This window comes from Amycolatopsis sp. cmx-4-83, from assembly GCF_046548815.1.
GTDB classification, from domain to species: domain Bacteria; phylum Actinomycetota; class Actinomycetes; order Mycobacteriales; family Pseudonocardiaceae; genus Amycolatopsis; species Amycolatopsis pretoriensis_A.
On sequence record NZ_JAEBEF010000003.1, the window covers coordinates 393,356 to 451,026 of the forward strand.

General features: G+C 72.0%; 49 protein-coding genes (1 of these 49 cut by a window edge). 28 read left to right on the forward strand and 21 right to left on the reverse strand.

Features of this window, described 5'->3' with window-relative positions; translation table 11 throughout:
* Positions 1 to 74 precede the first annotated feature (74 nt).
* The gene (locus ACLJQM_RS11345; protein WP_410631123.1) at positions 75 to 701 is read left to right on the forward strand and encodes a TetR/AcrR family transcriptional regulator; all 627 of its coding nucleotides are present in this window, start codon (positions 75 to 77) and stop codon (positions 699 to 701) included.
* Positions 702 to 855: 154 nt separating this feature from the next.
* Positions 856 to 1,425, forward strand: coding sequence for a hypothetical protein (locus ACLJQM_RS11350; protein WP_410631125.1), 570 nt, complete (start codon positions 856 to 858; stop codon positions 1,423 to 1,425).
* 814 nt (positions 1,426 to 2,239) lie between these two features.
* Here the strand turns inward: ACLJQM_RS11350 and ACLJQM_RS11355 are convergent.
* Positions 2,240 to 2,758, reverse strand: coding sequence for a MarR family winged helix-turn-helix transcriptional regulator (locus tag ACLJQM_RS11355; RefSeq protein WP_410631126.1), 519 nt, complete (start codon positions 2,756 to 2,758; stop codon positions 2,240 to 2,242).
* Between the two features lie 46 nt (positions 2,759 to 2,804).
* On the opposite strand from ACLJQM_RS11355, the gene ACLJQM_RS11360 reads away from it, so the two are divergent.
* The 5 genes from ACLJQM_RS11360 to ACLJQM_RS11380 all read left to right on the forward strand — a co-directional run bounded on the left by ACLJQM_RS11360 (position 2,805) and on the right by ACLJQM_RS11380 (position 9,312).
* Positions 2,805 to 3,224 carry a DUF6069 family protein gene (locus ACLJQM_RS11360; RefSeq protein WP_410631127.1) on the forward strand — a complete coding sequence of 140 codons (420 nt, stop codon included), beginning with the start codon at positions 2,805 to 2,807 and terminating at the stop codon, positions 3,222 to 3,224.
* Positions 3,225 to 3,318: 94 nt separating this feature from the next.
* The gene (locus tag ACLJQM_RS11365) at positions 3,319 to 5,169 is read left to right on the forward strand and encodes a fibronectin type III domain-containing protein (protein ID WP_410631128.1); all 1,851 of its coding nucleotides are present in this window, start codon (positions 3,319 to 3,321) and stop codon (positions 5,167 to 5,169) included.
* The gene (locus tag ACLJQM_RS11370; RefSeq protein WP_410631129.1) at positions 5,166 to 6,122 is read left to right on the forward strand and encodes an AAA family ATPase; all 957 of its coding nucleotides are present in this window, start codon (positions 5,166 to 5,168) and stop codon (positions 6,120 to 6,122) included. Before ACLJQM_RS11365 ends, ACLJQM_RS11370 begins: the two co-directional genes overlap by 4 nt.
* A 17-nt stretch (positions 6,123 to 6,139) precedes the next feature.
* Positions 6,140 to 7,231 (forward strand): DUF58 domain-containing protein, encoded by a 1,092-nt coding sequence (locus ACLJQM_RS11375; protein ID WP_410631130.1) that lies wholly within the window; start codon positions 6,140 to 6,142, stop codon positions 7,229 to 7,231.
* A complete protein-coding gene (locus ACLJQM_RS11380) occupies positions 7,228 to 9,312 on the forward strand; it encodes a transglutaminaseTgpA domain-containing protein (RefSeq protein WP_410631131.1) in 2,085 nt (694 codons plus the stop codon). Before ACLJQM_RS11375 ends, ACLJQM_RS11380 begins: the two co-directional genes overlap by 4 nt.
* On the opposite strand, the gene ACLJQM_RS11385 is transcribed toward ACLJQM_RS11380, so the two are convergent.
* The 3 genes from ACLJQM_RS11385 to ACLJQM_RS11395 are packed head-to-tail and all read right to left on the reverse strand — an operon-like array spanning position 9,313 to position 12,676.
* Positions 9,313 to 10,719, reverse strand: a complete 1,407-nt coding sequence (locus tag ACLJQM_RS11385) for a serine/threonine protein kinase (RefSeq protein ID WP_410631132.1) — start codon at positions 10,717 to 10,719, stop codon at positions 9,313 to 9,315.
* Positions 10,720 to 10,775: 56 nt separating this feature from the next.
* Positions 10,776 to 12,014, reverse strand: coding sequence for a sensor histidine kinase (locus tag ACLJQM_RS11390; RefSeq protein WP_410631133.1), 1,239 nt, complete (start codon positions 12,012 to 12,014; stop codon positions 10,776 to 10,778).
* Complete coding sequence (locus ACLJQM_RS11395) at positions 12,011 to 12,676, reverse strand: response regulator transcription factor (RefSeq protein ID WP_410631134.1); 666 nt, start codon at positions 12,674 to 12,676, stop codon at positions 12,011 to 12,013. Before ACLJQM_RS11395 ends, ACLJQM_RS11390 begins: the two co-directional genes overlap by 4 nt.
* An 86-nt stretch (positions 12,677 to 12,762) precedes the next feature.
* Here ACLJQM_RS11395 and ACLJQM_RS11400 point away from each other — a divergent pair, with 86 nt between their 5' ends.
* The 9 genes from ACLJQM_RS11400 (at position 12,763) to ACLJQM_RS11440 (ending at position 23,829) form a co-directional block, all read left to right on the forward strand.
* On the forward strand, positions 12,763 to 14,454 hold the full coding sequence (locus ACLJQM_RS11400) for a BTAD domain-containing putative transcriptional regulator (protein WP_410631135.1): 1,692 nt from the start codon (positions 12,763 to 12,765) through the stop codon (positions 14,452 to 14,454).
* Positions 14,455 to 14,473: 19 nt separating this feature from the next.
* Entirely contained in the window at positions 14,474 to 15,133 is a 660-nt protein-coding gene (locus tag ACLJQM_RS11405) for a response regulator transcription factor (RefSeq protein ID WP_410631136.1), read from the forward strand.
* An 81-nt stretch (positions 15,134 to 15,214) separates the two neighbouring features.
* Positions 15,215 to 15,931: a hypothetical protein gene (locus tag ACLJQM_RS11410; protein ID WP_410631137.1), complete on the forward strand. Its 717-nt coding sequence runs from the start codon at positions 15,215 to 15,217 to the stop codon at positions 15,929 to 15,931.
* A 3-nt stretch (positions 15,932 to 15,934) separates the two neighbouring features.
* Positions 15,935 to 16,321 (forward strand): hypothetical protein, encoded by a 387-nt coding sequence (locus tag ACLJQM_RS11415; RefSeq protein WP_410631138.1) that lies wholly within the window; start codon positions 15,935 to 15,937, stop codon positions 16,319 to 16,321.
* 17 nt (positions 16,322 to 16,338) lie between these two features.
* Entirely contained in the window at positions 16,339 to 19,329 is a 2,991-nt protein-coding gene (locus tag ACLJQM_RS11420) for a hypothetical protein (protein WP_410631139.1), read from the forward strand.
* Between the two features lie 433 nt (positions 19,330 to 19,762).
* Complete coding sequence (locus ACLJQM_RS11425) at positions 19,763 to 19,915, forward strand: DUF805 domain-containing protein (RefSeq protein WP_410631140.1); 153 nt, start codon at positions 19,763 to 19,765, stop codon at positions 19,913 to 19,915.
* Between the two features lie 43 nt (positions 19,916 to 19,958).
* Entirely contained in the window at positions 19,959 to 21,764 is a 1,806-nt protein-coding gene (locus ACLJQM_RS11430; RefSeq protein WP_410631141.1) for a protein kinase domain-containing protein, read from the forward strand.
* A gap of 86 nt (positions 21,765 to 21,850) precedes the next feature.
* On the forward strand, positions 21,851 to 23,041 hold the full coding sequence (locus ACLJQM_RS11435; RefSeq protein WP_410631142.1) for a right-handed parallel beta-helix repeat-containing protein: 1,191 nt from the start codon (positions 21,851 to 21,853) through the stop codon (positions 23,039 to 23,041).
* Positions 23,038 to 23,829: an FHA domain-containing protein gene (locus tag ACLJQM_RS11440; RefSeq protein ID WP_410631143.1), complete on the forward strand. Its 792-nt coding sequence runs from the start codon at positions 23,038 to 23,040 to the stop codon at positions 23,827 to 23,829. Before ACLJQM_RS11435 ends, ACLJQM_RS11440 begins: the two co-directional genes overlap by 4 nt.
* Positions 23,830 to 24,112: 283 nt before the next feature.
* Here ACLJQM_RS11440 and ACLJQM_RS11445 read toward each other — a convergent pair whose 3' ends face one another.
* Genes ACLJQM_RS11445 through ACLJQM_RS11460 form a run of 4 tightly spaced genes read right to left on the reverse strand, consistent with a single transcriptional unit; the run spans position 24,113 to position 25,881 of the window.
* Positions 24,113 to 24,871 carry a hypothetical protein gene (locus ACLJQM_RS11445; protein WP_410631144.1) on the reverse strand — a complete coding sequence of 253 codons (759 nt, stop codon included), beginning with the start codon at positions 24,869 to 24,871 and terminating at the stop codon, positions 24,113 to 24,115.
* Positions 24,868 to 25,065 (reverse strand): hypothetical protein, encoded by a 198-nt coding sequence (locus ACLJQM_RS11450; protein ID WP_410631145.1) that lies wholly within the window; start codon positions 25,063 to 25,065, stop codon positions 24,868 to 24,870. The genes ACLJQM_RS11445 and ACLJQM_RS11450 overlap by 4 nt, the downstream gene beginning before the upstream one ends.
* A 25-nt stretch (positions 25,066 to 25,090) precedes the next feature.
* Positions 25,091 to 25,363 carry a hypothetical protein gene (locus tag ACLJQM_RS11455; RefSeq protein ID WP_410631146.1) on the reverse strand — a complete coding sequence of 91 codons (273 nt, stop codon included), beginning with the start codon at positions 25,361 to 25,363 and terminating at the stop codon, positions 25,091 to 25,093.
* Positions 25,360 to 25,881 (reverse strand): OmpA family protein, encoded by a 522-nt coding sequence (locus ACLJQM_RS11460; protein ID WP_410631147.1) that lies wholly within the window; start codon positions 25,879 to 25,881, stop codon positions 25,360 to 25,362. The genes ACLJQM_RS11455 and ACLJQM_RS11460 overlap by 4 nt, the downstream gene beginning before the upstream one ends.
* 357 nt (positions 25,882 to 26,238) lie before the next feature.
* Between ACLJQM_RS11460 and ACLJQM_RS11465 the strand changes: the two genes are divergently transcribed.
* The 3 genes from ACLJQM_RS11465 to ACLJQM_RS11475 all read left to right on the forward strand — a co-directional run bounded on the left by ACLJQM_RS11465 (position 26,239) and on the right by ACLJQM_RS11475 (position 32,954).
* Complete coding sequence (locus ACLJQM_RS11465; RefSeq protein ID WP_410631148.1) at positions 26,239 to 26,619, forward strand: Rv0909 family putative TA system antitoxin; 381 nt, start codon at positions 26,239 to 26,241, stop codon at positions 26,617 to 26,619.
* Entirely contained in the window at positions 26,609 to 26,986 is a 378-nt protein-coding gene (locus ACLJQM_RS11470; protein WP_410631149.1) for a hypothetical protein, read from the forward strand. Before ACLJQM_RS11465 ends, ACLJQM_RS11470 begins: the two co-directional genes overlap by 11 nt.
* A gap of 235 nt (positions 26,987 to 27,221) precedes the next feature.
* Entirely contained in the window at positions 27,222 to 32,954 is a 5,733-nt protein-coding gene (locus ACLJQM_RS11475) for an RHS repeat-associated core domain-containing protein (protein WP_410631150.1), read from the forward strand.
* A gap of 435 nt (positions 32,955 to 33,389) precedes the next feature.
* Here the strand turns inward: ACLJQM_RS11475 and ACLJQM_RS11480 are convergent, their stop codons facing one another.
* The 3 genes from ACLJQM_RS11480 to ACLJQM_RS11490 form a co-directional block, all read right to left on the reverse strand.
* Complete coding sequence (locus tag ACLJQM_RS11480) at positions 33,390 to 33,713, reverse strand: hypothetical protein (protein ID WP_410631151.1); 324 nt, start codon at positions 33,711 to 33,713, stop codon at positions 33,390 to 33,392.
* A gap of 505 nt (positions 33,714 to 34,218) precedes the next feature.
* Positions 34,219 to 35,403: a serine/threonine protein kinase gene (locus ACLJQM_RS11485; RefSeq protein WP_410631152.1), complete on the reverse strand. Its 1,185-nt coding sequence runs from the start codon at positions 35,401 to 35,403 to the stop codon at positions 34,219 to 34,221.
* 10 nt (positions 35,404 to 35,413) lie between these two features.
* Positions 35,414 to 35,950, reverse strand: coding sequence for a helix-turn-helix transcriptional regulator (locus ACLJQM_RS11490; RefSeq protein ID WP_247022114.1), 537 nt, complete (start codon positions 35,948 to 35,950; stop codon positions 35,414 to 35,416).
* A 96-nt stretch (positions 35,951 to 36,046) separates the two neighbouring features.
* Here ACLJQM_RS11490 and ACLJQM_RS11495 point away from each other — a divergent pair, with 96 nt between their 5' ends.
* From ACLJQM_RS11495 to ACLJQM_RS11505, 3 genes are read left to right on the forward strand one after another with little or no spacing between them, the layout of a single operon-like run.
* Positions 36,047 to 36,349 carry a hypothetical protein gene (locus ACLJQM_RS11495; protein WP_410631153.1) on the forward strand — a complete coding sequence of 101 codons (303 nt, stop codon included), beginning with the start codon at positions 36,047 to 36,049 and terminating at the stop codon, positions 36,347 to 36,349.
* A gap of 16 nt (positions 36,350 to 36,365) precedes the next feature.
* Entirely contained in the window at positions 36,366 to 36,689 is a 324-nt protein-coding gene (locus ACLJQM_RS11500) for a hypothetical protein (RefSeq protein ID WP_247022116.1), read from the forward strand.
* A complete protein-coding gene (locus ACLJQM_RS11505; RefSeq protein WP_410631154.1) occupies positions 36,689 to 37,315 on the forward strand; it encodes a hypothetical protein in 627 nt (208 codons plus the stop codon). The genes ACLJQM_RS11500 and ACLJQM_RS11505 overlap by 1 nt, the downstream gene beginning before the upstream one ends.
* Before the next feature lie 690 nt (positions 37,316 to 38,005).
* Here the strand turns inward: ACLJQM_RS11505 and ACLJQM_RS11510 are convergent.
* The 3 genes from ACLJQM_RS11510 to ACLJQM_RS11520 form a co-directional block, all read right to left on the reverse strand.
* Positions 38,006 to 39,517, reverse strand: a complete 1,512-nt coding sequence (locus ACLJQM_RS11510) for an FAD-dependent oxidoreductase (RefSeq protein ID WP_410631155.1) — start codon at positions 39,515 to 39,517, stop codon at positions 38,006 to 38,008.
* A 140-nt stretch (positions 39,518 to 39,657) separates the two neighbouring features.
* Entirely contained in the window at positions 39,658 to 40,410 is a 753-nt protein-coding gene (locus tag ACLJQM_RS11515) for a PIG-L deacetylase family protein (protein ID WP_410631156.1), read from the reverse strand.
* Between the two features lie 46 nt (positions 40,411 to 40,456).
* On the reverse strand, positions 40,457 to 40,834 hold the full coding sequence (locus tag ACLJQM_RS11520; protein WP_247022137.1) for a DUF5684 domain-containing protein: 378 nt from the start codon (positions 40,832 to 40,834) through the stop codon (positions 40,457 to 40,459).
* A 199-nt stretch (positions 40,835 to 41,033) separates the two neighbouring features.
* On the opposite strand from ACLJQM_RS11520, the gene ACLJQM_RS11525 reads away from it, so the two are divergent.
* Positions 41,034 to 42,833: a ricin-type beta-trefoil lectin domain protein gene (locus ACLJQM_RS11525; RefSeq protein WP_410631157.1), complete on the forward strand. Its 1,800-nt coding sequence runs from the start codon at positions 41,034 to 41,036 to the stop codon at positions 42,831 to 42,833.
* A gap of 256 nt (positions 42,834 to 43,089) precedes the next feature.
* On the opposite strand, the gene ACLJQM_RS11530 is transcribed toward ACLJQM_RS11525, so the two are convergent.
* Positions 43,090 to 44,106, reverse strand: coding sequence for a ferritin-like domain-containing protein (locus ACLJQM_RS11530; protein WP_410631158.1), 1,017 nt, complete (start codon positions 44,104 to 44,106; stop codon positions 43,090 to 43,092).
* A 719-nt stretch (positions 44,107 to 44,825) separates the two neighbouring features.
* Between ACLJQM_RS11530 and ACLJQM_RS11535 the strand changes: the two genes are divergently transcribed.
* A complete protein-coding gene (locus ACLJQM_RS11535) occupies positions 44,826 to 45,290 on the forward strand; it encodes a hypothetical protein (protein WP_410631159.1) in 465 nt (154 codons plus the stop codon).
* Positions 45,291 to 45,609: 319 nt separating this feature from the next.
* Here ACLJQM_RS11535 and ACLJQM_RS11540 read toward each other — a convergent pair whose 3' ends face one another.
* Entirely contained in the window at positions 45,610 to 46,119 is a 510-nt protein-coding gene (locus ACLJQM_RS11540) for a hypothetical protein (RefSeq protein WP_410631160.1), read from the reverse strand.
* A gap of 67 nt (positions 46,120 to 46,186) precedes the next feature.
* On the opposite strand from ACLJQM_RS11540, the gene ACLJQM_RS11545 reads away from it, so the two are divergent.
* On the forward strand, positions 46,187 to 46,570 hold the full coding sequence (locus ACLJQM_RS11545) for a DUF2690 domain-containing protein (RefSeq protein WP_410631161.1): 384 nt from the start codon (positions 46,187 to 46,189) through the stop codon (positions 46,568 to 46,570).
* 47 nt (positions 46,571 to 46,617) lie between these two features.
* Here the strand turns inward: ACLJQM_RS11545 and ACLJQM_RS11550 are convergent, their stop codons facing one another.
* Positions 46,618 to 47,271, reverse strand: a complete 654-nt coding sequence (locus tag ACLJQM_RS11550) for a DUF2690 domain-containing protein (protein ID WP_410631162.1) — start codon at positions 47,269 to 47,271, stop codon at positions 46,618 to 46,620.
* A 1,501-nt stretch (positions 47,272 to 48,772) separates the two neighbouring features.
* On the opposite strand from ACLJQM_RS11550, the gene ACLJQM_RS11555 reads away from it, so the two are divergent.
* Complete coding sequence (locus ACLJQM_RS11555) at positions 48,773 to 49,564, forward strand: hypothetical protein (protein WP_410631163.1); 792 nt, start codon at positions 48,773 to 48,775, stop codon at positions 49,562 to 49,564.
* Positions 49,565 to 49,753: 189 nt separating this feature from the next.
* Here ACLJQM_RS11555 and ACLJQM_RS11560 read toward each other — a convergent pair whose 3' ends face one another.
* A complete protein-coding gene (locus tag ACLJQM_RS11560; protein ID WP_410631164.1) occupies positions 49,754 to 50,020 on the reverse strand; it encodes a hypothetical protein in 267 nt (88 codons plus the stop codon).
* Between the two features lie 830 nt (positions 50,021 to 50,850).
* On the opposite strand from ACLJQM_RS11560, the gene ACLJQM_RS11565 reads away from it, so the two are divergent.
* Positions 50,851 to 53,685 carry a hypothetical protein gene (locus ACLJQM_RS11565; RefSeq protein ID WP_410631166.1) on the forward strand — a complete coding sequence of 945 codons (2,835 nt, stop codon included), beginning with the start codon at positions 50,851 to 50,853 and terminating at the stop codon, positions 53,683 to 53,685.
* Between the two features lie 166 nt (positions 53,686 to 53,851).
* On the opposite strand, the gene ACLJQM_RS11570 is transcribed toward ACLJQM_RS11565, so the two are convergent.
* On the reverse strand, positions 53,852 to 54,754 hold the full coding sequence (locus tag ACLJQM_RS11570; protein WP_410631167.1) for a LysR family transcriptional regulator: 903 nt from the start codon (positions 54,752 to 54,754) through the stop codon (positions 53,852 to 53,854).
* 94 nt (positions 54,755 to 54,848) lie between these two features.
* On the opposite strand from ACLJQM_RS11570, the gene ACLJQM_RS11575 reads away from it, so the two are divergent.
* Positions 54,849 to 55,934, forward strand: coding sequence for an alcohol dehydrogenase catalytic domain-containing protein (locus ACLJQM_RS11575; protein WP_410631168.1), 1,086 nt, complete (start codon positions 54,849 to 54,851; stop codon positions 55,932 to 55,934).
* A gap of 177 nt (positions 55,935 to 56,111) precedes the next feature.
* Here ACLJQM_RS11575 and ACLJQM_RS11580 read toward each other — a convergent pair whose 3' ends face one another.
* Together ACLJQM_RS11580 and ACLJQM_RS11585 are read right to left on the reverse strand one after the other, a co-directional pair.
* Positions 56,112 to 56,744: a transposase gene (locus ACLJQM_RS11580; RefSeq protein WP_410631169.1), complete on the reverse strand. Its 633-nt coding sequence runs from the start codon at positions 56,742 to 56,744 to the stop codon at positions 56,112 to 56,114.
* 528 nt (positions 56,745 to 57,272) lie between these two features.
* Positions 57,273 to 57,671, reverse strand: partial view of an alpha/beta fold hydrolase gene (locus tag ACLJQM_RS11585; RefSeq protein ID WP_410631170.1) — the final stretch only. Its footprint extends 519 nt past the window's final position; 399 of the gene's 918 nt are visible here — the last part of the coding sequence; its start codon lies beyond the right edge, outside the window; the stop codon is at positions 57,273 to 57,275.

A 57,671-nucleotide genomic window follows, 5' to 3' on the forward strand; every position in this document is an offset into this window, starting at 1 on the left:
AATCAGTCGAGACCGAAGCCTAGCGTGGCGTGCACCGGAGTCAAACAGTGTTTGAACCACGGTAGGCTTTCATGATGAAGCTCACCACGGCTCGGATCGTGGAGGCGAGCATGGCGGTCTTCCACGACGTCGGCTACGCGGGCCTGTCGATGCGTCGGGTGGCCGACCGGCTCGGGGTGCACGCCGGCAGCCTCTACTACCACGTCCGTGACAAGAACGCCTTGCTGTGCCTCATGGCTGACCGCGTTGCCCAGCACGCCTACGACGAAGGCACCACGGCGCTGGAGGCGCTGCCGGCCGAGGCGGCGTGGGCGGATCGGATCGTCGCACAGGCGCACGCGCTGCGCCGGGCGCTGCTGCGTCACCCCGGTGGCGCCGTGCTGCTGGCGGGCAGTCCGCGCACGCTCAGCCCTGCCGCGCTGGGGTTGATGGAACGGCTGTTGCGTACTCTGAGCGAGGCAGGTGTTCCCGTGTCGCATCGCGGGGTCGCGGCGGACACGGTGTTGAGCCACGTCACCGGTTTCGTGCTGCAGGAGCAGGCCCAGCCGGCCACGTCGGACGTGCGGGCGGTGGATGTCGCGGAACTGGCGGAGCGGTTCCCCATGACCTTCGCCGAAGCCGGAGCCGGCGATCAGGACGAGAAGTTCACCGACGCCATCCGGCTCTTGTGTGCCGCTGTCAAGACCGTTGTCGTGGACTGAGTGACCCGGCCGGATTACCAAGACACGGCTACGTCTTCCGTGCGGCCTGGCGACCTTCGGGCGGCAGTGGCCGGGACGAAGGCGGTCATGGCGGCGCGAGGCCGGATCGAGCCGATGCTCGCGACACCGGGCGCGCCGGCTCGCGGTGGGCCTGGTGATCGCCATTCTCGATGGGCTCCTGGTCGCCATACTCGCGCTCGGCGACCCGGGCGCGGTAGAACAACGCTTGAAGGCTGGTGTTCCATTGCTGCTTGAGCCGGCCGAGCCGGCACCGATCCGCGTTCGCGGGCAGCTCGCCCACGGCGTGATCGGGCTGCTCGGCGCACAACCGCTCAGCCGGAGCGTCCGGCTCGCCGTCGACGACCTCAGCCGCGACGGCGACCAGGTTCTGCGGCGCCTCGGCGAGCCGCCGTCACCGGTCGCGGAACTGCTGCTGGCCTGGATCTCCGGGCGCGACAACATGAACTCCGCCACCAACCCGAACTCCCGCTGGCTGTTTCCCGGCCGCCGCGCCGGACAACCGGTGCACCCCCGGTCGCTCGACTCGGCGTTCTCGCTCACCATGCCTGCACCCGTGGTCGCCGACGCCTTCGGCTACCACCCGGTCACCACCACCGAAATCGCCACCCAAGCCGGACCACCCGGAACCGCTGCGCCCCAGGCGATCACGATGGGAACGCGTTGTCGACGCCGTGGTGATAGTGGCTCGCAACCGTCGACGTGATGCGATGCCCATCGGCCTGTCGCCGATGTCCGCCGCGCTGCTCGGAGGCGGCCCCGGCCATCCCCCGGGAAGTGCACCACCCCAACGGGCCCGGCCCAGCGGCAGCAACGACTCGATGGGCTCACTGAACACGTATGCCGCTTCGCCAAAGCGATTCAGGTGTGCGTGAACCGCACGACGGCCTTCGCTCCCTCGAGCGCGACCACCTCGAACGATCGCTTGTCGATGCTGGACGCCCCACCCTGGTTCGGGTCTGCCCCGCGGCCATCCCGGATGGCGAAACGGACTGGAAGTCGACGCCGGCGGGCGGGACCGCGGTGATGTCCAGCGAACTCATCCCGAGCCCCTTGGCGAGGCGGATGGTCACCGGCCCGGTCACCAGGATTTCGCAGTCGCCGTCAGCGCAGGCGCGGAGGTTGGTTCCGTCCGCCGCCACGGGGAACGGATGGGGCGCCGCACTGGTCGTGGGGAAGGCGCTACTCGATGCCGCGCTCGCGCTGGTACTCGCCGCCTCCCGCAGGTGCTCCTCGAACTCCCGCGACCGGCGGTCCCGTTCCGGGTCGGGGTGGTCCCGGTTGAACCTCTCCCGACCCCGGTCGGGTTCGGCGTCTCGGCTGCCGCCTGGCCGGTGAGCACCGGGCGGTCGCACGGCCGAACACCTGCAGCATGATAGGTGCTTGCGGCCGTGGCTCGGTAATCGCGGCACCGACGGAGTCCGGACGGTCGAGCCTCACCATCCGCGCACTGCGCGGCGTCTGCATCTGGATCGAGCAAGAATCCGGACAGCGGCCCCGCGCGTTCGCCCTCCGGACGATCAGCTTTGGGGACGCTTGAAGACCTCGGTGGGCAGCCCCAGGTTCTCGACGATCCGCTCGGCCGCGTCCCCGAGCCGGGCGAAGTCGGCGCCCAGTGGCTCGATCACCAGGCGGCGGATGTTCGCCACGTGCGACGGGGACGCCGTCGCCAGGTGGGCGCGGCCCGCGTCGGTCAGGGTCGCCGTTGTGAAGCGGCGGCCTTGGCCGGTGCACACCTTCCTGGTCACCCACCCGCGGTCCTCCAGCCGGGCCACCGCGTGGGAGATCCGCGGCAGCGAGCCGTTGGCCATCTCCGCGATCTCGCTCATCCGCAGGCTTCTGCCCGGCACGACCGACAGCCGCGCCAAGATCATGTAGCCCAGCAGGGTCAGGTCGGCGTCCCGCAGCAGCTGGCTTTCCAGCGCTCCTGGCAGCGTGAGCAGCACCTTTGCGACGTTCACCCACGCGTGCCGCTCGTCGTCGCCGAGCCGGGCGAACGGTTCCACTGCTTCTTGCTCGTGCACGCTTGACTTTAACACGCAACTCAACCTACGTTGGGTTTAACACGCAACCCAAGGAGGAGTGATGTCGAGCACCGCCGCCCTGTCTCCCAGCACAGCTCTCCGCCTGGGGGTCGCCGTCGTGGCGGCCGCCGCCGTCAACACCGTCATCGCACTCGCCGCGTCCGCCCTCGACGACGGCGGCACCGGGATGGGCCTCAACCCCGCGGCCTACCTGCCCGCGACGGTGCTCGGCGTGCTCATCGGCGCGGCCGGCTGGGGCCTGATCGCCCGCCGAAGCCCGCGGGCGCTGCGGGTCGTGGTGCCCGTCGTGCTGGTCCTGACGTGGATCCCGGACGTGCTCCAGCTGACCGCGGGCGCGACCGCCGCCAACGTCGTCGGGCTGATGCTGATGCACCTGGCGGTCACCGGCGCGGTCGTCCTGGCCCTCCGCCCGACCCTGCGAGTGCCGGCCGTGCCGGCGCCGGCACCCCACTTGGGCTGACGTCGGGACGGCCTCCGCCCCGTCGTGCCGGGGACCGGTCCCCGGCACCCTCCAGGACCATCGCGTTGAACCATGACTACGCGAGGGGACCGCGGTGGCCGAAAAGATGCGCTGGGGCCGGTGGCGGGCACGGGGGCCCGCCGCGCTGGTCGCGGCCGGGGGTGTCGTGGTCGTCGTCCTGGCCGTGACCGGGGCCGGGACCCCCGGCGCCGGCCTTTCGTTCTCCCCGGCCGGCCACTGGGTCGCCAACCCGGCGCTGGGCGTGGTCGTGCACGTCAACGGCGCCGGCCGGTCGATCGACGCCCGGGCCGCGGTGCCCGGCCTGACCCCGGGATCGCCGGTGGCGCAAGGGGATTCCAGCGCCTACGTGGTGGGACCGTCCCGGATCACCGAGTTCGGCAAGTCCGATCTCGCGGTGGCCGGCGGTGTTCCGGCGCCGGTGTCCGGGGAACGGCCCGTCGTGTTCGAAGTGGACGGTGGTCCGTACCTGGTCTACCGGGACGCGGGCACCATCGTGCGGCTCGGGCCCGCGATGACCGTCGTCCCGGCCGGTGGCCCGCTCGGCGAGCCGGTCGCCGCGCGGGGCGGCCGAGTCTGGGTGCAGCGCCCCGGCGACGGTGCGATCTGCGACCTGGACAAGGACGCGGACCGGCTCGCCTGCCCGGCCGTCGCGCCCGGCGGGCACGCCGGCGGCCTCACCCTGCTGGGCGAACAGCCGGTTTACGTCGACACCACCGCGCGCACCTTCAGCCCGGTCGGCCCGGCCGGCCTGGAACCCGCCACCGGGCTCGGGGTCGACGTTTCGCCGTCGACCCGCGTCGCCGGGGCGGACGCCGCGGGTCGCATCGCGCTCTACGACCCGGCGAACAGCCTCCTGCACCTGATCGACACCGCCGGCCCGCACCGCGGCCGGCCGCCGGTGACCGTGCCCGTACCGCCCGGCGACTACGCCAGCCCGGCCACCACCGGCGACGCCGTCGCGCTGCTCGACCGGCGGAGCCACACCCTGCGCACCTACGGCGCGGACGGCCGCGGGCTCGCCGTCCGGCCGCTGCCGCCCGAACCGGGTGACACGCGCATCAGCCGTGGCGAGGACGACCGGCTCTACCTCGACGGCGACAGCGGCGAGCACGTCGTCGTGGTCGACCCGGACGGCTCGGTCGGCGATGTCCGCGTCGGCACCGATCCGGTGCCCGGCAAGCCGGTCACGCCGCCGCCGGTGCCGCCGGCCGACCCGCCGCCGTCGCGCGCTCCGAAGCCACCGGTCACCCGGACCGAGCCGTCGAAGGCGCCCGCACCGCCGTCGACACCGAAGAGCCCGGTCGCGCCACCCGCCACCGCCCAGCCGGCGACGCCGCCCGGTGTCCCACCCGGGCTTCGCGCGACGGTTTCCGGTTCCGGAGCGCGCGTCCAGTGGTCCGCCGCCACGGCCAACGGCGCCGCCGTGACCGCCTACCACGTGACGTGGTCCCGCGCGGACGGCTCGGGTGCCGGTTCGCTCGACACGGCCGGGGCCGCGCGCACCGCCACCATCCCGGCGCTCACCGCAGGCGCCGTCTACACCGTGCGCGTGGCGGCGGAGAACAGCGCGGGCCGCGGGGCCGCCGCGTCGGCCACCGTCAGCCGGGCGGCCCCGACGCCGGCGATCGCCTTGTCGCAAGGGGCGCGCCCGACGGGGGAGTACCACGACTGCGAGCAGCCGGACGACACGCCGAGCTGCGGGTGGATGCACATCAGGCTGACCGGTTTCGCGCCGGACACGACGTACCACCTGACACCGCACTCCAGCGATCCCGGCTACTCGAACGACGGCGCCGACGTGCGTACCGACGCGACCGGCGCCGTGACCGCCGACAAGTTCTTCTACTACGGCGTGGGCAACCGCGTCTGGGTCACCGCCGGTTCCGTCAAGTCCACCACGATCACCTGGAAAGCAGTCTCGTGAGCACTTCCGCAGCCGAGATCTACCGCGCACTGGCCGAAAACATCGGCCGGGTCGTGCGCGGGAAGCCCGACATCGTGCGCCTCACCGTCGCCGCGCTCTTCGCCGAAGGCCACCTCCTGCTGGAAGACGTCCCCGGCGTCGGCAAAACGACGCTCGCGCAGTGCCTGGCGCGCAGCATCGGCGGCTCGTGGCACCGCATCCAGTTCACCCCCGACCTGCTCCCCGGTGACATCACCGGCGTGACGGTCTACCGCCGGCGGGACGAGGACTTCGTCTTCCACCCGGGCGGGGTCTTCGCGAACGTCGTGGTGGCCGACGAAATCAACCGCGGCACGCCGAAGACACAGTCGGCTCTGCTCGAGGTGATGGCCGAGCAGCGCGTCACCGTCGACGCGGTCGGGCACGAGGTGCCGCGGCCGTTCCTGGTCGTGGCCACCCAGAACCCGATCGAGCTGGCCGGGACCTACCGGCTGCCCGAGGCGCAGCTCGACCGCTTCCTGATGCGGCTGACCGTCGGCTACCCGGACCTCGCGGCCGAAGTCCTCGTGATCATGAGCGCCACCGCCGGCGTGGGCCCGGCCGACCTGCCCGCGGTCGTGGACCTGGCGGACGTGACCGCGGCGATCGCCGAAGTCCGCGCGGTGCACGTGGACCGCGGGATCTGCGAGTACGCCGCCCGCCTGGCCGTGGCGACCCGCGAGCACCCGGGTGTCCGGTTCGGCGCGAGCCCGCGCGGCAGCATCGCGCTCGTCCGCGCGGCGCAGGGCTTCGCCGCCACCGCCGGGCGCGCGTACGTCACGCCGGACGACGTCAAGGACGTCGCGGTGCCGGTGCTCGCCCACCGGCTCGTCCTCACCGCCGAAGCCGAGCTCGGCGGCCGGGCGGACACCGACGTCGTGCGGGACGTGCTGGAGTCGGTCCCGGCGCCCGGCCCGCTGACCGCCGCGCGGTGACCGCGCGCGGGTGGGCTGTGCTGCTCGTGTCCCTCCTCGCCTTCGGCGCCGGGGAGTGGTTCGGGTTCGCCTTGGTGCGCGCGCTCGGGGCCGCGGGCCTGGGTACGGTGCTCGCCGCCGCGATCCTGACCTCCCGGCGGGTACGCGTCGAGGTGACCCGCTCGGTGCACCCGGAGCGAGTCACCCGCGGCGAACCGGCGCTCGCCCGGCTGACCGCGACGTCCCGGGGCCGGCGGCAGCCGGGATTCTTCGCCACCGACCGCGCGGGCCGTTTCACGCGGACGGTCCGGATCCCGCCGTCGCTGCCCGAGGTGAGCCGGACGCTGAGCTACGAGCTGCCGACCTCGGTCCGCGGCCGGCAGGAAGTCGGCCCGCTGCGGCTGCACCGGGGCGACCCGCTGGGCCTCGTGCGCACGGGGCTGCCGGCCGGCGACACGGCGACGCTGTGGGTGCACCCGCGCCGGTACCGGGCCAAGGCACCCGCCGCCGGGTACCCCCGTCACCACCACGAGGGCGTGGTTTCGGACCGGACGCTGCGCGGCTCGGCCGAGCTGCTCGAGGTCCGCCCGTACCAGCCGGGCGACGAAGTCCGTTACCTGCATTGGAAAGCGACGGCGCGAACCGGGCAGCTGATGGTCCGCGACTGCGCCGACCCCGAGCAGCCGCGATTCACGCTGCTGCTCGACACGCGGCGTGGCGTGTTCTCGCCGGAGGTGTTCGAGGAGGCCGTGGATCTCGCGGCTTCGCTGCTGGTCGCGGCCGGGCGGCACGTCCGGCTCGTCACCACGGGCGGGCTCGACCGCGCGTTCGCCGGTGGTGCCGAGTCGGTGCGGGGCCTCTTGGACGAGCTGAGCGAGATCCGGCAGACGACGGCGGAGGTGGGGCCGGTGCCGGTGCCGTTGGTGCGCGAGGCCGGCGCGGGTGGGTGCCTGGCGGTCGTGACGGCGGCCGCGGATCCGCGGGCGTTGGGGGGTTTGCGGTCGCGGTTCGGGTCGGTGTTCGTGCTCGAGCTCGCAGCGGGTGCGGGGAGCCGGCCGCTGCCGGGGTTGCTCGTGCTGCGTGCGGGGTCGGCGGCCGAGGCGGTCGCGCGGTGGAACGAGGTCGCGTGAGCGTCCGCGCCACCGACGGGGTGGCTCACCCGAACGGCACGAGCTCTCGCTCGGGCAGCCGCGGTCCCGTGCACGCCGTGCTTGCCGCGTCCGCCGTCGCCGGGCTGCAGTTCTGGCCCGTCTTCGGGCTGCCCGAACTCCTCCTGCCCGTCCTCGTGCCGGCCGTCGTGATGGCGTTCGTGGCCGAGGCGTGCCGACGGCGGCTGCATACCTGGCAAGGCGTCCTGCTCGCCGTCGCGGGGCTGCTCGCCGTGACCGAAACGCTGCTCTTCCCGACCACCCTGGCCGGGCTGCCCACCGGCGAGACCGTCCGGGCGCTCGCCGCCGGGGTGACCGGGTCGTGGCGGGAAACCTTGCGCTCGACCTGGCCGGCCCGTGCCGAACCGTCGTCGCTGCTGTTCGTTCCGCTGCTCGTGGTGCTCGCCGGCACCTTCGGCGTCGAGCTGGTCACCCGGCTGCGCCGCCCGCTGGTCGCGTTCGTGCCGAGCGCCGCCGTCGTCGTGGTGAGCCAGCTGTTCTCCGCGGCCTCCGGCGGGTTCGCGCTCCTCGGGGCACTCGCCTACGGCGGCTGCGTGGCGGCCTCGCTGGTGCCGGCCGGCCGGAACGCCGTCGCGGCCGTTCCGCTCGGCGCCGTCGCGCTGGCCGCCGCGGCGCTGGCCGGATTCCTGCCGTCGGTGCCCGCGCCCTCGCTGCAGGACCGGCGCCCGGCCGTGGTCGGCGCCCGGACCGGCAGCCCGCTCGACGACATCGCCGCGCGGCTGGCCCGGCCCGCCGAACCGGTCTTCGACGTGCGGGGACCGGCGGCCGCGGACCGGTGGCCACTGGCCGTCCTCGACGACTTCGACGGCGTCGAATGGCGCTCCGGCGACGACTACCGCGTCCTCGGCCGGGAGCTGGCGCCACCCGCGCGGATCACCGTGCCCGTGCGCCGCGAGACCGCGACGATCTCCCTGCGCGCCGGCCAGGGCCCGTGGCTGCCCGGTCAGTCCGCTCCGGCGGCGGTCTCGGGAACGGTGCCGCTCGTGGCAGAACACCAGGGCTCGCTGCTGTCCGCGAACCCCGGGACGGCCGTGGACTACACGCTCAGCTGGTGGGTCCCGGACGCCGCCGCGGCGAGCGCCGCCCTCGACCCGGCCGCTCCCGGCGGACTCGGCGGGATCGGCGCAATCCCGCCCGGGATCACCGAGCTGGCCGCCGGCGCGGTGCACGGCCTGCGCCCGACGCTGGAGAGCGCGCTCGTGCTCGAGCGGTTCTTCCGCGAGAACTACCGCCGCGCAACCGGTCCGGCGCTGCCGACCGGGCACGGCTGGCCGCAGCTGCGGGATTTCCTCCTGGACAGCAAGCGCGGCACGAGCGAACAGTTCGCCACGGCCTACGTCGTGCTCGCTCGCAGCGTCGGCATCCCGGCCCGGGTCGTCGTGGGTTACCGGGCACCGTCCGGCGGCGGTCACACGGTTCGCAACGGCGACGTGCTGGCCTGGCCGGAGGTCGCCGTGACCGGCCTCGGCTGGCTGCCGCTGGATCCCGAAGGCAGCGTGGCCGGGAGCGCGACGGGGACGACGTCGGTGCTTGTCGCGAAGGCACGGGTCTCGCTGGCGCCGTCGGAGGAGGTGCGGGACCCACCGGTCGCGCCGCCGGGTGGTACCGCCGTCGGCGCCGGTGGCTCGACAGCGGACTTTCCCTACGGGACAACGCTGATCGTGCTCGGCGGGGTGCTGGTCGTCGTGCTCGCGGGGATACCGGTGGCGAAGGGCTTGCGGGCGCGACGACGCCGGCGACGGCCCGGTGCCGCGAGCGTGCTGGGCGCGTACGAAGAAGTCCGCGACCGGTTGCGCGACCGCCGGATCCCGGTCAGTGCCGGGATGACCGTGCGGGACTACGCCGGCCTGGTGCCGGACCCGGCGCCGCTGCATGTTCTCGCGTCTCTTGTGGACAGTGCACTGTGGTCGGCCGGGCCGGTCGGCGACGAGCCGGTGGCGGCGTGGCACGCGGTCGCCGGTGTCCGCGCCGGGCTCGGTGGCGGGATGGCCGTGAAGGTTCGCGCGGCGGTCGACCCGCGCACGTTGTTCAGCCGCGGCTGATCACCGCGTGCAGGTCGCCCCGCGGATCGGGCGCGACGCGCTCTGGATCGTGCGGACGCCGTCCGTGGCCTGGACGAGGAAGCAGTAGCGGATGCCCGGTGTCACCGGCTCGCGCAGTGTCCTCGCCTGGCCGGCGAACCGGGTTGAGGGCGGGGCACCCTCGCCCGCGACGATCACGGCGAACCGCAGGTGCGCGCCGTCCGCGTGCCAGGTGAGCTCGACGGTGCTGCCCCGGTCCACCGGTTCGTCCAGGACGAGCACCGGGGTGGGCGAGGAGGTCGGGGCCGGTGGCGGCTCGGCCGGGACGACCGGTGCGGGGTCTTCCCGGAGCAGCACTACGGCGACCACCACGACCACGGCGATCAGCACCGGCGCGGCGACGAGCAGCCCGAGGCGCCGCGAGGACTTCGACGAAGACGGCGGCCCGGCGACGGCGACCAGGGACCGCTCGGACTGTGCTGCGGCGGCGTGCGAGCCGAGGCGTGCGGCCTCGCCCGCGGAGGACTCCGGGTGGGGTAGCGGCGCCTCGCGTGCGGCGGACTCCGGCGCGGGCCATCCGGCGGCGGCCTCCGATCCGGCGGACGGCGGACCGTCCACAGCGGACTCCGGCTCCGGCTGTGCAGCCGCGGCCACGGCAGCCAGCCGGTCCGCGACGTAGGCGGCGTCGATCGGCCGGCCCGCCGGAGCACCCGCCAGCAACGCCCCGACCAGGTCGAGCAATTCGGGAGCGACATCAGGCCGCGCGATCGGCGGCACCGGCTCATCGAGAATCCGCAGGACGTACGCGGCGGGATCCCCGGACGGCGCCCCGTGCGGGGCCTGCCCCGTGAGCGCGAAGTGGAGCAGCGCCCCCAAGCCGTACAGATCGGTCCGCTCGTCGACGATCGCGTCCCGCAGGTTCTCCGGCGCGCGGAACCCGGGCTCGGCGCCGTCTCCACCGAATGCCTCGCGCAGCACCGTTCCCGCGTCGGTCAGCATGGGCTCGCCCTCGGGGCCGAACAGGACGTTGCCCGGGCTCACCCCGCCGTGCACGACTCCGGCGCCGTGCACCGCCGCCAGCGCCACCGCGACCGCCTCACCGAGGGCCACCGCGTCCGGGCCGTCGAGCGGCCCGGCGCTCGCGACCAGTTCGGCCAGCGACTGCGTGCAGAGCACCATCCGGACCGCGACCCGCCCGTCGGGCAGTGCATCGACGGCGTCGGCGACGAGCAGGGGCACCTGCTCGGCCAGCGGCCGCAGCCGGGCCAGCTCGCGATCCAGTTCGCCGCGCACGCGACGCGGCAGCGGCCCCGGGAAAACCTTGAGCGCGAAGGCACTCCGGCCGTCCTCGGCGACGCCGGCGAGCACCGTCGCCGTCGGGCCGTCACCGAGGGGGACGAGGTCGTCGAGCGGGAAGTCGAACGTCATCGCGGCGGTGGTCCCTGTCTGGTCGCTGGTTCGCTTCCCAGTCTGGCACCCCGGGCTCAGTCCGGGAGTACCAGCTCGAAGATCGCGCCGCCCTCCTGCGCGTTGTAGACCCGCAGTTCACCGCCGTGGGCCAGGGCGACCCACCGGACGATCGACAGGCCAAGACCGCTCGAGGAGCCTTCGCCGGTGAACTCGTCGAACGCCGCCTGCGCGTGCGCGGCGTCGACCCCGGGCCCGTGGTCGGCGACCGTGATGCGGCCCCCGGCGACCGTGATGTGCACGATCGCCCGCGTGCCGGGCTCATGGCCGTAACGCAGCGCGTTGTCGACCAAGTTCGCCACCGCGCGCTGCACGAGCACCGGGTCGGCGTCGACCTCCGTCGGCGCGGCCGTCAGGGTGACCTGGGCGTCGCCCGGCGGGGTTTCCCGGACCACCGTGGCGACGAGCTCGTCGAGCCGGATCCGCTGCGGCGACAACTGGTCCGCCCCCGCGGAGAGGCGCGCGCGGACCAGCAGGCCGTCGATGATCTCGCCCATCCGCCCGGCCAGCCGCACGGTGCGCGGCAGCAGTTCCTCGCTGCGCGCCGGGTTCCGCACCGCGGTCTCGGCCAGGGCTCGCAACGCCGCCACCGGGGTGCGCAGGTCGTGCGCGGTCTCGGCGATCAGGAGCTCCTGCCGCCGCAGGGCGCCGGCGGCCGGGCGCAGGGCCCGCCCGGCCACGACGTACCCGGCCGCGGCGGCGGCCGCGGCGAGGACCACGCAGCCGGCGACGAGGACCAGCGTGCGCCGGTCGTGCCCGGTTTCCGCGGGAGCGGCGTCGGCCGCGGCGACGACCGCACCGGCGAAGCGGCCACCCGGTTCGCGGAACGGCTGGGCCCACAGCCGCACCGGGCCCTGGTCGCCGTCGATCGTGGCGCTGAGCTGCGTGCCCGTCGCGGTGGCCTGCCGCGCCAGCGCCGTCAGCACCGGGTCGCCGACCGCGACGCACGTCCGCGTCGACCGGAACGGCGTGAAGCCGCCGTCGGCGGCCGGCAGCACCGCGAACTGGGGGCAGTCGCCGCTCAGCGGGTCGCGCGCCGCGTCGACCGTCACGGTCGCGTTGTCGTAGTGCACCAGCCGCGTCACCGTCGAGGTGACCCGCTGCAGCTGCGCGTCGAGTTCGAGGTCGCGCGCCCGGCCGTCGTCGCGGACCAGGAGCCAGCAGAGCAGGATCAGGCCGACGGCGTTGAAGCCGGTGAACACCCCGGCCAGCAGCCATCGCGCCCGGCCGAAGCGATCCGGCGAAGCGGCGCTCATCCGGGCAGCCCGACGCGGTAGCCGCGGCCGCGGACGGCGTGCACCAGCTCCGGCGGCCCGAGCTTGCGCCGGATCCGGCGGACCACGACGTCGACGACGTTCGACATCGGGTCGGTGCTCACGTCCCAGCAGTGCTCGATCAGGTCGGTGCGGCTGACCGCGGTGCCGGCCCGCGCCATCAGGAACTCCAGCACCGAGAACTCGCGCGCGCCCAGCGCCAGCGGCGCGCCGCCCCGGCTGGCCTCGTGCCGGACGGTGTCGAGCGTGAGGTCGCCTACGCGCAGCACGGGGGGCCGCGGAGCGGGGCGACGGCACAGCACCGCGACCCGCGCGCACAACTCGGCCACGGAGAACGGCTTGCCGAGGTAGTCGTCGGCGCCGTGCTCGAACCCGGCCACCCGGTCGGCGACGTCCGCGCGCCCGGTCAGGAAGAGCACCGGCACCGTCCACCCCGCTTCGCGCCGCTGCCGGACGAACCCGATCGAGTCGCCGTCGGGCAGCATCCGGTCGAACACCACACACGCGTAGGCACGCTCGCCGAGCGCCGCCGCCGCGGCGGCCACGTCCGGGGCCTCGTCGACGGTGAACCCGTTCTCGCACAGGTCGGTGCCGACAGCCGCGCGCAGGTCGTCGTCGTCCTCCACCACCAGCACCCGCGTCATCCGCTGATCATGTCATCAAAACGTCATGGAGGACGGCGAAAGGTCGCCACCGGGTGGCCGCGAGGGCGGCGGGGACAGGAGGAACCGTGCTCTTCCAGGTGCTGGGGCCGGTGGCGGCCCGCGACGGGGACGGCCGGGCGATCGAGCTCGGCCCGGGCAAGCCCGTGCTCGTCCTGGCGGGCCTGCTGCTGCGCGCGGGCGACTGGGTGCCGGTGGACGAGCTGATCGACACGACCTGGGCCGGCCGCCGCCCGCCGCCGTCGGCGGAGGCCAACCTCAAGACCTACATCTGGCGCCTGCGCCGGGTATTGCCGGCCGACGGCCCGGAAAGCCGCATCGAACACCGGCCCGGCGCCTACCGGATCCGCGTCGCTGCCGCGGAACTGGACGCCCGGCTCGCCGCGGACCTGGCCGCGGCTGCCGAGGACGCGCTTGCGGCGGGCGACGCCGCGGAAGCCGCCGTCCTGGCCGAGCGGGGACTCGCGCTGTGGCGGGGCCGGCCGTACGAGGGCGTGTCCGGGACGTCCGTGGCCACCGCCCACCTGGACGACCTTCGCCGGCACCTGAGGGAAACGCTCGCCCGGACCCGGCTCGCCGCCGACCGGCCCGCCGACGCGGTGGCCTCCCTCCGCACGCTCACGGCCGAGGACCCGCTGCGGGAAACCACCTGGGCCCTGCTCGTCGACGCGCTCGTGGCGGCCGGACGGCGCGGGGAAGCGCTGGCGGCCTTCAGCACCGCGCGCCGCGTGCTCACCGTGGAGCTCGGCATCGACCCGGGTCCGGCGCTGCTCGCGGCGCACGAGCGGGCACTGGCCGGACCACCGCCGCCGATCCCGTTCGGGGCGCGCCGCGAGCTGCCCCGGGCCGTATATGGTTTCGCCGGCCGAGAGGCCGAGCTGGCGGACCTCGGCGAGGTGGTGTCCGCGCCCGTGCGCGTCGCGGTGGTCGAAGGGATGCCGCGGATCGGCAAGTCCGCGCTCGTGGTGCACCTGGCCCACCGGCTGGCCGAGGAGTTCCCGGACGGCCAGTTCCACGTCGACCTCCGGCACGGTGCCGCGACCCCGGCCGAGGTGCTGGATCGGCTGTTGCGGGCGACCGGCGTCGCGGAAGTACCCGCCGGCACCGGGGAACGCGCCGCGCTGTGGCGCTCGCGCGTCGCTCGCCGGCGGATCCTGCTCGTGCTCGACGACGCCGCGGACGAGGAGCAGGTCGCCCCGCTGCTGCCCGCCGGGGACACCGCGCTGACCCTGATCACGACGCGGACCGGCGACTGGCACGTACCCGGGGCCCGCCGCCTGCGGCTGGGCCCGTTGCCCGCCGCGGCCTCCGAAGAACTGCTGCGCGCCGCCGACGGACACGGCCGGCTCGACGCCGAGCCCGAGGCGCTCCGGGCGTTGCTCGAGCTGTGTGCCGGGCTGCCCGCGCTGGTGCGCGCGGCCGCCGACCGGCTGGCCGTGCGTCCCCTGTGGTCGCTCGCGGACGTCGTCGCGTGGCTGGACGGCGAACTCGGCCGGGGCGGCGGGTGCGTGACGGCCCTGGCGGCGAGCGTGCGGCGCCGAGCGGCCGCGGAACGGAAAGTGCTCGCGCTCGGCGACGCCGACCCCCAGCGCGTCTCGCGCCGCCTGCGGATCCGGCCGCTCGACGCCCGGCGGCTGCTGGAACGGCTCGTCGACGCCAACCTCGCCGGCGCGCCCGTGGCGGGGCACTACACGGTGCACCCCGTGCTGCGGCGGCTGGCGGGCGGACCACCGGACCGTCGTGGCGCGTGCGTCGCGTGAGCACGGTTACGGTGTCCCGGTGCGGGTGCTGGTGATCGAGGACGACGACGACATCCGGGTCGCCGTCGAGTTCGCGTTGCGCGACGCCGGTTTCGCGGTCGACGCGGCGGCCGGTCTCGCCGAAGGGGACGAGCTGCTCTTCGTCAACTCCTACGACTGCGCCGTGTTCGACCGGAAGCTCGCGGACGGCGACTCGCTGCCGTTCGTGCGCGAGCTCCGGACCCGCGGCTGGGCCGTGCCGGTGCTGTTCCTGACCGGGCACGACAGCGTCGCCGATCGCGTCGCCGGGCTGGCCCACGGCGACGACCACCTCGGGAAACCGTTCGCCGTCGCGGAGCTGATCGCCCGCGTGCGCACCCTGTGCCGGCGTGGCACCCCGGAAGCCGAGCCGTCCCTGCGCCACGGTGATCTGGAGCTGGATCCCGGCCGGCACGAGGTGCGCCGCGCCGGCCGGCTGATTCCGCTGACGGCCCGGGAATTCGCGGTGCTGCGGCGGCTGCTGGCCGCCGGGGGCGCGGTGGTGTCCCGGCGCGAGCTGCTGGCCGCCGGCTGGGACGACCTCGTCGCGCCGTCGTCCAATGTGGTCGACGTCGTGATCGCGCGGCTGCGCCGGAAACTGGGCCCGCCGCCGGTGCTGCACACCCACCGCGGCGCCGGGTTCCGGCTCGGCGACGCCTGATATACCCGCGCTGTATCCGGTTTGGACGGACCCGGGCGAGCATCTGGTGCACAGCAACGGCTCGATCACCGGGAGCAGAAGATGAGCAAAGCCAACAGGATCGGCCGCGTCGCGGTCTACGGCGTCGCGGGACTGGCCACCGCGGCGATCGGGGCGACGGCGGCCAACGCGTTCGTCGGGGACAGTGCCCCGGCGGCCGCGCCGGCGCCGGCCGCGCAGCCCGCCGCCGCACCCGCGGCGAAGACCGCGCCCGCAGCCAAGACCGCGCCCGCGCCCGTGGCGAAACCCGCGCCGGCCAAGCACGTGCCGGCCCCGAAGGCGGTTGCTCCGGCGAAGGTGGCCACGCCGGTCAACAAGGCGGCGCCCGCGAAGAAGGTCCGGGTGGCCCCGGCCGCGGTGCACCGGACGTCGGTTACGCCCCGCCGCGTCGCGAAGCCGGTCGCGGCCCAGGCGACGACGCCGGAGCGGAAGCGGTTCGTGGTCCGCGCGGCGGCGGTCCCGGCCGCGAGCAAGGTGCTGGCGCACGCCGAACAGCGCATCACCGCGGCCGAGCAGGAGCTGACGAAGGTCAAGCAGGACCTGGCGAAGCTGCGCGAAGGCCTGCTCAAGCCGGACACGCACCGGAAGCACGACGCGTCGTCGAAGAACACCTCCGGGCACGAGCACCACAGGCAGGCGGTCCGGCCGGTGCGGGACGTCGGCCCGTGCAAGTCGGTGCGGACGGTGAAACAGGGGTCCGGCGTTTCCAGTTCGTCGGCGGCCGTGGTGTGCGGCAGCGGCTCGGTCCAGGTGGGCTGACGCGTGGGTGTCAGCGTCGCCGAGCGGCCCACCTTGTCGCTGCACAGCGCGCGGGCCCGGCTCGGGCTGTACCGGCGGGCGCCGCGGTACATCGTCGTGCCGGAGCACGTCTGGCTCGGGCAGCCGGCGTTCCCGGAGGTCGACGAGGAGCGGGCCGAAGCCGGCCCGGTGGAGGAGTACTACTACCGGCACCCGGAACGGCCGCCGCTCAGCCAGGCGACGGCGACCACGCTCGGCGGGGTCACGGCGGCGGTCGTGGCGGGGCTGGCCCCGGGGATGTTGATCGCGGGCCCGGCCGGGCTGGTGGCGGGGGTCGCGGCCGGGCTGTTCGGCGGCCTGATGGGCCGCGAACTGGCCGGCGAACTGCACGAACGCCGACACGGCGAATGACGTTGGGGAGACGAAGCATGGACGAAGAGAAGAACGCACTGCCGCGCGCGGTGCTGTACACGTTGTCGGGCGGGTTCGTGACGATGGCGTTCGGCCTCCTCGGCGCGGGAGCCGCCCAGGCGATGCCGCTGGCGGGCGACCCACCCGCCGGACTGGGGACGCTGAAGGCCGCGGCGCCACCGAAGCCGGCGGCGCCCGCGAACAGCGCGAGCAAACAGCGGGCGGCGGCGTCCGAGCGGAAGCAGAACGTCGATCCGGCCGGGAACAAGGTGACCGCGAACACGGACCGCGAGTGGAAGCAGGTCGCGGCGCAGGGGAGGGAGGCGGAGGAGCGGGGTAAGCGGCAGCGGGCGGCGGCGTCGGAGCGGAAGCAGAACGTCGATCCCGCGGGCAACAAGGTGACCGCGAACACCGATCGCGAGTGGAAGCAGGTCGCGGCGCAGGGGCGAGCCGATCAGGAGCGGGAAGCGGAGGAGCGGGGTAAGCGGCAGCGGGCGGCGGCGTCGGAGCGCAAGCAGAACGTCGATCCCGCGGGCAACAAGGTGACCGCGAACACCGACCGCGAGTGGAAGCAAGTCGCGAAGCAGTCGGAGCGGGACCTCGCCGCCGCGCAGGTGCGGGCCGAGGGGGACGGCGGCAAGCAGGCCGCGCAGCGCCGGAAGGTCAACACCGATGCCTACGGCAACCCCGTTCGGGGCACCGAGGAACAGGTGTGGCTGGCCCAGCAGGACAACGACCGCGTGACGCGCGCCGCCGAGGCCGCCGCCGCGCCCCGGTACGGCAGGGGGAACGATCCCCTCGTCATGGACCTGCACGGCCGCCAGCGGGCTTCGGCGCGCAAGATGCTCGATACCGACCTGCGCGGCGTCAACCCGCCGAAGACCTTCAAGGCCACCATCCAAGGCGGGGCCGCGAGCAAGGGCGGCGGCTTTTCCAGCACCGACAGCTACACCGTGGACGACTGGACGCGGGTCGTCGACCGGAACGGCACCGGGACCTCGCTCGGGGTCGACCAGAACGGCAACATCGTCGCCGTCACCAACGGCGAGCTGTCGCCCGAGCTCCGCAAGAAGATCAGCGACAGCTGGAGCGTCAGCGAGGGCACGGCGGCGAACCACCAGAACGTCACCGTCTTCCGCCCCAAGGGCACCCTGCAGGGGAGCATCGAAGACCTGGCGAAGCAGTACGCCGACGTCAGCCGGAACGGCGACTTCCACCCCGGCGAGCTGCCCGACGCGATCGCCGGCACCGGCGCGGTCGTCGTCGATGGCACCATCGGGCTCGGCCAGGGCACGCTCTACAAGTCCGGCAAGCAGTGCTTCGAAACCGGCCAGTGCGGTGACGCCGCCGTCGAGGGGCTCGCCGACGCCGCCGCGGTCCTTCCCGTCGGCAAGGCGGTGGGTGCCGTCGGCCGGGGTGTCGCGGACCTGGGTCGCGCCGCCACCCCGGTGGTCCGCCAGGTGGTGCCCGAGGCCGTCCGGAACCTCTCGTGGACCACCCGCGCCCGGATCGCCGACGCGCCGGTCGTCTCCCGCGTACTGGGCGCTCCCGCGGCCGCGCGCGCCGCGGTCTCCCGGCTGCCGGACAAACTGGCGAAGGCGGCCGAGAAGCTGCCGGAGGGCTCCGCGAAGGGCAAGGCACTCACCGCCGCCGGCGCGGTTCCCCGGGTCGTGACGGCCGTGGGACAGGGCTTCGACGCGGCGATGAAGGTGCCGAACGTCCGGTACGCCGTCTACCACCACACCGCGGGCAACGCCGTCGACGAGGCCGGACGCGTCGGCGACTGCGTCCGGGGACAGGGCTGCGGACCCGCCGTCGCCGGAGCGGGCCTGCTCGCCTTCGACGCCGTGCGCGGGCGGGGCGTCACCGATCTCTACGAGCACGGGCCGGGATGCGCCGAAGGGCACGGCGACGACTGCGCCGGAGCCGCGCTGGACGCGCTGCCCGCCGGGCGTGCCGGCCGCCGCGTGCTCCGGGCGAACGAGGACGCCCGGCGCTTCCTCGACGACCCCCAGGTGGTCAAGGTGCTCGACGCCCACGCCGCGTCGGGCGAGACGGCTCGGAAAACCGTCGCTTTCATCCGTCGCGAGCTGCCTCGCCAGCCGCAGGTGGCCCGGATGCTCCGGGGCGACCTCGGCGATCCCGTGGTCCCGGGCGGCCGGGTGGACGTGACGGCGCGGAGCATGCGCGAGAACCCGGACACGCTGGCGAGCTTCCTCAAGACACCCAAGGCCACCACCATCCTGCGGTCGGCGGCGAGGGCGTCGCGCAGCCCCGGCGAGCCGCGTGACCTCGGCGAACCGATGCGCGTCGAGCCCACGGCCGCGCAGAAGGAACTCTCCGCGGAGGCGGCCCGGCGCGGCAAAGCCGGGGAGCGGGCCGGTCTCAACCGGCAGCGACCGTACCGGGGAGAGACGGACGACCGGGCTTACGCCGAGAAGTACTACAACGGGCAGCAGAAGGCGGCCGCCCGGGCCACCGGCGAGCTCCGGGACTTCGGCGAACGGCTGGCCGGTGAGCTCGGCGGCACCTTCAAGGGCCGCCCCGGACCGAAGAAGTTCCAGCGCTTTTACGACAAGGTGCGCGAGTACGACGGCGACGGCGCCAAGGTCGTCGACCTGGCGGCGGGCACCGTCTTCGTCGACCGGATCGAAGACGCCTACGCCGCCCTGCCGCGGATCCTCGCGCACGACGGGTTCCAGGTCGTCCGGTTCAAGGACCGGATCGCGAAGCCGCAGGAGTCGGGCTATCGGGACCTGCTGCTGAACGTGCGGATGCCGGACGGGCACGTCGCCGAGCTGAAGGTCCAGCTCAACGACGTCGAGCGGATCAGCGCCTGGGAGCACCCGATGTACGAAATCCGCCGCGACCTCGAAACCCGCGCCGACGCCGAGGGCGCCGCCGGACGGCCGCGCCCGTACACCGCCGACGAACGGGCCCTGATCGAGAACGCGCTGCTCAGGTCCCGCAGCCTGTACGACCCGGCCACCCGGCGGGGGCTCGGGTAGGGAGACCGCCGCTTCCCCGGGGCCCTTCCCCGGGGAAGCGGCGGCGCTCGTCCCGGGCCGTCCTCTCCGCACGCAGTTCGACAGCGCACCCGGAACCGGCTTCACCACCGCGGTCGCCGTCGGCGTGCTCATCTACCTGCTGCTGCTCCCGCCAGCGCCGGCACCGCGCACTCGGGCTCGGTGAACTACGGCGCGTCCTACCAGGACACCACTGCGGTGATCCGCTCCTCCGGCTCTGCGGCCCGGCGCAGGGTGCCGCTGTCCCCGGCCACGCGCCCCATGCTCGGCGCATGCAGCTGGAGGGTGCGCAGGCCGTCACGGCGCGGAACAGGATCGGCTTCGGAGCCGCGCCGGCTCGCGCGGTGCGGCTGAGCTTCCGGTTGCGGGCCGGGATTCACGCCCGGAGTTCTGGTACTTCTCCCTGCCGTGGCTGGTGCCGTTCGTCAGCGTCGGGGTCCGGCGGCTGCACGACACCGGGCGGTCCGGCTGGTGGTGTGTCGGCGTCATCTCCTGCATCGGCTGGATCGTCCTCTGGAGCGAAGGGGGCAAGCCGGGGGAGAACCGGTTCGGCCCGTCGCCGAGGTGACGCGGGGTCAGCAGGTCGACACGGGATTTCGTACACTGCCCGCGTGAGCAAGGGGCGAGTCGTGGCCAACCGCTACCGGTTGGAGGAGGAGCTCGGCCGGGGTGGCATGGGCGTCGTCTGGCGGGCGGTCGATCTCGAGCTCGGCCGGCAGGTGACGCTCAAGCGGGCACTGGGCGAGGACGCCGGGCAGATCCGCCGTGAGGCGCGGATCGGGGCGGGGCTGCTGCACTCGAACGTCGTCACCGTGTTCGACACGGTCGTCGACGGGGACGCCCGGTGGCTGGTCACGGAGTACCTGGCCGCCCGGAGCCTCGAGGAGCTCGTCGACGACGGGGGCCCCTTGCCCGAGGTCCGCGTCCGGCGGATCGGCGCGCAGCTCGCCGCGGCCCTGGCGGACATGCACTCCCGCGGCATCGTCCACCGCGACGTCAAGCCGGGCAACGTCCTGGTGACCGTGGACGACGTCGCCAAGCTGACCGACCTGGGCATCGCCCGCTGGACCGAGGTGACCCGCACCGGCGGCGCCCAGCTCACCGGCACGCTCGGGTACGTCGCGCCGGAGGTGGCCGACGGCGCCGAGGCCGGGCCCGCCTCGGACGTCTTCTCCCTGGGGGCCACCCTCTACGCCGCGATCGAGGGCCGGTCGCCGTGGGGCTCGGGTGAGGACGGCCCGTTCGCGCAGGTGCGCCGCGCCGCCGCCGGGCGGCCCGCGCCTGCCGAGCGCGCCGGCCGGTTCGCACCGGTGCTCGCCGCGCTGATGGCCCGGCACCCCGCTGACCGGCCCGGCGCCGCCGAGGCGGTCTCGCTGCTCACGGCGGACGCGCCCGTGCCCCGACGGCCGCGACGCCCCCTGCGCCGCCGAGTGCTCGCCGGGGCCGCGGTGGCGGCGGTGGCCGCGCTGGTGGCCGGGTTCGTCCTCGCCCGGCCGCTGTGGACCACCACCGGCGGCGAACCGGCCGGGCCGACCACCCACGGCGCACCGGCCGGGGCGAACACCCTCGGCGCCGACCCGGCCGGGACGGACCCGTGCGCGGCGATCTCGCTCAACTCGCTCACCGGGTTCGGGAAGCCGTTCGTGGACCCGGAGGTGCTGAACTTCGGCAGCTGCGTGGTCACGACCACGCTGCCCGCCAAGGCCGGGAAGGTGCAGACGCGGCTCGACCTGACCGGCCCGCTGCGGTACCCGCCCCGGCCGCCGGTGCCGGGCAAGATGGGCGAAATCGAGTACCCCGAGGCCCACGGCGGCTCCTGCGAGCGCGCCATCTCGCTGGCCGACGCCAACCGGGTCGTCGTCGCCTCACGCGCGCTCGAAGACGCGCAGGACGCGCCGGTGTGCTCCTACTCGGAGTCGGTGCTCTCCGGCGTGCTGACCGCGCTCGCCAACGGGCCCTTGCCGCAGCGCGCGCCGCTCCCGGCGTGGTCGCTGGCGCACGTCGACGCCTGCGGCCTGCTCGACGACGCCACGACGGCCGGCGTGCTGGGCCAGGCCAAGAAACCGGACCGCGCGTTCGGCGGCTGGGGCTGTACCTGGGAGCACGATCCGCGCACGATCACCGTCGAGTACAGCCGGGAATGGCCGATCGAGGGGGACGAGGACGTGCCCGGCGACCGGATCCGCATCGGGAACCGCAGCGCCGTCGTGGCGCCGGTGCCCGGCGGGAACCCGGAGTGCGCCGTCGAGGTCGTGCACCGCTCCTACACCCCGGCGTTGCCGGTCCTGAACGGCACACCCCCGGAGCGGGAGGAAGTCGTCACGGTCTCCGTCGAGGACACCACGGCGACCGGTGGGGACGCGCTGTGCGCGACCGCGCGCTCGCTGGCGGAGGGCCTCGTCCGGCGGCTCCCGTGAGCCGGGGACCGGTCCCCGGCGGTCCCGGCTAGAAAGGGAGAGCCGAGGCCGGGGTTCGCGGGCCGGAGGAGACGGGACGAGAAGTGGTGATACGGGTACTGGCCGGTGTGGCGCTCCTGGTGGTGGCCACCACCGTTCCGGCGGCCGAGGGGGCCGCCGGACCGGGACCGCGCACCCGGCGTGTCGGGCCGCACGGGACGTACCCCAGCGTCCAGGCCGCGGCCGACGCGGCCCGGCCGGGGGACACCGTCGCGATCGAGGCGGGCAGCTATCCAGGCGGGCTGACCGTCCACCGCGGCGGCTCCCCCGGCCACCCGATCCGGTTCCGCGGCGAAGGCGGCACGGCGGTGCTGACGGGCGCCGGCGGCCTGGCTGTCGGCGAGAACAGCTGGCTGGAGTTCACCGACGTGACCGTGGCCGGCTCGGCCCGCTTCGGCGTGTACGCCGAGGGCGCGCACGACCTCGTGTTCGACCGGTTCGGCGTCGACGGCTCCCGCGACGGAGGGCTCGTGCTGGTCGGCACCCGGCGGGTGCGCGTCGCGAACTGCGACATCCGCGGCACCAACTCCCGCGGGACCCCGGCCGATCACGAAGCGCTGAGCATCGCCTCCGGCTCGTCGGACGTCGAGGTGTCCGGCTGCCGCGTGCACGGCAACGGCGAGGAAGGCATCGACGTCAAGTACGACGACGCCGCCCGGGTGAAGGTCCACCACAACGTCGTGACCGGTAACCGGGGACCGGACATCTACGTCGACTCTTCGTCCACTGTGGACGTCTACGCCAACGTCGTCGGCGGGACCCGCGAGGCCACCAAGGCCGGCATCGGGCTCGCCGTCGAGGACTACTCGGAAACCCGGCTGCTCTCGGACATCCGGGTCTTCGACAACCTGTCCACCGGCAACGCGCAGGCCGGGCTGAGCCTCTGGGCCGAGTCGACCGGGACCATGCGGAACCTGACCGTCGTCAACAACACCTTCGCCGGCAACGCCCGCGGTTCCGTGCTGATCGACGCCGACCGGTTCGCCGGGAGAAACACCTTGCGCAACAACGTGTTCGGCGACGGGCCGGTCGATGCCGGGCCGTTCGCCGCCGACCACAACTTCACCGGGGACCCGGGATTCGCCGACCCGGCCCGCGGCGACTACCACCTCGCCGCGGGCTCGGCCGCGGTGGACGCCGGCAGCCCCGGGTGCGCACCCGGGTTCGATCTCGACGGCGTCGCCCGGCCCGCCGGCGCCGGCTTCGACATCGGCGCCTACGAACGGAGGTGGCCGTGACCATCGGACGCCTGGACCCGCACCGCCAACGCAGCTTGCGCCACGGCGTCGCCGACGCCGAGCGGGGCACGTTGAGCGCACTCACCGTCACCGGCGGCGTCGCGGTACCGCCGTCGCCCGGCAGCCGGGTGACCTTCGGGCGCAACCGGCTGGAGGTCGACGTCTGCGTCGGCGAAGAAGACGTGCGGATCAGCCGGGTTCACGGGCTGCTCACGCGCGAGCGGGACCGCTGGTGGCTGAGCAACACCGGCCGCTCGCCGATCCGGCTGTCCGACAACGTCCTGCTGCACCGCGACACCGAACCGCTGCCGCTGGCCGACGGCTACACCGCGCTGTTCCTGCGCGGTACCCGCGAGCACGTGCTCGAGCTGCTGGTCGCCGACGGCGAGACCGGTGTCGCCACACGCCGCCCGACGCACCCGACGGCGCCGCCGAAACGCTGGCGGCTGTCTTCGGAGGAGCACCTCGTGCTGGCGGTGCTCGGGCAGCGTTACCTCGGTTACGACCCCCAGCCGTTGCCGCTGTCCCGTCAGCAGGTGGCCGCCGAGCTGGCCGAGCGCCGGCCAGGCGAGAACTGGACGGTCAAGCGCGTCGAGCACCTCGTTTCCCGGGTCCGGCAACGGCTTTCCGACGCCGGGGTGCACGGGCTGCGGCGTGAGGAGGTGGGGGAGCCGGTGGGGCTGACCCTGACCGTGAACCTGCTTCGCGAGCTGGTGCTTTCGACGACGCTGGTGCCGATGGACCTGGAATGGCTCGAGCTTCCCGACGCCCCGCTGTTCCCGGGGTGAGGCCGCGTCACGTTCCGAGACCCGCCCGGCGAAGCGGCTGACCGGCATCTGCCATCCGGTGGGGAACCGCGGGGAAGCGCGATGCAGATGGTCGCCGTCGCGGTCGACGCGCACACCGGCCGGCTCACCGGCAACGGCAACTCCACCGCTACTTGACCTGCCATTCGCAGAGCTGCGCAAAGCTGGCTCGAGAGTCCCCGGGGCGTCCTGCGGACACAGCTGACCGATCTGCTCGCCGGCTGGATCTGGCGCCTTCCCGACGACTCGCTGCGCGCCGGCGGCATCAACCTCCGATGGCCGACCGGCGCGAGCGCAGGGACAGCCGACGCGTCGTCGCCTCGATCGCCGGTTCGGGCGCGGACCGGGTGCCGTAGACCGCGTCGGCGACCGAGCGTTTCCGGTCGCGGCATCGACGCAGGACGTGGGACGGGAACCCGCCGCCGTCGGGGCGCGTCGGCGATCCGGTGTCGCCGGCGTCGGAGAACGCCCAGCCGGAGCCGAGAGCGATCAGGCTGCGGTGCTTGGGCGCGTAGTACTCGCCGGAGACGCTGAGGGCGAGGCCGGTGGCGCCGGCGGCCGCCGCGAGCAGGTGCATGTGGTAACGGCTGGAAATCCAGGTCTGGCCTGGCGCGGCAGGCAGGCCTCGGCGCCACACGTCACGGAACGGGTGGAATTCCGCACCGTCCAATTCGGACTCGAGGAGTGCCGGGACGGCGCGATCCACCCGCGGGATGCCTTCGACGATCGCCAGCTGCCCCGGGGTGAGGCCCCAGGCCCGCAGGAGGTCCCGCAACCGGGCTGCGAGAGCCTCCGGCGCGGCGCCGCCGATGTCGGACTGCAGGCATACCACGAACTCCCGGGCTTGCCTCGCGGGTGCTGGTGCGGGCAGCTCGAGGAAGATGTCGTCGCAGGTGGTCGTGCCCCGGTCCAGCAGCTCGGCCGACGGGGTGTCGCGCGTGTCGACCACGTCGAAGTTCCCGGCCAGCGACCGGAGCAGATCGGTCGAGCTCGGTGGAGCCGGCACGAGGCCCTGGCCGGTCATGGCGGTGCGGGCCCCGGAACGCCGGGCGGCCGCGGCCACCCCCGCGAGCAGCCCGATGTGCCGGGCCAGAGGGCGTTCAGGTAGCCGCCGCCGATCACGTGCACCACGTCGGTCCGGCCGAGCAGCTCGATACCGGCGTCCCAGCGCGGTGCGAGCCCGGGGTCGCGCACGGCGGCCGCCACCCAGTCAGCCACGTCCGCCGGCTCGCCCGAAGGCGCTTCACCGCACAGCCGCCACAACGTGTCCGTGCACCGCAGCCGGGGATGCAGGTCGCCCAGCAGGAGTTGCGCGGGGCCCGGGGGAGTGGGTGTCGAGCCAGACGTCGGCATCGGGCTCGGTGCCGGCCAGGTACCGCAGCCAGGTCGCGGCGATCAGTTCGTCGCCGAAGTTGGGATGGCCGCTCGGCCCCACGAGGTAGTGCACGCGGCGCGCCCCGGCGGCCGGCGGCGGGGTCGAGGACCGGAACCAGCTGACGCCACTGCCCAGGGTCACGGCTCGACGCTGATCTGCGTGGCCAGGGCCTGGTCGCCTTGCGCCTTTTCGTTGCCGGTCGCGTCCTGGGTGACGCGGTCCTTGGGCACGCCGAGCCCTTCGAGCGCCGAGGTGATCGCCTCGGCGCGCTTCACCGACAGCGTCTTCGCCTTGTCCGCGTCGGGGTAACCCGCGTGGGTGGCAACGCTGATTTTCACCGTGTTGCCCTGCAACGCTTTGGCGATTTCGCCGAGCGTTTGCGTTGCCTGCGCGGTCAGCTCGGCCTGTTCTGGCTCGAAAGCGATCGGAGATCGTTGCAGAGCCTGCTCGATCGAGCTGGTCGCCTGCTGGGTCGCATCGCCGGCACCCTGCCGTGGGGAACTCGGCGCGTCGGCCCCGGCCGACGCTGCGGCACCGCTGGAGGAGCCGAGGTCCGGGCCCGAGGACGCAGTGTTGGTGGTGCCGCCCGAGCCGCACGCGGTGGCCAAGCTCGCCACGATCGCCATTCCCGCCGCCGTCCGGGCAATTGTGCTGCGCATGAAGAGTGAACTTCCTTTGCGTTCGATTTCGCGTTGACCGACGTCGGGATACGAACACGACGGGGTGGCGGCGGCAACCACAAGCCGACCTCGCCACGGCGCAATCCGGGCCACGCCCGCAGCGCGCCCGTGACCCCTCCACCAGGAGAACCGTTCGCTCACAACACATCCCCTGCGCGCTTCCGCCGAGATGAGAAAGCACGGCAGATCCACCCACGTGAGGGAGCATCGTGGTGCTCCCCATGGCCCCCGTGTCGCAGCGCTTGTTCACCCAGGCGTCCCGCTTGAGTTGCAGGGCGCCGCCGGGCGACTTCGATGAAGCCTGTCGACCGGGCTGGATCAACAAAAGGAGCACCGATGGGTATCGACTTCGAAGATCTGAACAGCGTGGCGAACGGCCGCAACGTCGATCAGGCGGCCGAGTTCGCGAAATCCCGCTTCGGCGAGCACGCCGACCGGATCGACGCAGTCGCCGACAAGGCGAAGCACTACCTCGACGGCGAGGCGCAGGGTGAACATGGCGGCGAGGACGGCACAACCGCCGACGGTGAATCGTTCCGTCAGCAGGAAGACGGCCACGGCCGGCACTTCAGGAAAGAACCCGACGATTCGGCCGGGGGTGCCGGCTATGGCGGCGAGGTCGCACCGGCGCGCGGGGACGACGAGCGAGGTACCGCGGACGAGTGCGGGGAAGTCTCCTACGGCGGCGGCGATCTCGAACGCGGCCTTGGTGGCTGAATGCCCGGATGGCTTCATCGCGATCGCCTTCCTGCCGGAGCACGGGCAGCACGTGGTGGCTTCGGGCCGGAACCGGGCTGTCCTCGACCTGCTCGCCGACCGGTTCGGTGCACGGGTGAGCCCGGTCGAGTTCAGCGGGGACGAGGACGCCGATGGCGCGGCCATGGCGCGGGCCACCGACGGCCCGATCGACCTGGTGCTCGATTTCCTGCCGCACCGGGCACCCGGTTCGGTGGCACGTGCGGGTTGTGCTGCTGGGTGGTGTCGGCTTCCTCGGCGGCTTGAACTTGGCTTTGCGAAGTCGGCGAGGATTTCCCAGTGGGCTCGTGGCGGCATGGCGGCTCACCGAGGCCGTTCGACTCCGTGACGTCTGTGGGCAATCACGGTCAGTCGCGGATCGTCGAGGCGCGGGGAGCTGACTGTGCGTGATTGAGATGACACGGGCGATGTAGCGATCTGTGACTCCATCGTGACACAGACCCTTTCAAGTGCACGGACTGCGATGTAGCATCGGTCCGATCAAGCCGACGGATCAAGCCGGACGGCACAGTCGCCCTGGACGGTGTGCCCGTCCACTCCGAGAGTGCCGAGGGGTCAGGCCCATGGAGTCCGCAGTAGTCGGCCGCGCGCTGCGCGGAATTCTGGTCGTCGTCCTGTTGCTGGCCGGCAGCGTGGGCACCGCGGGGGCGGTGACCGCGCCCGCCGATGGCCCATCGGCCAAGGAGAAGGAGCGCACCTCGCTCGCCGACGTCGCCAAGACGCCGGAGCCGCAGGTGCCCGACAAGTCGTGGCAGGTCGACGGGAACGGGACGTTCACCGACTCGATCGCGATCCGGGTCCCGGCCTTCCACGACATCACCCCGCAGTTCTCGCTGGCCTACGATTCGTCCGCCCTCAACGGGCTGGCCGGGGTCGGCTGGACGCTGAGCGGCCTCAGCGAGATCGAACGGGCCGGCGCCGGCAAGGGCGCCCCCCGCTACGACGCCTCGGACGTCTACCTCGCGGACGGCGAGGAGCTCGTGCCCTGCGTCGCCGGCAGCGTGAGCCCGAGCTGCACCTCGGGTGGCACGCACGCGACCAAGAACGAGTCCTTCCGGAAGTTCGCGCTGACCGGCACCGGAGCCGCCAGCCGGTGGACCTTGACCGCGAAGGACGGCGTCAAGCGCGTCTACGCGCCCGTGCTGTCGGCCGGGACCGATCTCGTCTACCGGTGGGGCCTGAACCAGGTCGTCGACCCGAAGGGCAACACGGTCACCTACAACTGGGCGGCCAACCAGTTCGCGTGCTGCTGGGAGTACCTCGATTCGGTCACCTACAACGGGACGACGGTCAAGTTCACCTACGAGCAGCGCACCGACACCGACCTGCGGGCGATGGGCAACGGCGGCATCCGGACCGTCCAGGGCCGCATCAAGACCATCGACGTGAGCGTCGGCGGCAGCCGGGTCCGCGCGTACAAGCTGACCTACGCCACCAGTGACGCGACGGGACGGTCACTCCTGTCGGCCGTGCGGCAGTTCGGCACCGACGCCGTCCTGGACGCCGCGGGCACCGTCACCGGCGGCACCGCGATGCCACCCGTGACGGCGACCTACCAGGCCGGCGCGCCCGCGTTCGTCTCCGGCAGCAACAACCAGGCGTTCACCGGCAACAACAACGCCGCCAAAGACTTCCCGATGGACATCAACGGCGACGGCAAGACCGACATGCTGGAGCTGTGGCCGAACTTCGGGACCTACCAACGCAAGACGTGGCTGTCCGACGGCACCGACTTCACGCTGGCGTCGGCGGAAGGCGCGACGTCGCTCAACGAGAACGCGCGCTACCTGCCGGGTGACTTCACCGGCGACGGGAAGTCCGACCTGCTGGAGTTCTCCCCCTCCGGCCTGGGTCTGGCGCGGCAGCTGTGGGTGTCCACCGGCACCGGCTTCACGGCGGGTTCGACCGGCGCGGCCCAGGGCCGCAACGACGCGAACGCGCGCTTCCTCCCGATGGACGTCAACGGCGACGGCAAGACCGACGTCCTGGAACTGTATTCCTGCGGCATCTTCCCGGTGAACTACTGCCGCGCGACGTGGCTTTCGGACGGGACCACCTTCACCCTCGCCTCCAACGACGCCGGCATCGCCTACGACGCGAACCGGCAGTTCGAGGCCGCCGACGTCAACGGCGACGGCAAGACCGACTTCGTCGAACTGTCGCCCGCGCTCTTCGGCGCCGGCAACCGGCACATCTGGCTGTCCACCGGAACCGGCTTCGTCTCCGGGGCGAGCGACTCCGGCATCTCCTGGAGCGCGCCGAACGCGGAAGGCGCCGGCAGCCGGTTCCTGATGATGGACGTCAACGACGACGACAAAGTCGACATGGTCGAGCTCTACCCGCTGTTCGGCACGTACACCCGCCGGACGTGGCTCTCCACCGGCTACAGCTACAAACTGGGCGCCACCGACACGAGCATGGCCTACGCCGAGACGTCCAAGCAGCTCGTGATGGACGTCAACGGCGACCACCGGATGGACATGGTCGCCCTCTCCCCGGGATTCCTGGGGGCGTCGACGAAACGCGACATCTGGCTGTCCACCGGCTCCGGCTTCACGCCCGGCGCGAGCGACCCGACGATGGGTACCTACTCCTGCAGCAAGGGCACCTGCACCAGCGACTTCCTCGAAATGGACGTCAACGGCGACATGCGCACGGAGATGGTGGAGCTCTACAACACCAACTTCGGCCTCAACAAGGGGCGCCACATCTGGAACATGGGCGGCGCGGCGACCGACGTGCTGACCTCCCGCACCAACGAGTGGGGCGACAAGACGACGGTGAGCTACAAGCCGTCGTCGGCGTGGGCGAACACGAACAACCCGCCGCTGACCCAGACCGTGTCCGCCGTGACCGACGACGCCGGCCCGGGTGGCGCCGCGACCACGAACTACAGCTACTCCGGCGGGGCTTACCACCACCCGGAGCGCACGTTCCTCGGGTTCCGCACGCAGCGGGAGACCAAGCCGTGCAACGCGGGCGAGACGCAGTGCCCGTACGTCGACACGACGTTCCGCCAGGACCTCGCCGCGATCGGCCAGGCGGAACGCGTCGAGAACCACGGCGGCGACGGCGCGCTGCTGAGCTCGACGGTCACCGACTACGTCACCAACGGCACGACCGTGCCGAGGACGGCGCTGCCGACCGGCACGATGGAGACCGCGTACACCGGCAAGAGCGCGGTGTGCCCCGGAGCGGACTGCAAGCGCAGCTACACGAGCCGGGCGTACAACGCCTATGGCGAAGTGGTGACCCAGATCGAGAACGGCGACAACGAGCAGGCGGGTGACGAGCGCACCACGGTGACCACGTTCGTGCCCAACACGGCCGCCTACATCGTGAACAAGCCGGCCGCGGTGAAGGTCGTCGCCGGCGCCGGCGACGGCGGGACGAAGCTCAGCGAGACCCGCACCGGGTACGACGGCGCGGCGTGGGACCAGGCTCCCGCGGCCGGTTACGCGACGTCGTCGGCCCAGTGGCTTTCGACCCGGGACGCGTTCGTCGGGACCGGCAAGGAGTACGACGCGTGGGGCAACGTCACTGCCGAGATCGACGCGCTCGGCGGGCGCACCACACTCGGCTACGACCCGGCGTACCACAGTTTCCAGACCTCGGAGACCAACGCGCTGTCCCAGACGGTCGACGCGACGTGGGATCCCGTCTGCGGCACGCCGACCCGGGTGAACGACCTCAACCGGCAGGCGACCACGGTCACCTACGACCCGCTGTGCCGGGCGGCCGAAACCACCCAGCCCGGCGGCAAGTTCGAACGCCACAAGTGGGTGGACGTCGGCGATCCGGCCAAGCAGTACGAGCAGGTCGAGAAGCCGGCCGCGGACGGGACGGGCGCCCCGCAGTGGAGCCGCCGCTACGTGGACGGTCTGCAGCGCCCGTACCGCACCGCGGACAAGGGCCCGGACGCGGCGACCGGTGACATCTACGTCGACACGGCGTACAGCGCCCGTGGCCAGGTCGCGTCGAGGACCGCGCCGTACTACTGGGTGGCGGGCACCGCGCAGCCGGTGACGTACCCGACGCTCACCGCCTACGACGGGCTCGACCGGGTGGTCAAGACCACGCTGCCGGGTGGCGCGGTCCAGACCAAGAGCTACGGCCCGTGGTCGACCACCAGCACCGACGAGAACGGCCACGCCACGACCGACCGCCTGGATGCCTACGGCAAGCGCGCCGAGCGCCAGGAGACGGTCGGCGGCAAGCCCGTGACCGCGCGGTACGACTACGACCTGCGGGGAAACCTCGCGAAGTCCACCGACCCGTCCGGGGCCGTCATCACCTACACCACCGACTCGTTCGGGCGGCAGACGAAGGTGGCGGACCCGGACAAGGGCGTCACCACCTACGAGTGGGACGACGCCGGCCGCGCGGTCGCGCAGACCGACGCGAACAACCAGCGCACGACGTTCACCAACGACAAGCTGGGCCGCAAGACCGCCAAGACGACCAACGCGGGGACCGCGTCCGCCGCGACGGTGTCCTGGACCTACGACGAGGTCCGCGCCGGCTACGCCAACGTCGGCAAGGTCACCGCGAACAAGGACGCGGCCGGCACCCGGACGTTCGACTACGACGCCCTCGGCCACACCGTCAAGACCGTGCGGACCGTGGGCGCCGCGAGCTACGAGTTCCGGTACGGCTTCGACGCGGGCGACCGCAAGCTGTGGACCACCTACCCCGACGGGGACACGCAGGGCACCGCGGCGGCACCGTTGCGCTACGACGGCGCGGGCCGGCTCACGGCGATCCCCGGCTACGTCACCTCGGCGACCTACAACGCCGACGGCAAGGTGACCCGGATCGCCAACGCCAACGGCACCACGACCACCCGCCCGCACGACGCGGAACGCGGCTGGCTCACCGGCATCGAGACGAAGTCGGGCGCGAACGTCGTGCAGGACAACGAGTTCACCCGCGACGCGAGCGGCAACATCACGAAGGTCACCAGCCCGTTCCCCGACGAGAGCTGGACCTACACCTACGACGACGGCGGCCGGCTCACCAGCGCGACCGACGACGCCGGCCCGGCGAACAACCAGTCCCTCACCTACGACGCGGCCGGCAACATCGCCGCGAACTCCCGGACCGGTGCCTACGCCTACGACCCGGCGCACCCGCACGCGGTGAGCACCGCCGGGGCGAACACCTACACCTACGACGCGGCGGGCAACATGACCTCCGGCGCCGGCCGCACCCTCACCTGGAACGGCGACGGGCTGCTCGCTTCGGTCGTCAAGGGCGGAGTCACGTCGACGTTCACCTACGACGCCGACGACACCCGGCTCCAGCAGGTCGAGGGCGGGGTCACCCGCCGCTACCTCGGCGTCGACTACGAGGTGAACGTCACCGCCGGCACGACCACCAAGTACATCTCGATCGAGGGCACGCCGGTGGCCCGGGTCGACGGCGGGACGAAGTACTGGGTGCACACCGACATCCAGGGCTCGGTGCAGGCCGAGACCGACGCCGCGGGGGTGGAGGTCCACCGCAAGAAGTACCGGCCCTTCGGCGAGGTCCTGTCGGCCGGTGGGTCGCTGCCCTTCGAGTCGCGCGGCTTCATCGCCGAACGCCAGGACTCGACCGGGCTGGTGTACCTCAACGCCCGCTACTACGACCCGCAGCTCGGCCGGTTCATCTCGCCCGACCCCACCATCGACGGCGAAGACACCATCGGCCTCAACCGGTACGCCTACGCCGCGAACGACCCGGTGAACCAGGTCGACCGCACCGGCCTCTCGTGCCAGAAGGCGGACGGCGACAAGTGCGACCCGGAGAACGAACCCAAGATCACCCGGTCGGAGATCATCGCCCGGGCGCAGTACTGGGTCGACCACAAGCCAGGGCCGTACTACGACCCGGACAACTTCGCCCCCGGTGACAACGGTTTCTCACCCGGGCCGGGTGACGGACGCGTCTACCGCCGCGACTGCTCTGGCTACGTCTCGATGGCCTTCCACCTCAGCTGGAGCGCGAGCACGTACACCCTGCCCTACTACGGAGAGAAGATCGACCGCTCGGAGCTCCAGGCCGGGGACATCCTGAATTCGACCACCGAACACGTCCTGCTCTTCCACAAGTGGCTCGACGACAAGGGGAACTTCGAGTACTACTCGTTCGGCGCGACCCCGGTGAAGCGCGCCACGGCCAACATCAACGACTCCACCCTCGACAGCCACGCGAACGGCAACTACCAGGCGTACCGCTACGTCAACGTCGTCGACGACCCGCCGCCGCCACCCGGCGTCATCGGGAATTCCGTCGGCCGTTCGCCGTTTTCCTGACGGCCCGCGCTCGTGTGTTCCTGTCCGAACCGCGTTGAGCGCGATCATGGCCTTCGACCGGGAACTGCGGACTTTCCTCGACCAGGCGGTTCGGACCTGACCGGCAGGCCAGGCCGTACACGCAGGTTCTCATACTTGCAACGGCAGTCAGGAGAGTGGATCACCGCAGTTGGCGCAGAGCCGGTCGCGGATGGATCGACAGCATGGCCTGTGGGGACGGCTGCTCGAACTACGTTGCCCCCATCGGTTGCCAGGATGCGGCCCGGGTAGCTGCCGTCGGCAGTGTGGCAGCTACCCGTGCCTGGCCCCGTGAAATCATGACACCGCAAGTATCCTTTGCTGCGCTCGGCAAGACGCGTTAGTGCGATTTACCGCTTCACAGCACTGCCTGATTCGTGTAGGTGCCTTCTCTTCAGCGGTTGCGTTTGATCGACCTCAGCCGCACCAGGTGTTGCCGGTGTAACTGAGGTTGCTCGACAGCACCCAGCCCCATTTGGAGCTGCCGGTGTTGAATCCGTAGTAGCGTGGATTTCCTTGGATGCGAACGTTGATCAGGTCGCCGACGTACGCATCGCCCACGTAGTTTCCACCGGACTCGGCGTCCGTCATGTTTCCTGGGTTTGTCACGCGGTACTGCCACACGGTCGAGCATTGGGCTTGTGTGGTTGATGCGTGCGCGGACGGAGCGATGTCTCCGCCGGCGGTCGCAACGCCGATCGCGGACATGGCGACGGCGATGAGGCAAAGCTGTCTCAGCACGACTGTTTCCTCCCTCGGGCAGAGATTTGCTGGCGAGCAACACTGTAGGGCAGGAATTGCTGACTTGTTGGCGGTTCCTGTCAGACTGCCTGATTGGTCCAGGGCGGTCGTCTGTTCTTCTTGATCGTGATACGCAGTGCAATTGAGCAAATGCGCCGGTGGAATGAATCAAGCTGCGGTCGGGTGAATGAGCACGTCATCGATCGGTCCGGGGTGCGGCACGCCAGAATCGCGGGCTGGGTACCGACCCGGGCCGGACCTCCGATCACGGGGATGGGGTATACGTGTGACCGGTGATCAACTGCGCACTGCCTCTGATCGCCAGCAGCAGGTCCTGTGCCTCGCGGGCTGACGGGAGGGTGCGACTACCCAGGCGGTGAGCGGCCAGGGGAGAGCCGAGGTGACGTTCGACGTGCGCTGCCTGGGAAATAGCCAAACCTGGCAATCGGACAGCCGGGAGCTGATCAGCCTGCCGATCGCGGTTGCTCGGCGGGGAACCGGACGCTCAGCAGCTCGTACGGAGGTACTGGTTCAGGGCCCAGCCGGTCCGGCCGTCGGCAGTGTGGACGTACGACCAGGGGCCCGCGTCCTCGCGGTGGTCCAGCGTGACGACGTCGCCGCGGGTGAGCTGGCCGATGTCGTGGCCGTCGCCGCCCGGGTGGTCGCGCAACGTCGCCGACTCCGCGCATTCGGACCGGCTCACCGTGGCGTGCGCCGCCGGGGTGGGCCGCAGCACCAGGTAGCCGCCCGTCGCGGCCAGGGCCACGACCACGATCACCGCCGCCGCGAGCCACCAGCGGCGGGCCGGGGCGGGTGCGCGGCCGGTGGTCAAGGCGGCGGCGAATGCCGGGACGTCGGGGAAGCGGCGCGCCGGGTCCTTGACCATGGCGCGGCGGACGACGGCGTCGAACCGGGCCGGGGCACCGGTGCGGCTCGGTGCCGGTGGTGGCTCCACCGCGACGGCCATGGCCAGCTCGGTCAGCGTTCGCTGCGGGTAGGGCCGCTGCCCGGTCAAGGCCGCGTACAGCAAGCCGCCGAGGGCGTAGACGTCGGTGCGGGGCGTTGCGCGTTCGCCGCGCCACTGCTCGGGGGCCATGTAGGTGACGGTGCCGGCCAGCTCGGCCGGTTCGTCGGCGGTCCGGTCGAGGCTGTGCAGCCAGTCCGCCTGCCCGAGCGAGCCGGTGCCGAGGGTGGCGTCCACCGTGGCGACCGGGGCGGCGAGGCCGAAGTCGGTGACGCGGGCGCGCAGCCCGTCGGCGGTCTCGGTGAGCAGGACGTTCGCGGGCTTGAGGTCGCGGTGCACGATCCCGGCCGCGTGCAGCGCCGCGACCGCGTCGGCCACTTGCCGCACCACCGCGACGGCCGTCGCGGGGTCGAGCGGCCCTTCGTCGAGCCGGCGCTGCAGGTCCGGGCCGTCGATGCGCTCCATGGCCAGCCACGCGCCGGCCTCCGGGTCGACGTCGAGGATGCGCACCACGCCCGGGTGGTCGATCGTGCCCGCGCGTCCGGCCTCGGCGCGCAGACGTTTGCTGTGGCCGGGCACCGCTGTCAGCTCCGGGTGCAGCACCTTCAGGGCGACGTCGAGGCCGTCGGACTCCCGCGTGGCCGCGTACACGACCCCGGTGCCGCCTCGGCCGAGTTCGGGACCGAGCCGGTAGCCGGTGACCAAGGGGTGCGGCGATGCGGACACAGCGGGAAGGTTATCCGTTCGGGTGGGTTTCGGCCGTGTGTTCGGGATTCGCCGTCCTGGCCAGCTGAGCGAGTGCGGGCAGGACGCCGACGAGCCGGGCCCGGACGGCCGCCGGGGCGCTCTCGCCCGCCAGCGCGGCCAGCACGGTGCGGGCGTGGCGGCCGTCGTCGTCGGCCGGGGTGGCTTCGACGGCTGGCTCGAGCTCCCGCACCGCGGCGACGGCCTGGGCGAGCAGGTGCGGGCGCGGGTGCTCCTCCAGCAGCAGTGCGAGCAGGCGCAGAGCGCGCCGGGCGAGGCGGGCGGCCAGTTCGGGGGAGAGGGGCGCAGCCTCTCCTTCGCCGCGCCGGGCGCGCATCCGGTCGATCCACGGCTCGACGGCCGCGCCCTCCCAGATCGGGCCGGAGGAGAGCTCGGCGGTCGGTTCCGGGATGTCGTGGCTGCGGCGGCGGCGCCACACGGTCACGAGCTGGCGGCTGAGGCCGAGCGCGTCCGCGATCTCGGCCAGGCCGTAGTACGCCCGCCGTGGCGCCGTGTCCTGCTGCATCACGTGATCAATGTAGCTGGAGAAGTCACCACTTGCTATTTGCGATGACGCGACTTACCGTCGAGATGTCATCCAAAATAACGCGAAAGGATCGTGAAGATGACATCAAGGAGTGTTCTCGGCGGTGTCGCCGTCGCCCTGTCGGCGCTGGGGCTCGCGGCCGCCGCACCGGCCGCGTCGGGCGAGGCGATCACCGAACCGGTGACCGTGCACTGCGACCTGGCGCACTACTACGCGAACTACGACCAGGCCAACGACAAGTTCTACGGCGAGCAGACCGACTCCGTCGCCCGCGGCGGCACGATGAACCGCCGCGTCAAGACCCCGTTCGAAGGGCCACGCGGGGTCGTCGTCTTCCACGTCGACCAGTGGTACTTCACCACCCGCGCCTGCCTCGGCTGACCCAAGGAGCTTTCCCATGAACCGCAGGACCACGTTCGTCGCGGCGCTGGCGGCCACCGGCCTGGCCACCGCGCTGTGCACCACGCCCGCTGCCCAAGCCAGTGAAGACGTCCTCTACGTCTGCCACGCCCAGGACACCTACGTCCGCGCGCAGCCGGTCGGGGAGATCGTCGGCACGATCTTCCACAGCCAGACCTTCCACCGGCTCGAGCCGACCACGCCCGGCGGCTGGATCAAGGGCTACGCCCCGGCGGTGCTCGACGGGCCGGCCGCGCAGCAGCACGGCCGCATCGACGGGTACGTCGACCACGACTACGTCTGCACGGGACCCCAGGACTGATGCGCGCGACCGCCCTCACCACCGCGCTCGCCGCCGCCCTGGCCGTCACGGCGTCGCCGGCGCAGGCCGCCGACGACACGCACTACACGACCTCGGCGACGTTGACCCAGGCGTCCTGCACCATTTACGAGAATTACCCGAAGGCCGGCGTGCCGGACCGCCACTGGGTCAAGGACCGCACCACCACCGACGGAACGCCGTACCACCTGGGAGTGCGCTACACCGTCAACGACTACGCGCTGGTGCTGGACTACGCCCGGTCCGACGCGGCCATCCACTGGGGGTTCACACCCGCGAGCTGCGTGGATCCGGGGTACGCGAAGGACACCCACGGCGCTCGCATCCCGGAGCTGCACGGCTTGGACAGCCACGACGCCGTCGTGGCCATCCCGTTCCAGCCCTCGCACGACGGTGACTCGGTGGCCACGATCCACGCCACCAGCGCGGGTTCGCTGCGCAGCGCCCCGCAGTCGTTCGTGATCGGCAACGTCCGCGACGGCGACGAGTTCCGCATCACGACGGCCCACTGCGGCTCGCACGCCCCGACGGCCTGGATCCTCGGCTACGCGCCGAGTTCCGGGCGGTGGGGTTACCTCGAGGCGATGCACTTGGCCGCCTGCACGTGACCCGTCCCGGGCCGGCCGGATCCGGCCGGCCCGGGTTCCGGCAGTGCGCGTGTGGTACCGGCGATTCCGCCGGAGACCTCGGAAATACGGCAGCGCGGTCGCCGTGAAACAGGCTTGACACCGTCGACGGTGAGTCGGAGTCGGCAGGGGGCGTCGGTGCGTCGAGCCCTGGGACCGATGCGTCCTGGCCCTGCGCGGTCGCTCTCATCGATTCGGCCACAGCCCGAGCCGGGTGAACTGGCCTCGGACGAACGTATGGCCGCCCTCCTGAGCGTGTACCTCGGCGTCAGCGCCAGCCTCACTGCGACGGGCCGGCGGCCATGCGGTGTGCGGTGAGCGAGAATTGGTTGCCGAACCAGCATCGGGCGCCTTCGCCGACGACGACCGCTGTCCACGGCCGCGACTCGGCCTTGAGCGTGTCCAAGAGGCGGCCGGCCGCCGAGCGGCTCCACGAACCGGCGCGCGTTCCGCACCTACCACCCGAGAGAGGCTGCGGGGTCCTGGTGATCTTCGGTCGAGCATCTGCCGTAGAAGGCGGACGACTGGACGTTCGGCTCGGGGGCCGAGGCGCTCACGGCCCCACATCCGAGTCGTGAGTAGCTCAGTGCGTAGCCAGCACGTCAAGCTCCTCGACGACGTAGCCCAATCGTCGGAAACCTGCACCGGGCCCGCCGGACGCGTCCGTCCACACTAGACGCTCGCGTCGCCGAACCAGCGCCGGGCGGCTCGCTCGAACGAGTCGCGATCGGGCCCGCGCTCGCCGGCCCAGGCGACGACCCCGTCGGGGCGGATCAGGACCGCGGCGAATCCGAGGTCGTTCTCGGCGGGACCCGCGGCGTACCGCAGGTCGCCTTCCCAGGCCGCCGCGGAAGCACGCAGGCCGGCGTCGGCGCTGAAGTCGAGGACGACGCCGCGGCCGTCCTGCATCAGGTCGGTGAGGCTCGTTCCGTCTTCCAGGCGGAAAGCCGGGGCCGTCCGGCCGACCAGTGGCCGGGTACTGCCGAGGTCGTAGCGGACCGAGGTGCCGGAAAGCTTTTCGAACACGTACGTCGTGCCCTCCCGGGTGCCGAGCAGGTCGCGCAGCACGCCCTGGACCGCCTGGGCGTGCGGATCCGGCCGCATCGACGCCACCTGGGCCCGCGTCCAGTCCAGCGCCCAGGCACCGACCGGGTGGCGCTCGCGCGAGTAGGTGTCGAGCAGCCCCTCCGGCGCTCGCCCGCGGATGGTCGCCGCGAGCTTCCAGCCCAGGTCGAGTGCGTCGCCGATGCCCGTGTTGAGCCCCTGCCCGCCGAGGGGCGACACGATGTGCGCGGCGTCGCCCGCGAGCAGGCCCCGGCCGCGCCGGTAGGTCGTCGCCTGCATCGCCCGGTCGGTGTAGCTGGAGGCGAGGTGGAGCTCCGTCAGCGTCACGTCGGTGCCGGACACGCGGCGCAGCACTTCCTGCAGGTGCTCGCGGGTGACCTCCTGCGAGCGGTCGAACGCGCCGCCGTCGAAGTCCATCACGCCGATGTGCCCGGCCGCGGGCATCCGGATGTACATGCCCTCCGGGGTCAGGGTGAACCCCGGGTTCAGCTTGTCGGCGTCGGGGATGGTGGCGAGCGCGACGTAGCCGGTGAACTGAGGTGCCGTGCCGGCGAACTCGAAGCCCGCGAGCCGGCGCACCGCGCTGCGCCCGCCGTCGCAGCCGACGGCCCAGCGCGCCGGGTACTCGTGCTCGCCGGCGTGCACGACCACCTGCTCGCCGTCCTGGGTGAGACCGTCCACCGCGACCCCGCGGCGGACCTCGACGCCGAGCTTGGCGGCCCGCTCCGCCAGGGCCGCTTCGACGGTGTCGAGACTCGTCATGAGGGCGTCCGGCACGGGGCTGGGCAGCCGGAACGGCAGGGCCGCGAGGTCGACGTCGGCCGCGTCGAGCACGATCCCGGCGAAGTGCCCCGCCAGGCGTGGCCGGCCCGGCTCGTCGGCGCCGGCGAACCGGGGGAGCCCGGCCGCTTCCGCGAGCAGCGGCTCCAGCAGCCCGCGGCGGTCGAACGCCGCGATGGACGTGGAGAACAGGCCGCGCCGGCCGAGCGGGGCCGTCCGCCAGGGGCTGCCCGGCTCCGGTTCCCGTTCCAGCACCAGGACCGAGCAGCCCGCGAGGCCCAGCTCGCAGGCCAGGAACAGACCGACCGGGCCGGCGCCCACGATCACTGCGTCATGCATGAGAAATCCCCTTCCGCAGCCGGTTCTCGGCGACCGGTCCAGGCTGCTGCGCGGCGCGCTCAGGGCGCGCACACGGCGCTGGTACGGGGGTGTCAGGCGCGCACAGCGGCGCACGCGGGGCCCGGTCAGTCGGGGGACGGTCAGTCGTCGGCGGGCAGGTCGATGGGTGCCTGCAGGTCGTCGGCGCGGAATAGGACCGCGTGCTCGACGCCCATGGCCTTCCCGTTCACCGCGGTGAACTCGGGGATGAAGTCGGCGGGGGCGGGGTGGTCCGGGAGCGCGGCCAGGTAGGCGGCGTGCGCCTCCAGCGAGGCGACGCCGCGGCGCAGCGGTTCGCCGGTGACGTCGACGCCGTGGGTGGCGCCGGCGCCGGCGAAAGCGGGAGTGATGAGCCAGCGCACGGAGTGCGGTTCGAGGTGTTCCTCGTCGATCTGGTCCGGGAAGACCCACCGGTTGCCGGCATCGCGCACCGCGTCGAGCGCCGCGAGCCCGGCCGCACGGTGGTCGGCCTGGTCGTAGCCGTAGGGCGTTTCGACGTCGTGGCCGGTGCGGTACACGACGTCGGGCTTGAACCGGCGGATTTCGCGGCAGATGTCGCGGCGCAGGTCGAGGCCGTAGACGAGGACGCCGTCGGGGTGCTCGAGAATGGTCAGGTGTTCGACGCCGACGACGTCGCAGGCGGCTCGCTGTTCGGCGGCGCGCAGGCGGGCGGTCTCCTCGGGCGGGTTCGGCATGCCGGCTTCACCGCGGGTGAGCAGGAGGTAGCCGACCTCGATGCCGCGCGCGGTCCAGCGGGCCACCGCCGCGGACGTGCCGTATTCCATGTCGTCGGGGTGCGCGACAACGCAGAGCACACGCCGGAAGGTCTCTTCGGGAAGGGCAGGCAGTGTCATGGGGACAGCTTGCCGCTTCCGGGCCGAACACCGGCCGGCCGGCGCGTCACGCCCGGGCGGCCGGCCCCGTGTACCGCGCGTTGCCGAAGCCGAGTACCAGGTAACCGATGATGGAGAACACGAACAGCCCGAAGAACCCGAAGGCCCCGCTCTTGCCGAACGCTTTCGCGACGTCGATCGAGACGACGATCGCGACGACCAGGTTGACCAGCGGGATCAGCAGCAGGAGCAGCCACCACCCGGAGCGCCCGGCGACCTTCAGCAGGGTGTAGGCGTTGTAGATCGGGATGATCGCCGCCCAGCCGGGCCGCCCGGCCTTGGTGAACACCTTCCACAGCGCGATGACGGTGAGCACCGCGAACAGCAGACCGGAACCGAATCCGAGGCCGAGGCCGAAGACGGACGTCGAATCGTGGTTGTTCATCGAACAGGAGTGTCCTTTCCGGACTGATGGTGGTGACGGACGACTGTAGCGCCGTCCGGTTGCCTCGGTGATCGGCGTTGACAACGACGCGATCGCGGAGCACCATAACGCCACTTGATGCTCGAAGCTGGTCGAAAGTGCACTGAAAGGTGCAAGTTCGTACAGTAACCGTCGAGTCCTGGGAGAGGTGGAGTACGACATGACGTGGTTCCAACGCGCCGGTAAGGCCGGCGTCGCCGCGGTGCTGCTCGTCGCCGGCTCGGTCTCCTGGGGCGCGCCGGCCGCGGGCGCGGATCCGATCGCGGCGAACACCGACACCGCGACCGGCGTGCGGCCGATGATGGGCTTCAACAACTGGGCGAGGTTCACCTGCGCCGCGCAGGCCCGGCTCGACGGCACCCGCGACGGCTATTCGTTCCAGCGGTTCATGCAGGACCAGGCGAAGGCGATGAAGGACACCGGCCTCGTCGCCGCCGGGTACACCAACCTCACCGTCGACGACTGCTGGATGCAGCGCACCGGCGCCGGCTACCTGCACGGAGCGGCCACCTGGGGCGGCAGCTCCCAGCCCGGATTCGACTTCGAGCTGACGGACTACGCGAACTACGTGCACACACAAGGCATGGAGGCCGGCCTGTACAGCACATCGGGGGTCGACACCTGCCAGGGAGTCCCCGGCGGCGTCCAGGGCCACGAACAGGCCGACGCGACCTCGCTGGCGTACTGGGGCATCGACTCCCTCAAGCTCGACAACTGCGGCACCACCTGGAGCACCCGGCGCCAGGAGTTCACCACCACGGCCAACGCGCTGCGTTCGGCGACGACGGGCAACCCGCGGAAGATCTTGTTCAACGAATCGGCGCCCGCCGGGGCCGGACCGGACTCCGCGACCAAGTACGACGCCATGGAGTGGGTTCGCGGCCTGGGCCAGATGTGGCGGGTCAGCCCGGACATCGCCGTCTGGCACAACCCGGGCGCCTCCGCCTGGGACTGGGCGCACGGCGCCGACTACTACGAAGGCGGGGTGCTGCAGAACTTCACCGACACCGTCGCCCTCGCCCGCTACAACGGCCCCGGCAACCACAACGACGCCGACATGCTCCTGATCGGCGACAACAACCAGCTCACCGTGGCCGAACAGCGCAGCCAGTTCGCGCTCTGGTCGGCCATGGGCTCCCCGTTGATGATCAGCACCGACGTTCGCCGGATGGCGGCCGACCCCGTGACCTACGCCCCGCAGCTGGGGATCCTGAAGAACGCCGACATCATCGCCGTGGACCAGGACACCACCGCCGGCGGCTACCTGGCGTCCCGCCAGGGCAGCTCGAACACCGCGGGCGTCGACGTGGTGGTCAAGCCGCTGGCGGGCGGCGCCCGCGCCGTCGTCGTGCTGAACAAGAACGCCACCGCGACCTCCTACGCCCTCGACCTCGGCCGCGTCGGCTTCGGCAACCTCACCTGCTCCCGCACGGCGAAGAACCTGTGGACGCACGCGAGCAGCCAGGTCGGGGCCACCGTCACCACCACCATCGCGGCCCACGACAACGCGATGTACGTCATCGCGCCCGGCAGTTGCGGCCCGGCCCTGCCCACCGGCCAGATCCAGGCCGCGCAACCGGGGTTCCAGCGGAACGCGTTCTGCTTGGACGCCTTGGGTGGCGCGACCGCGGGCGCGAAGGTCGGTCTGTACCCCTGCACGGGCAACGGAAACCAGCAGTGGCAGCGCACGGCCACCGGCCGGATCGTGTCCCTGGCCGACACCGCGTTGTGCCTGTCCGGCGGCGCGGCAGGGCTGAACTTGGCTCGCTGCAGCGCTTCCGCCCCGCAGCAGACCTGGACGTACAACCGGGCCGGGCAACTCAAGGCTGACGGGTACTGCGCCGACATCAGCGGTGGCGCACTGGACGATGCCAACGCCGCGGTCACGACGTACACCTGCGGCGTCCACCAGCCCAACCAGACCTGGAGCGTCCCCTTCGCGACGCCCCCCGGCGGTTGACTGAGAGTTGTCCCGCAATTGCATGCGCCGACCACGACGACAGCGGTCAGGAAGTTCCCCGGGGACGGCAGGACACGGCGGCACTCTGACGGCCAGAAGTACGGTCGGTGACGGGCGAACCGACGCGGTCACCCAGGGTACGACGCCACGCACGACTCGCGTCGCGTGGCTGGACCGGTTGTGGGTGACGCCGACGGCGAGGAACCAAGGCGAGCGTGCCGGATCGCCCCGACGGCGGCCCGGCACGCTGCGCCGGTCAGTTGGCGGCGCTGGTGTTCACGTCGCCGTTGACGCCCTGGGGGAAGAACCCGCCGGAGGTCACGGCCTTGTTGGTCAGGTACACGATGTTGAGAACCTGTCCCGGCGAGCGGCTGTAGGCGATGCCGTTCGCGTCGGTGGGGACGATGTTGGCGTTGCCGCGGCTGTCGATGACGCCCTGGTCGTCGTCGGTGGGGCCGTCGAGGCTGTCGCGGGCGTTGGACAGCTTGACGCTCGCTTCGCGCAGGTCACGGCCGAGCAGGCCGAGCCCGAGGATGCCGTCGGTGTGCTGGTAGAGCGCGCTGCGGATGGTCCCGGCGTGGTAGGCCTCGACGGCGAGGATGCCGGCGGCCGCCTCCAGGTACGTCTTGTTGGTGATCAGCGGGGCCGCGCCCTTGTAAGCGGTGACGCCGACGTCTTCGAACAGGAACGCCGCGAGCAGGAAGTTCTCTTCGCAGGCGAAGGCGTCGAAGCTGTGGCCCGGCTTGACGAGTCCGGCGGCCTGGGCGGCGGCGGTGAAACTGGACCGCAGGTCGATCGCCGGCCGGCTGACCGCGGCGGAGCCGAGCGCCGAGCGCAGGAACTGGACGTGTGCCTTCTCGTCGCCGGCGATCTCCTGGGCGCACTGGCGGGCGGCCTTGGTCTTGAACTTCACCGCGCGGCCGCCCGTGACCCCGCCCCGGGTGCCCGTGCCGGTGGTCATCGAGTCGGCGAGCCCCTTGCCGGTGACGGCGTGGAGGTAGAACTCGGCTTCGAGGTATTCCAGGTTGAGGGCGAAGTTGAGGACCGCGCCGTCGCTGACTCCGGCCGACGCGGCGGCGGCCGTCGCGGCGGCGGCCGTCGCGGAGGGCCGGGCGGGTGCGGCGGACGCGGTCCCGGTGGCGAGGCCGCCCAGGGCACCGGCGCCGACGACGCCGAGCCCGGTCATGCCGGCGGCTTTAAGGAAGCGGCGGCGGTCCTGGTCGTTCTCCGCACTCCGGTTGATCATCGAAGCGGCATAGCGCTTGCCGAACACGAGCGTTCTCCTTCCCGCCCGCGCGCGGCTGAGCGCGACGTCGGGCGTGTCCCGCGCTCGGCAAGGTCTCCCGGGCAGGCGGGATGGATCATTCTCTGACGTGCCTGCTTTCGGAGCTGCGCGGCGAACGGATGGGCCGCAGTCCGGATCGAGTGAAAATAACCCGGACGCTCCAGAAAGCGCCGAAGCACACTCATGACCGATCAGTGCAAAGCCGATGCCGCAAGTCGGCGAGGGGATCATCATCGCGGCGGGACGGCACCGGCGGAGAGGTCGCCGGCACGGGAGCACACCTGTCGGTGACCGGGCCTTCCGCCCTTGTTCAGCTGACCGCAGGCGTCGCGACCCACGGCGTGGTCTGCTGCAGGGATTCGGTGGCCACCTCGGAACCAGGTCGAGGACATGCCCACGTGAGGCGGCACCCGGGACGCGGCGCACGCGTTCGTCCGTGGATGCACGGAGGCGGCGCGGCCCCGCGACCCTCAGGACGGCCGGGTGTGTCTGCGCGAGGACGGTGGCGGCCGGTGTCTGACCTTGCTCGGTGAGCCCGCACGGTGGAGGGGTGTGCGCCGGAGAGAACCCGGCAGCGGTGATCCTCGCGCGCCACAACGACAAATAAGCGAGAAACCGCAGCTCAGGGCGCAAGGCATGAGCTTGTACCCGTCCCCATGTCACCGCTACGTCGACTGTCGGTGACACCGCGCTCGAACGTGCGCGGCATGGGCATCTCCGGCGGTATTGTCACCGTATGGCGCTGGGATCTCACCGGCTGTGCTGGCATCGTAGAGGTCATGGACGCTGTCCCGGAGCCGAGTTTGTTCCCGGAACTGTCCCCGGTCGCGCGGGCCGAGGGTGGGCTGGGTGTGTTCCGGCGCCGCACTCGCCACGCCCGCTCCGCCGGCGGCGTGCCGGAGCCGGCGGTCTGGGCGGCGACCCATCCGGACGCTCGCGGCCGCGCCCCCTCGGGCACTGTCCACGAGGTCAGCGACCAGTGGCTGCCCGCCTGCGGAGCCGCGATCGGCGGCTGGGACTTCCGGGACCGGCTGCAGGCCACCGACGAGGAGATCACCTGCGGCCGCTGCCTTGAGGGCGCGGCTCGTCGCAAGCCGTCGCCCGGTCAGCTGGAGCTGATCGCACTGCCCGACCTTGCCCGGCTCCGTAGCGGAACTCGCTCACAGCGCTGACCGCGCAGAGGATGGCCCGTCCACCGGAGCCTGGTGGACGGGCCATCGTGTTTCACGCAAGTCGACACGTCCGGTTCGCCTCTCGGCAAGCGGCGCGACGCGGCTCCAGCCGAACGGAATTCCGCGAGGGCAAATGGTTGAGCCCGGGGGACACGCGACGCATCGACCAACAGGGTGAACCAGCAAGGATCAGCAGGTATTCCTGACCATCTTCGGCCCTATCGCGGCCGCCGGGCTGGTCGGCAGGCGCTTCATGGCCGGGCGCCGTGTCGCGGAAGGTGATTAGGGCCCGGACCGACGTCAATGCGGGCGATCCCGGCTAGGAGGATCGTGCTGGTGGCGGTGTTTCGAGCGCGCCGGCGATGACCACGACGTGCGGCCAGGCCATGCCGCTGGTCAAAATCTGACTAGCGAGGCCGAGCAGCCCGCGCCGCTCGTCCAGCCGATCCGGCAGGTGATCAGCGGAGTCGTTTCGAGCACGGTACTCGATGTTGTCACCTTCCGTCTGCACGAGTGGTTGCTGTCCGATGTGTCTGGCGACGGTGCGAGCCTGGCTGGTCTTGAGCCGGTCATCGCGAGCCACGGCCGAGCTTGGTGGTTCGCGGCGTTCGAGCAGCAAGCTGACTTGTCCAACGGGCCACGTTCGAAGGTATTGCGAACTGCGGTGGAGTTGACCAGGTTGTTCGCTTTGATTGTCCCGGCTCCATCGGCCTATCGGGACAACGCCGAGGGCGCAGATCCTCGATTCGCGTCCCGCTCCGGTGACGCGATCGGCAGGCACAACTCGCCGGTCCTTTGCCCACACCAGGAGGAAGATCATGATGTTCACGCGTGCAGCGTCGCCCGGTTCCACCACAAGGCTGGCCTGGCGAAGCAGGAAGGCTGCGACCGTCGCCGTGACGACGCTCGCGTTGTCGGCAGGTGCCGTGCTCAGCGCGGTGCCGGCCAGCGCGTCGGTCGGCGACCCGATCCAGACCGGCTGCGCGTCGGATGCGTACACCGTCAGCACGCAGCCGATCAAGAACAGCGGCGGCGGGACGGTGGGGCAGGTGCAGCTGCGGTACTCGCCGCGGTGCGGCACCAACTGGGCCAAGGCGGTCAGCAGCATCGGCACCGCCTACGTCCAGGCGATCGTCGCCTCACCGTCGGACTCGGCGTCCTACTCGGCGACCTCGACGTCGGTGTACACCGACATGGTGTACGCGCCGAACGGGGTCTGCGCCGTGGCCACCGGTTCGATCAACAACGGGCCGTGGAGCACCTACGCCGTCGGCTGCTGATTCGAGGCCGCCGGGGCTGCCGGCAAAGTCGGCGGCACCGGCGGTGCTCAGCGCCCGACAGCGAAGCCTCCCTTGTAGCAGGCCGTCTTGCCTGTCGTCGATTGCCACGACGGGCCGGTGAAATAGGCCTCAGCTCGCACGCAGGTGGCAAGGCTGTTGATGACGTTGCCAAACACCGGAAGACCCGCGTACTTCATGGAAAAAGTAACGGCTCCGGCCTGATTGTCACCAGGAACGACGGACACGTGTGCTTCGATCGGACCCGGACGGTTGATGCTGCTGTACCTGGGATCCGCGGGCGTGAACCGCGGCCAGCTGACGCCGCATCGTGGTGAGAAGCGCAACTCGATGACGCCCGCCGGCGCCCGGTCGACATCCACTTCCTTGGCATCGACGGTGGTGGCGGCAGGGTCGTTCGCACAACCTGACTCTTCGGGATCTGCGCCATCGGCAACTCCGGTGACCGGATGCACCTCGGGTGCGTCGGTGGATTGCGCCGGCAGCAGGAGTACGGCCAGGGTTGGCCCTGCCGCCAGAGCTACGGCGGCGATGAGGGCGGCGACGAGCCACTTGCGCCGGTGGTTGGGGCCGGGCTCCGCGGTAGCAGCTACCGCCGAGTCCGCAGGCGAGGAAGGCGTATCAGCGATGCTGCTCCAACGTTCGCGCCAATCGCTGAACTCTGTGATGCCACACGCCTGCAAGAAGGCCTGGACTGTCTCTCAAGTTGGGATCGCGCGCCCGCCTGCGGCCTCCGACAGTGTGGTTTGAGAGCGGTGGGCTGTCCGTGACATTGCGCGGTAGGTCGGTTTGCCAGCTTGCTCCCGCACGCGCCTCAGGTCGGCTGCGAACTTGGCCAGAGGGCTGTCTGCGCGGTCGAGAGCGCGCTCCGGTCTGCCCATGACTCTGCTCCTCCCAGCAGCGCGAGCATTGAATTGTCATCTCGGCCGCTATTGGTGGCCAGTCCTTGTTTGAGAGTGCACCCACCTGGAGTAGCGGCGTCGCGACGTCTGATAATTTGTGATCAAATAACGAGGTGGTCGACGTCGAGGAACGGTGCTTGTGTGAGGAAGAGGGCTTTTCTGCGATTTTTCTACGACTTCGATTGCTGTCTGGGTCAATCGTCAGGAGGGTGGAGATTGTGATCTGCTCGATTATGCAGAGATTGGTTGTAACGACCAGGCCGGGTGGTATCTGTCGTTGCGACAGCGCGGTGCCCGGCACTGGTGGCGGTCTCAGGCACCGTCGGACTGCGGAGAAGGGGATCAGGCGACCTGCACCCACCCGGGGAAGGGGTAGCCGGACCGCTCGCAGGACGAGTTCACTGCGCCATCGCCCAGGCTGATGCGACGTGACCGTAAAGATTGGCCGAGGTGGCGCCCCAGAAGACGAGGGCGCCGTAGGGCGCGCTGGTGCCACCGGGTCCGCAGGTAGCCGAGAGCGTCGGCTCTACGCGTCAGGCCGCCGGTGCAGCCGAAGGCCGCCGTAGAGAGCCGCCGCCGAGCACACTCCCGGCCACGACGCCATTGCCGATCGCGTCCGAATCAGCGGGCCGAACGTGCCGGTGAGCGCGAAGACGATGGCGACCAGCACATCCCCAGCGCGATCACCGCGTCCCGGCGGATCTTGTCATCGTGGGCGCAGCGGCCGACGACGTTGCTCCACGGCATCGCCGCGCTCGTGCACGCTCGGGCTCGCTGCCGGCCAGCGCCTTCGCCATGCTCTCTATCGCCGCGCGCACCCAGGAGCGCGGCGGACGGACTTGGGCGAATGCGGTCGAGCTTTCTCTTGTTGCTGGTGATGGCAGACCCAGTCCGGGTGCGGCGGCTGACGATCATGAAGGTCAGCGGCTGCAGCAGATGGTGCGAAGAGGAACCGGCTCCGCGGTGCGGCCGCGCCGGGCGATGGTGGCACTCGCGTCGGCCGGCGGGAACACCGTCCCGGCGATCGCGCGGCTGCCCGTCTGGCCGGTAGGCCCTTCTTGGACCGGCAGCCGTCGGAGCTGGTCCCGGCGTGGTTCGCGGTGCCGAACAGCCGCCGGTGGCAGTGCGCGCAGGACGTGTGGCTGCGCTGGCCGTGGCCCGTCGGATCGCGTCCGGCGGGGAAGTCTCGCCGGCCCCGTTGCTCTGGAACTGGCAGGATGTGGTGCAAGGGAGTCGTGCTCGGCGGACGCGCGTTCCCTTCCCGGCTCGAGGATTGGACGCAATGGGACGCTCGTCGGTGTTCACCTTCCAGTACATCGCCATCGACACCGAGGCTGGTGTCACGCGGGAGGAGTTCGAGACCTTCGTGCGTGGTGAAGGCGTTCACCTCCCGTTGTACCCGGGGTGGCGGTGGACTCTGCTGCGCGGGTTGCGCGGAGAGCGGACCGGGCAGTACCTGATGTTGTACGAGATCGAGAGCGCCGAGCAACGTGACCGCTACGTCACAGCCCGGGGTGAGCAGACCGAGCTGGCCCGGCTGTTCTGGGCGCGGCACCCCGAGGCGGAGGCTGTGCTGGCACGCTGGCGGCGGCTGGGCACGTTCGGTGAGCTGCCGACGTTGTTCACCGACTACCGGCTGCTGGCCGACAATCCGCGCAGCACGGTCACGCCCGGCCCCCGCTACCGCGACCGCCCGGGGGAGGAGCCCGTCGCCCGGGTCGTCGGGATCCACAACCTGGCGTTGCGCGCCGGGGTGACCGAGGAGGTGTTCGACCGCTTCATCGCCGAGAACCACCACCGGATCGACGACTACCCGGACTGGCGGTTCCACGTGCTCAAGGGTGAGCGGGGCAACCGGCTCGACCAGTACGTGATGATGATGGAGATCGCGAGCCTGGACGCGCTGGACGTCTTCTACCCCGAGCCCGACATCGCCACCGGCGTGGCTGCGGAGTTCGCGGCTGCCCACCGTGACACCAAGCAGATGTACGAGGAGTGGAAGCAACTGGCCTCGTTCTCCGGCTCACCGCAGATCTACACGGACTACCTCGCCGTCGCGGAGAACCCGGCGTAGCCCGCACGGCCGGCGGGCGGGGGATCAGGTGGTGGTGCGGAGTCAGTCGCGCATGGCGGTGGTGATTCCGGCGCGGGGGTTTCGTCGAGGGACTCGCGGCGGGCGTTCCCGCAAGTGACGACGATGGGGCCGGTCAGTCCGGCGGCGCACCCCGGGCCGCCTGCGCACTGCCTCGCCGTTCACCTTGCGTCAGACCAGCCAGGCGGGCGACGCCCACGGCCAGGTCCGGGGCTCGGGGGTGATCGCCGGCTCGGCGGCCGGTGTCGAGGGCTGCAGGTGGGCGGCGTGCTCCTCGACGTCGTAGGGCATCCACCAGCCTGTGCCGGCCAGCTCGGGGACCGCGACCAGCCGCCGGGTCCGGACCGACGGCGTCAGGCGGCGTCCTCGAGCCGGCGCGCCTGGTGCAGCTGCGCGACCGCGGCGGCGCAGCGCAGCCGCGATGACCTTCGACGACAAGCGGGCACACCTTCGTGGCGGCGCGGTCGTGGTCAAGACCGAGCCGGTGGAGGTGCAGCCGATCGCCCACGACCGCTCGGAGGTGCGGCGACCTGTGCGAGCACGTAGCGGTTGGCCACGGGGTGGTCGACCGAATCGAGCGACGAGATCGGTTCGATGACCACCGGAGAGCGCCGGTCCTCGGCCAGACCGATGCACGGCCCCCACCGCGTGGTCGCGGCCGACCGGGTGCGGCGTCAGCCTGCTCACCGCCTCCTGCCGAGCGAACCACGCCTCATGCTCGGCCACGACGAGCTCGTTCAGCAGGGTCGCCGCCACCTCGCGCCACAGCTCCGGCGGAAACGGGCTCACCCGAGAACCTGACCGCGGCCTCCCGCGCGAACGCGAGGGTGTTCGCGGCAGTCCCCGGAAGACATCTCCTCAGGCCGTCCGTTGCCTCCCCTTGATCCCCGACACAAAATTGGTTTTCCTCACCTCGAGGCAGAATCGTCAGCACCCCACTCTGAGCGAAGGACTGCAGAACGTGACTCGAGATGGTGGAATCACCTGCTTCTCCGCCACCCGTGGCCGAGTGCGATGAACCGTGCGCTGCTTGCCGGCAGGTCGACGCGACTTCGGAGTCAGCGAACGGCGCCGACCCTCGCGTCCTCGGACCGAGGGCCGCCGCGCAGAGGAACCCTGCTGCCCCAACACAGTGCTGTTCGGCGGTGTCCGCACGGACCGCCGGGCGCTCAGCCGCGGTCAGGAGCCGTCCTACCTACCCGAGTCATTCCCTGGCGGGACGGCAAAAATGCGGGACCCCTCTCCACGGCCCCGTGTGACCATGGGTCATGACCCAGACCACTTCCGCCACCCAAGAGCACCAGCGGGATCCGCTCGCCTTCCCGGGGAGCGAGAAGCTGGTGAAGCTCATCGGCGCGCTCTACCAGCGGCCGCGGGTAGGGGATCTGCCTCGGTCGCTGCACCAGGCGAACGTCGAGTGGGAGCTCGGGTACCAGGATCGGCAGGAACGCGCCGGGCGTCGTGGGCTGCCGATGGTCTGCCTCGTCCGGTCGGACTACTGCGAGGGCGTCCTCGAGGAATTCAGCTCACGGCTTCGCGGCGCCCGGCCCAGTGGCAGTGTGCGTTACGCCTACCTCCCGCTCGGCGAGCGGGAAGCGACCGACACCGAGGGGGCCGCGACCGTCGCCAGCGTCAAGGCCGTCCGGGACGTCCTCTGGAAGGCGCGCACCGAACTGCTCCGCAGCCCGCGCTCGCGCGGTACCGGCCTGCGCTTCGGGCTGTTCACCCTTGCCGTCCAGCTGATGGGGGAGCAGTTGTCCGGGCAGGACTCCGCGCCCGAGCGGACGTTGCTGCGGCGGTTGCAGGAGAACGGCCTGATGGTGCGGTTCCGCTCGGCGATCGAGAACGTCGGGCAGGAGCTGGTGCCGCAGAACGTCGCGTGGCGGATCCCGTTGCTGCTGCTGCGGCTGCTGACCATGGCCACGTTCCGGGTCGCCGTCACGGGGCGCGTGCCGGGGCTGTCCGGCCGGTACCGCTGGTTTCTGCGCCAGCCGCACCTCGCGCCGGAGATGTCGGGTAGCTTCGTGCGGTTCGCGCTGCGCCTGACCGACGGTGAGTGGCAGCGGGAGTCGCCGGAGTTCGTCGGGCGGTTGCTGGTGAACGCGTTCCTCGAAGACCTCCGCCGCGGGTACCGGTTGCGCCCGGCCGGGTTCTGGCGCCGCCGGCGGATGACCTACCCCGTGCTCCTGCTGGACCACGTGAGCACCGTCAACGGCGGTTACCGGCTGCTGAAGCTGATCAACGACGTGCGGAACCAGACCGGCCTGTTCGACCCGTTGCTCGTGGTCAGCACGAGCAACGCGCCGCCGCCGGACGCGACGGTGAGTGAGGAGCGGCCCAATCACACCGCGACCGAAGCCGGTGGCGCCTACCGCGCCTGGCAGCACGAACTGCTCAAGGACCGCCGCGCCCGCGACGCCGCCGCGTGGTACCTGCCGATCCGGCTGTCCCCCGCCGGTTCCCCCGACCAGCGGAGCGGGACGCGCAAGGAGCTGCGCTCCCTCGGCGATACCTACGTGTTGCGCCGCCGCCAGTCCAGCCCGCCGTGGTGGGCCACGCGATGGATGCGGATGGGTGTTCCCCTGGTGGTCCTCGGCCTCGTCGCGACGGTCGGCCTCCTGCGGTACGAGGACTTCCGTGCGAGCCACTGCGGCACCTCCAGCGAGATGCTCACCTGGACCGGCAGCGAGTGCGTCGGGATCTCCGACGGCTCGGTCACGCTGTTCGACCCGGCCGACGGCACCATCCGCCAGGTGGAACAGGTGGTCGCCGACCAGAACCGGCGCGCCGAAAAGCTGCACGAAGAGCACGGCGAACGGCCCTACATCACGCTGGTCGACTTCGAGGCGCTGACCTCGTCCAACGACACCGCCGAGGGGCTGACCGCCGAGCGGGAGTCGCTGGAAGGGTTCGCCGTCGCGCAGCTGCGGCAGCTCAACGCGACCGCGACGTCCGAGCCGATCGTGCGGATGCTGATCGCGAACGGCGGCCGCGGGATGCGCGAGGGCGTGCGCGTCGCCGGACAGCTGAAGCAGCTGGCGGGGCAGGACAAGAGCGTCGTCGGGGTGGTCGGGCTGGACATGAGCAGCGAGCCGACGCGGGAGACCATCCGCGCGCTGGGCAACGCCGGCATCCCGGTGGTCGCCTCTACGCTGTCCGCCGACGACCTCGCCGACCAGAACCCCATCTACTTCCAGGTGGCGCCGCAGAACCGGCGCGAGGCTGCCGTCGCCGCGGCGTTCGCGCGCCAGCAGCCGGGCCCGCGCACGTTGCGCGTCTACTACTCCGACGACGACGCCGACAGCTACAGCACCAACCTGCGCGATGACGTGGTGAAGTCGTTCAAGGACCAGGGTTTCTCGGTCGAGGCCCGCGCGTTCGCGCCGGACGGTGGGCAGGTCGCGCCGCAGTCGCACGCGCGCTACGGCGACCGGCTGGTGGGCAACGCCGCGTCGGCGGGCCGGGACACCTGCTCGTACGACGGCTTCGTCTTCTTCGCCGGCCGCGGGGTCCCGGACTTCGGTGACTTCGCCGGCGGCGCCGCGCAGTGCGGCAGCAGGGCGACGGTGATGGGCGACGACGACGTCAGCCGCTACGTCGCCGACCAGGTCGCACGCGAGCAGAACCGGGCGCTGCCGTACTACTACCTGTCGTTCGCGAACGAGCCGGCGACCGACCCGCAGGGCTTGGCGCGGGACTTCTACACCACGCTGAACAAGACGTTGTTCCCGTTCGAGCAGACCGAGCGCGGCCGTTCCTTCGACGGCCACGCCGGGCTGTCCTACGACGCCGCGCTGGTGATGATCACCGCCACCGCGTACCTGCGCGAGACGTCGGCGAACATCCCCGTGACGCCGGGTGCGGTCTGGCGCGAGATCACCGCCATCCACACGTCGCGCCCGGACGCGCAACAGACGAACAAATACATCGAGGGCGTCACCGGGACCATCGACTACGGCGGGGACATCGGCCGGAACGTGCCGGAGGACAAGCCGGTCGCGGTCCTGCGCGTCGAGGGTGGCGAGGTGAGCCGGACGCCGAAGGCCTTCTGCGGGCTCGCCGTCGGCCGCAGCTCGGACCCGTGGTGCCCCACGGATCGCTGAGCCCCGGTCGCATCCGCCGATCGAGCCGCGGGTGCGGGTCACTCCACCCGGGCCACGCGATGGTGCCGGTCCTGCGGAATCGTCGTGACAACGCCACGCACGGCGCGTGACCTGTACTGCTCGGGGCCTCGGCACTGACCTCCCGGTCGCGGGCAGGCCGCAAGCCTCAGTTCGGCCGGACGGCCGCCACGATCGCCTGGGTGACGGCGGTGATCGCCGGCGTGGCGGGGCCGGGCAGCCGGGCCACCAGCACCCGGCGGACCTCGGGCGGAGCGCCTTCGACGCGCAGTGCGGTCACGCCCGGTGGCAGGAGCGGAGCCAGGCTTTCCGGGATCGTGGTGAGGCCGAACCCGCCGGCGACCAGGTGCAGTTTCGTCAACCAGTCCCTCGCGCTGTGCACGACGCGCGCTCGCCCCGGCAGGCCCGGCCAGACCCCGAGCAGCGGCTCGGAGCTCGACGACGGCGCGGCGATCCAAGGAGCGTCGACGAGCTCGTCGACCTGCACGGACGTGCGCCCGGCGAACGAGCCGCTCGCCGAGACCGCCACGAGGAGTTCGGCGTCGTGGACGGTGGTGACGTGCAGGCGGGGCGTCTCCCCGTCCGGCGACCGGTGCGGCGGACGGGACGTCAGGACGGCGACGTCGAGCGAACCGGTGCGCAGTGCCCGGGCCAACCCGGGCGTCGTGCCTTCGCGGGTGGTGACCCTGGCCCACGGCGCTGTGACGGCGAGCCGGGCGAGCGCGGCCGGCAGGACCACGGGTCCCGCGCTCAGGAACATCCCCAGCCGCACGTGTTCGGTCCGGGAACCGTGGCCGGACAGGTCACGGCCGGCCGCGTCGACCGACGCCAGGATCGTCCGGGCGTGGCGCAGCAGGGTGAGCCCGGGCTGGGTGAGCCGTACGCCGTCGGGCCGTCGCTCGAACAACGCGACACCCGCGCCGCGCTCGAGGGCGATCGCTTGGCGGGACACGGCCGACTGCGTGTAGCCCAGCTGCGCGGCGGCCGCGGTGAAGCTGCCGGACTCGGCGATCTGGCACAGCACCCGCAGGTTCGCGCTCGACACGTCCATGCTTACTACGCATATCAGAAATGCTTGATCTTCGCTTCCCGCATGGCTGTGTCCGTCCTACCGTGAGGGGAGACCCATCACGAGAGGCTTTTCCATGCGTGCAGCGACATTGACCGCGTTCGGCGCCCCGCTCACGGTCCACGAGGTACCCGATCCCGAAGCCGGCGGCGGCGAGGTCCTGGTCGAGGTCCTCGCGGCCGGTGTGCTGCCCTACACGGCCGAGGTGTTCAGCGGCGAACGGCGCTACCCGCTCGAACCGCCGGTCGTGCCGGGCGCGGGGGCGATCGGCCGCGTGGCGCACGTGGGCCCGGACACGACCGGGTTGCGCGTCGGCGAGCTGGTCTGGTGCGACCCGACGGTGCGCGCCCGCGATGACGCCCTCACCCCCGACATCACGCTGCAGGGCTGGAGCTCCCGCGGCGAGGGCGGCGCGCGGCTGTCCCGCCACCTGCACGACGGATCGTTCGCCGAACTCATGCGGCTGCCCACCGAGAACGCCCACCGCCTGCCCGCGGAAGCGGCGGCCGACCCGGCACGGTGGTCCGCGCTGGGCGTGCACGCCATCCCCTACGGCGGGCTCCTGGCCGGCCGGCTGGAGGCCGGCGAGACGTTGTTGGTCAGCGGCGCGACCGGCAACCTCGGCAGCAGCGCAGTCGCCGTCGCGCTAGCCGTGGGCGCCGGGCGCGTGGTGGCCGCCGGACGCAACCGAGCCGCGCTCACCCTGCTCGCCGACCGGTTCGGGCACCGGGTGCGCACCGTCGAACTCGGCGGGGACGAAGGAACCGACCACCGCGCGATGGTCGACGCCGCCTGCGGTCCGATCGACGTCGTGCTCGACCTGCTGCCGCCTCGCGCCCCGAGCTCGGCGACCCGCGCGGCGGCGATGACCGTCCGCGAGTACGGACGGGTGGTGCTGATGGGTGGCGTCGGCATGCTCGGTGGCGCGGACCTCGCCCTTCCGTACCCGTGGCTCATGCGCAACTCGGTGACGGTGCGCGGCCAATGGATGTACCCGCGCACGGCGAACATCGGGATGATCCGCCTGGTCGCCTCGGGTGCGCTCGACCTCGCCCCGGAGCAGGTCACCCGATTCGCCCTCGACCGGGTCAACGACGCCGTCGCCCACGCCGCCGCCCACGGTGGACCGTTCGACCGCACCGTGCTCACGCCGGCGGCGTGACGCCCGCGTCACTCCTTGGTATGACCCGTACCGTGCTCTCCTGGGCCGGAAGGATGACCGACGACGCGCGAACAGGGCGACAACGAGTGACGATCCGGCGCCGCTTCCCTGGCTGAATGAGTCGGGTACAGCCGTTGCCCCCGGACGGCAACCAGCTCAGGAGGCTCGATGATCGTGTCAAGCGACAGCTGCGGCTGTGACCGGCGGTGAGGGATGAAACTCGCAACCGTCACGCAGCAACGCCCAGATCACGTCGACCAGGCGGCGAGCCAACGCGTTCAACGCCTGGGCGTGCCCCTTCCCCTCACTGCGTTTGCGCAGGTAGAACACCCTGCGCACACCACAGTGATACCGCTGCAGGCGATGCAAGTTGTTCCGCACCCGCCCGGAATCACGCGGCACCGGCGCCGGCCCGGCATAGGCCGTCAGAGGCCCGGAGCTGCGGAACGCAGCCCTCAGGTCACCACCGGTCCCGGCCGGCAACTGAGCACCCAGGACCGGCCCGAACCCGTCGAGGCTGGTGATGTGCCCGGGATCAGGATGCTCACCGAACCGCTCGGCGAGTTGCTTGCCCACATCCTTGATCTCCCGATCCAGCTCCGCAAGCTGCCGGACCAGCCGCGCGACCAGCGGCGCGGTCACCGATTCTCCGGCCAGGGCAACAGTTTGCTCACCAGCAGCCGCCAGAGCCTTGTCCACCACGGACGGAATACCCTTGGCCCAGGCGCGGTGCTCGGTCAGATACGCCGACAGGCCGGCTGCTCCGGCCGCGCGGATGCCTGCGGGGGTCTGGAAGCCGGTCAGCAGCACCAGCGGCGAACGAGCCGAATAGTCGAAGGCACGCTCCAGCGTCGGCGGTGCGCATTCGTGGTGCTGGAGGCGCGTTGTGGCGGTGGCGGCCCCCGAAGCAGACGCTGGGCGCGGCCGGATCGCTGCCGGTGACGCCGGCCCTCTCCTCGCTGCTGCCCGGCGAGGGACTGTGGCGTGGCACCACAGTGTCGGTCTCGGGCTCGACCGCTCTGGTCCTCACCTTGCTGGCCGAGGCAATGCGGCAAGGCTTCGTCGCGGAGGTGTCCGTCCTGCTCGACGGTTCGACCTGGTCGTGCTCGGCCCGGCCGCCGTGGGTGAAGGGCAGCCGCAGCTGGATCGCCGGCTGGGCGGGCGGGTCCGCAACCGGGTGCGGTCACCTGAAAGTACCGGGACGTCGTCGCGGCCAGTCGAGGCCGCGGTGCGGCGGCTCGCCCTCAGGCTGTTGCGCTTCGGCTGCCCGGACCGGGAGGAGCGGCCGCTGCCGGCCGTCCGCTCGCGCGTCGCGGCCGGGACGGGGAGGAAATGCGGTCAACGGCTTACAGCGAGCTCGGAATCCCCGGCCGGCTTCGGAGAGGTCGACTGGGCCACGTAGGGCGCTGAATCCAGAGGGCGGCCGGTGAAGAACCGGGCAGCCAGATCGGCGACGTCGGCCGCGCGTTCGAGGACAACCCAGTGGTCGGAGTCCTTGATGGTGAGGAACCGGCTGCCCGGTATCGAGGTCGAGAATTCTCGTTGGAGTTCAGGCGAGGTGATGGAGTCGTGCTCGCCGGCGAACACCAGAGCGGGTACTCCCGTCAGACCGCCGGCGAAGGACGATCCGCTCGTCAGCGAGCGGCGCAGGGCGTCCATCGCCTGAGGGACGTGCACGGCGACGTGGCGCATGGACCGCCTGACGTACCGGTACACCAGAGATCGATGCGGGATGTG

What these genes read in the sequence shown, in the direction of transcription:
- ACLJQM_RS11345 (WP_410631123.1), top strand. Translation starts at nt 75, where the DNA reads ATGAAGCTCACCACGGCTCGGATCGTGGAGGCGAGCATGGCGGTCTTC.
- ACLJQM_RS11360 (WP_410631127.1), top strand. Translation starts at nt 2,805, where the DNA reads ATGTCGAGCACCGCCGCCCTGTCTCCCAGCACAGCTCTCCGCCTGGGG.
- ACLJQM_RS11385 (WP_410631132.1), bottom strand. Translation starts at nt 10,719, where the DNA reads ATGACGTTCGACTTCCCGCTCGACGACCTCGTCCCCCTCGGTGACGGC.
- ACLJQM_RS11390 (WP_410631133.1), bottom strand. Translation starts at nt 12,014, where the DNA reads ATGAGCGCCGCTTCGCCGGATCGCTTCGGCCGGGCGCGATGGCTGCTG.
- ACLJQM_RS11395 (WP_410631134.1), bottom strand. Translation starts at nt 12,676, where the DNA reads ATGACGCGGGTGCTGGTGGTGGAGGACGACGACGACCTGCGCGCGGCT.
- ACLJQM_RS11410 (WP_410631137.1), top strand. Translation starts at nt 15,215, where the DNA reads ATGAGCAAAGCCAACAGGATCGGCCGCGTCGCGGTCTACGGCGTCGCG.
- ACLJQM_RS11420 (WP_410631139.1), top strand. Translation starts at nt 16,339, where the DNA reads ATGGACGAAGAGAAGAACGCACTGCCGCGCGCGGTGCTGTACACGTTG.
- ACLJQM_RS11445 (WP_410631144.1), bottom strand. Translation starts at nt 24,871, where the DNA reads ATGACCGGCCAGGGCCTCGTGCCGGCTCCACCGAGCTCGACCGATCTG.
- ACLJQM_RS11460 (WP_410631147.1), bottom strand. Translation starts at nt 25,881, where the DNA reads ATGCGCAGCACAATTGCCCGGACGGCGGCGGGAATGGCGATCGTGGCG.
- ACLJQM_RS11465 (WP_410631148.1), top strand. Translation starts at nt 26,239, where the DNA reads ATGGGTATCGACTTCGAAGATCTGAACAGCGTGGCGAACGGCCGCAAC.
- ACLJQM_RS11475 (WP_410631150.1), top strand. Translation starts at nt 27,222, where the DNA reads ATGGAGTCCGCAGTAGTCGGCCGCGCGCTGCGCGGAATTCTGGTCGTC.
- ACLJQM_RS11495 (WP_410631153.1), top strand. Translation starts at nt 36,047, where the DNA reads ATGACATCAAGGAGTGTTCTCGGCGGTGTCGCCGTCGCCCTGTCGGCG.
- ACLJQM_RS11500 (WP_247022116.1), top strand. Translation starts at nt 36,366, where the DNA reads ATGAACCGCAGGACCACGTTCGTCGCGGCGCTGGCGGCCACCGGCCTG.
- ACLJQM_RS11505 (WP_410631154.1), top strand. Translation starts at nt 36,689, where the DNA reads ATGCGCGCGACCGCCCTCACCACCGCGCTCGCCGCCGCCCTGGCCGTC.
- ACLJQM_RS11510 (WP_410631155.1), bottom strand. Translation starts at nt 39,517, where the DNA reads ATGCATGACGCAGTGATCGTGGGCGCCGGCCCGGTCGGTCTGTTCCTG.
- ACLJQM_RS11515 (WP_410631156.1), bottom strand. Translation starts at nt 40,410, where the DNA reads ATGACACTGCCTGCCCTTCCCGAAGAGACCTTCCGGCGTGTGCTCTGC.
- ACLJQM_RS11520 (WP_247022137.1), bottom strand. Translation starts at nt 40,834, where the DNA reads ATGAACAACCACGATTCGACGTCCGTCTTCGGCCTCGGCCTCGGATTC.
- ACLJQM_RS11525 (WP_410631157.1), top strand. Translation starts at nt 41,034, where the DNA reads ATGACGTGGTTCCAACGCGCCGGTAAGGCCGGCGTCGCCGCGGTGCTG.
- ACLJQM_RS11535 (WP_410631159.1), top strand. Translation starts at nt 44,826, where the DNA reads ATGGGCATCTCCGGCGGTATTGTCACCGTATGGCGCTGGGATCTCACC.
- ACLJQM_RS11555 (WP_410631163.1), top strand. Translation starts at nt 48,773, where the DNA reads ATGGGACGCTCGTCGGTGTTCACCTTCCAGTACATCGCCATCGACACC.
- ACLJQM_RS11565 (WP_410631166.1), top strand. Translation starts at nt 50,851, where the DNA reads ATGACCCAGACCACTTCCGCCACCCAAGAGCACCAGCGGGATCCGCTC.
- ACLJQM_RS11570 (WP_410631167.1), bottom strand. Translation starts at nt 54,754, where the DNA reads ATGGACGTGTCGAGCGCGAACCTGCGGGTGCTGTGCCAGATCGCCGAG.
- ACLJQM_RS11575 (WP_410631168.1), top strand. Translation starts at nt 54,849, where the DNA reads ATGCGTGCAGCGACATTGACCGCGTTCGGCGCCCCGCTCACGGTCCAC.